Raw genomic sequence first — 41,621 nt, 5'->3', positions numbered from 1 at the left:
CCCCCCAACACACCGCCCACACACACCATGTGACACGCAAGCGTGAGACATCGCCACCACTATACGGCTCCCAACCCAACCACCACCCCGACACGCTTTTCAACTGAACACAGCGGCTGACACCCCCAACAGCCCCCCAAGGTTCTTTGGGTCGGTGGCCACAGCGGAGGAGACACGCCCGGCATCCATCCCGAACCCGGCAGCTAAGCCCTCCAGCGCCCCAGGTACTGCACCCCCACGGGTGTGGGAGACACGGACACCGCCGACCCAACCCCCCACAGTGTGGCCCGGACACCACCACGGTGCCCGGGCCACACAACTATCACCACCCCACACCCCGACAACCTCCCTAGAAATCGCCGGGGCAGGGCAGCACCCACTATGGGTTGTTCTCCGATACGGCTCAGTCGGAAGCTCTTCGTGCGAGTTCGTAGCAGATCACACCGGCAGCGGCGGCCACGTTCAACGACTCCACCCCGCCGTACATCGGAATGCGCAACCGCTCCGTGATCCGTTGACTCACTTCCTCCGAGAGACCGGCCGTTTCACTACCGAGCACGAACACCGCCCGGTTCGGGAAGTCCGCTCGGAAGAGATCCGTCCCGGCATGGGCATCCAGTGAGTACAACGGATACCCGGCCTCGGACAGCGCTTCAGCGGCAGTCCCGGCGTCCGGGCTGCGCAGGATCGGAGCGTGAAAGGCGATTCCCGCCGAAGCCTTGACCACCAACGGGTCCACATTGGCCACCCCACGGTGCGGCAGCACGATGCCGTCCATGCCCGAAGCCGTCGCGGTGCGCAGGATCATTCCCACGTTGGCCGGGGTGGTCAACCCGTCCAGCAGCAGCATGCTGCGGGGGGCGGTTGCCGGATCCGCCAGCGCGTCCTCCAACGGACGCATCTTCCGGGCCACCACGTCGGCTATCACACCCTGGTCGTGGCGTCCGTTGCCCGCGAGTACCTTCACGCGTTGCGCGCTGGCGCGCCGCACCGGTACAGCGCGGTCGTCGGCCGCTTCCTTGATCTCGCGGACGATGCTGCCGCTGATTCCCTCGGCGAGAACGACCTTGTCCACGCGAAGTTCGAGGTCGGACAGGGCTTCCAACACCGGTTTACGGCCGTAGACGGTCACGAACCGGTCGCGTGGTGAGGTTTCGGGCACTGTTGCGAGGCTCCTCTCGGAGAGTTGTCGTTCTTCGTCGAACGAGCGGCTCGGAAGTGGTCCGCCGTTGATCGGTTTCTTCGCCGGGACTTCACCGCTACACGGCCGCTCGGCGTTGCTTCGTTCGGTGTCCGTCGTGTGTCAGTATCGCGGCCATGTCCGATCGGTTGTCCGCGCTGGATGCCTCGTTCCTGTATCTGGAGGACCACACCACACCGATGCACGTCGGAGGTGTGGCTGTCTTTCGGCGGCCGAGCTCCGGATTCGACTACGACAGCGTGGTTTCGTTCATCGAACGCAAGCTCGCACTGGTGCCGCGTTACCGCCAGAAAGTCGTACAGATCCCCGGTCGGCTCGCCAGACCGGTTTGGGTGGACGACCAGAATTTCGACATCAGTTACCACGTACGCCGTTCCGCGCTACCCAAACCAGGCAACGACGAGCAGCTGCACGATCTCACCCAACGGTTGATGTCGCGGAAACTGGACACCACTCGGCCGCTCTGGGAAGTCTACCTGGTGGAGGGGCTCTCCGAGGACCGAACAGCGGTGATCACGAAGACTCATCAGGCCATGATCGACGGTATCGGTGCTATCGACATCGGTCAGCTGATTCTGCAGACCACCCCCGCTGCCTCACCGGCGGAGCACAGCGATCCCTGGCTGCCGCGCCCCGAACCGGGTGCCGTGCAACTCGCCGTCAACGCGTTCACGGAGGCTGTTCGGCGTCCGGGGGAGGTGGTGGAGAACATTCGTGCCACCACCGTCGACGCCACCGCCACGCTGCGCAAGTTGTCGGGAGCCGTGGCGGGGCTCTACTCCGCGCTGCGCACCGCCGCTGTTCCGCCGCCGGGGACCCCGTTGAACGGGACCACTTCGTCGCAGCGGCGGTTCGCCGTTGCTCGGGCGCGGCTCGAGGACCTCCGGAACGTGCGGCGGCAGCACGGCGGAACCATCAACGATGTGGTGCTGGCCGTGCTCACCGGGGCTTTCCGGAACTGGTTACTTTCGCGGGGTGAGGCGGTAACCACTCGTAGTACCGTTCGCGCGATGGTTCCGGTCTCGGTCCGAGCCGATGGCCCCGCGGCAGTGGCGCGCGCCGAACTCGGCGACCTCCCGTTCGACGAGGTCTCCTCGTACCTGGTGGATCTGCCGGTGGGCGAACCCAGCCCGAGCATCAGGCTGCATCAGGTGAGTCACGCCATGCGTGCCCACGCCGAATCGGGACAGTCCGTGGGAGCGGACGCGCTGGTGCGGCTTTCCGGATTCGCCCCTCCGACCCTGCACGCACTGGGGGCCAGGGTCGCCAGTGGGCTGTCCAACCGGCTCTTCAACGTGCTGGTGACCAATGTTCCCGGTCCGCAGGTACCGTTGTACGCGGCCGGTGCGTCGATGTCCGAGATATTTCCGGTGGTCCCGCTGGTGAAGAACCAGTCGTTGGCCGTCGGGATCACTTCCTACAACGGGGGGCTGTTCATCGGCCTCAACGCCGACAGGGCAGCCATGCCGGACGTGGATGTCCTTGCTGCGATGATCGAGGAGTCGGTTGAAGAGATGATCGGAACGGTCGAGGTATGAGGATCTATTTGCCGGCCACGGTGCGGATGCTGCGGGAGTTCTTCGAACAACAGCGGCTAAGGCCGTTGAGTGGCACGGCCTTCGCACTGACTTCCGCCCTGCGGGAGTCGTATTCCAGCGGGGATGCCGAGGAGCTGGAGTACGCGGCCATGCGGGAGGCGGCCCGCGCCTCGCTCCGGCTGATTTCGACGGAGCTCGGTGATTCGCGGGAGGCCGAAGCGGAGGAGCCGCCTCGGCGAGTGGTGGTCTCGGCCGATGTGCGGGACGAGGAGGCCACGCTGCGGCCGGATCTGGACCACGCGGTGGTTCGGCTGGCCAATCCGGTGCCCTGGAAAAAGATCGCCGCGGTGCACGTGGACACCGCCGAGGCCGAGGAAGCGGTGCGGCAGGCGGCTTCGCTCATCGACGATGCGGACCTCGGGGAGGAGAAAGCCGAGCTGGCTCTCGGGGACGCCGAGGATCACGAGCTGGCCTGGTTCGCCCCGCAGGAGGTGCCGTTCATGCTCGAACTGATGTGATGGGGCCGCCGCGCGGCGACAAAGCGGCGACAAATTTTATGAATTTGATTCACTCGTCACGCCCGGCGCGGGAGCGCAGCAGTCTCCGTAGCGAGTTCAGCTGTGCTTGATGACCTTCCTCGGCCACGAACGTGTCGAGATGGCAGTCCGGATCCTCGGTACCGCCGAGATGACCGCAGTTCGGCGGACATTCCTCAGCCGCCGCGGCAAGGTCCTCGAACGAGTCCACGAGATCGCTCGCGGTGACGTGTGCCAGTCCGAAGGACCTTATCCCCGGGGTGTCCACGACCCAGCCGCCGATGTCTTCGGGCATCGCCATCGCCACCGCCGAGGTCGAGGTGTGTCTGCCCTTGCCTACCTCGCTGACTCGTCCGATAGCCCGCTCCGCATCGGGTACGAGGCGATTGACCAGCGTCGATTTCCCCACCCCGGAATGTCCCACCAGTGCGGAGACGCGGCCGTCCAGCGCGGCCCGCAGTTCCGTGGGGTCGGCGTCGAGGCGGGTAGTGATCACGGAGATTCCCAGCTCCGCGTAACCGGAGATCCAATCCTCCGGAGCCGCCAGATCCGCCTTGGTCAGGCACAGCACCGGGGTGAGGCCACCGGCGTAGGCGGCGACCAGGCAGCGGTCGATGAACCCGGAGCGGGGCGGTGGGTCCGACAGCGAGCTCACGATCACCAGCTGTTCGGCGTTGGCGACCACCACTCGTTCGTACGGATCGGTGTCATCGGCGGTACGACGCAGCACGCTGGTTCGCTCCTCGACCCGCACGATCCGGGCCAGCGTGTCCGGCTCGCCGGAGGTGTCACCCACCAGCCAGACGCGGTCACCGATCACTACGGGGGTTCGACCCAGCTCCTTGGCACGCATGGCAACCACCTGCTGCCGGGGGTCACCGTCGACGGCGCACGTCCACCTGCCCCGGTCGACGGCCACCACCATCCCCACGAGCGCATCGGAGTGTCCGGGACGTTGCTTGCTGCGGGGTCTGCTGTTGCGCCGGTTCGGGCGCACCCGGACATCGGACTCGTCGAGGTCTCGCCACCCCCGTTTGGCCATCACCGCTCCGCTCCCGTCACCGCAGGCCGCCCAGCATCTTCGTCCACATCTCGTCGAACCCTGGAAGTGTTTTGCCGGTGGTCGTTATGTCGTCGATCACCGTTCCCGGAACCCGCAGTCCCAGGATCGCTCCCGCCGTGGCCATCCGGTGATCGGCGTAGGAGTGCCACTGCCCCCCTCGCATCGGCCGGGGAACGATGGTCAGCCCGTCGGGATGCTCCGAGACCTCCGTACCCAGGCCGGTCAGCTCCGCGCGCAGCGCCGCCAGCCGGTCGGTTTCGTGTCCGCGCAGATGCGCGATCCCCCACAGACGCGATTCGCCGTGCGCCAGCGCGGCCAGCGCGGCGACCGTCGGGGTCAGCTCGCCGATCTCGTGCAGGTCCACGTCCACGCCGCGCAGCCGTTCCGGGCCGGTGACGGTCAACCCTCGTTCGTCCAGTCGGGTCCCGGCCCCCATCTCCCGCAGGATCCACCGGATCGCGTCCCCGGCCTGGGTGGTTCGCTCGGGCCAGCCGGGCACGGTGACTTCGCCGCCGGTCACCGCGGCGGCGGCGAGGAACGGGGCCGCGTTGGACAGATCCGGTTCGATCCGCAGCTCCAGCGGTTCGATCCCGCCCGGTGACACCGTCCAGGTGTCGGGTTCCGAGTCGTCCACGTCCACACCCTGCGCACGCAGCATCCGCACCGTCATCGCGATGTGCGGCAGCGACGGCACCGATTCCCCCTCGTGGCGCACGGTCAGACCGCGCTCGTACCGAGCGGCCGAAAGCAGCAACCCGGACACGAACTGTGAGGAGGCGGACGCGTCGACGGTGACTTCACCACCGTCCATTCCGCCCGACCCCTCGATCGTGAACGGGAGGCTGTCGCCGCTCACCCGAGCCCCCAGCGTCCGCAGCGCTCGCAGCACCGTGTCCAGCGGTCGTTCCCGAGCCCGCGGGTCCCCGTCGAAGGTGATCGTGCCCTCGGCCAGAGACGCGAGTGGCGGCAGGAACCGCATGACGGTCCCGGCCAGCCCGCAGTCCACGGTCGCCGGGCCGCGCGGTTTGCCGGGGGTGATAAGCCATTCGTCCTCGGGTCCGTCCGAGACCTCCACGCCGAGCGTGCGCAGCGCCGCGGCCATCAGTTCGGTGTCCCTGCTGCGTAGCGGTGATCGCAGTGTCGAGGGACCCGTGGCCAGCGCGGCGAGCACGAGGGCCCGGTTGGTGATGGACTTGGAGCCCGCGACCTCGACGGTGGCGTGCACCGCTTCTCGGGCCGGTGGGGCGGACCAGGGTGCGCTCATGGCTCGATGGTCTCGCACGCTGCGCCCGTCCCGGAAGTTCGGGTGCGCTTTCGCGGGTGCCCGTCAACCAGGTGCGGGTTGCGCGAGCACGCGGCGGAACTGGCAGCATAACCGCAACGTGGACGGTAAGTGTGGGTTCCGGTTCCGCGGGGCCTGCCGCTTCGCGGTGGAGGGAGTGGAGGTGCGAAGCGATGTGCGGTAGATACGCCTCGTCGAAGGCGCCGAGCGAGCTCGCCGCCGAGTTCGACGCGCGGGACGAGACCGGTTCCCGGGCGCCGGAGCCCGACTACAACGTCGCTCCGACCAAACCGGTGTTCGGTATCGTTCAGCGGCACCCGAGGGACGCCGAGGGCACTCCCGATCCGGACCGCTCCGAACGCACCGTGCGTGTGATGCGTTGGGGACTGGTACCGAAATGGGCCAAGGATCCCTCGGTGGGAAGCCGGATGATCAACGCCCGCTCCGAGACCGTGGCCACCAAACCGGCGTTTCGGGGGGCTGTTCGTTATTACCGTTGCCTGCTGCCTGCCGACGGCTGGTACGAGTGGAAGCGGGACAGCAGCCCCAAGCAGCCCTACTACGTCACCAACCCGGACGACTCCAGTCTCGGTATGGCGGGAATCTGGGCCACCTGGCGCGACCCGGCGGAGCCGGAGGCCGAGCCGCTGGTCAGCTGTGCCGTGCTTACCACCGAGGCGGTTGGTGAGCTCGCCGAGGTGCACGAACGCATGCCGCTGGTGCTCGCGCCCAGGGACTGGGCGGAATGGCTGGACCCGGACAACCAGGACGTCACGGATCTGCTGGTGCCCCCTTCGGGGGAACTGGTGGAGCGACTACGGATGCGCCCCGTCTCGCGTGCGGTCAACAGCGTGGCCAACAACAGTCCGGGACTGACCGAGCCGGTCTCCGAGAAGGACGCGCTGTTCGGATCATGACAAGAGTAGAGGTGGACACTCCGCACGGGGTGGCCCGTGCCGAACTGCACAGCGCCGCCGAGGGCCGTGCGGCGTTGCTGCTGGGACACGGCGCAGGCGGGGGGTTCGAGGCCGAGGACCTGGTCTGCGCGGCGCGTACCGCCACATCCTCGGGGGTGCACGTCGCGCTGGTCGAACAGCCCTACCGGGTGGCCGGACGTCGTGCGCCCGCTCCGGCCCGACAGCTCGACGCCTGCTGGCTGGCCGTGGCCGAGGATCTGGGGCAGCGGTGGTTCCCCGAACTTCCGTTGATCTTCGGCGGACGTTCCTCCGGAGCGCGGGTGGCCTGCCGCACGGCCGACGCCGGGGGAGCATCGGCCGTGCTGTGCCTGGCGTTTCCGCTGCGCCCGCCGGGAAAGCCGGACAAGGACCGAGGTGACGAGCTCTTCGCGGTCGAGGTCCCGACCCTGGTGGTGCAGGGCGAGAGCGATCCGTTCGGCGAACCGGAACCGTCCACCAATCGTGAGGTAGTGCTGGTTCCAGGGGACCACTCGTTGCGGGCGGACACGGGAGCGGTTTCGCGTGCCGTGGCAGAGTGGCTCGGCAGGATTCTGCGCCTCCTCGACTGAGGGAAGCGGGTGAGTGCGGCTGGCGGAGTGCTCACTTGGCGGAACCTCTCGCACGGCTCTCGCTCCGGGAGGCCCGACATCGGGTAGGCGACCTACACAACGTCGGGCCTTCCTCGCGAGAGCCGCACCGGAGAACCCGCGGCGGCGCCGATCGCGAGGGTGGTCGGAGTGCGGCCTGCGGGAGTGCTGGGAGCTCGGCCGCTTCGACGGCGCGGCGATTTCGCGAGAAATTGACGCTGTCCAGACAGGGAGTCGCCTCACGCGCAGGGTTAGGAGCGCGGCGCCGCTCTTGGTGGCGGTTCAGTGCGAGCGGTGGCTCGGATCGGACCGGTGGGTGGAATAGCGTGCCGTTGTCGACCGTTGCACGGGACGTGTTGACCGAGCAGAGTGGTACGGCCGTCTCCGGCGGCCAGCAGCCCAGCTTGAAAGAGTGCGTGCCGTCACGCGGTTCGCGGGATTCCGCGAAGCGTGCACGTGAAGGTACCGGGGTATCCTGGGAGAGTACTCATGCCGGTGAGGGCATGGGGGCGTCACCATCTCCACTTTCGTCTTGGTGGCGGGGAAGGAGCCCGGTGCCTGGTACCAATGGGCAGGCCAGTACTGCCGAGAACGAGCAGCCGGCGGAAACCGGTGAGCAGCAGCAGCGGGACGAGGCCACTCGGGCGGAGGAATCCGAGGCGACCGAGACGGCCGAACAACGGGTCGCCCGCTTCGAGCGTGACGCGATGCCGCTGCTGGACCAGCTCTACGGTGCCGCCCTGCGGATGACGCGCAACGCGGCCGACGCCGAGGATCTCGTGCAGGAGACCTACCTCAAGGCGTATTCGGCGTTCAAGTCCTACACCAGGGGGACCAACCTCAAGGCCTGGTTGTACCGCATCCTTACCAACACCTACATCAACGGTTACCGCAAGCGTCAGCGACAGCCCCAGCAGCAGCCCACCGACGAGATAGCCGACTGGCAGTTGGCGCAGGCCGAGAGTCACACCTCCAGTGGACTGCGCTCCGCCGAGCTGGAGGCACTCGACAGGTTGCCGGACACCGACGTGAAGTACGCGTTGCAACAGCTCGCGGAAGAGTTCCGCATGGTGGTTTACCTGGCGGACGTCGAGGGGTTCGCCTACAAGGAAATCGCCGAGATCATGGACACTCCGATCGGCACGGTCATGTCCCGGCTGCACCGTGGGCGCAGGCAGCTGCGCGGGATGCTGACCGACGTGGCGCGTGACCGCGGCTTCCTGCGATCCGAGGAGCGGGAGGTGAGCACGCCGTGAGCTGTTGTGAAGACCCACGGGCCTCCTGCGAGGACGTGCTCGCCGAGGTGTGGCTGTTCCTGGACAACGAGTGCGACCAGGAGCGGCGAGCCGCGCTGCGCAAGCACCTCGACGAGTGCAACTCCTGCCTGGAGCACTACGGAATCGAAGAGCACCTCAAGGAGTTGCTGCACCGCAAGTGCGGCGGTGAGCACGCTCCCGCCGAGTTGCACGACAGGCTGCGTAGCTCGATCCGCGAGAACGTGCTGCGCCAGGCCGAGGTGACCGTCGAGGACGGCCCCGAGGGCGCCTCGGTCGAGGTACGGAGCAGGCCGAGCTCCTCGACGGAGTGACTCCGCCGCGCCGTAGCCGCTCTCCGGACGCCACGAGAAGCCGGACAACACGAAAAGATGGCCCCGAACCGGTCAGCCGGTTCGGGGCCACTTCGTTGTGGGCCGCGGACGCGGCATGGTGCCGCGGTGGCGCGAGCGAGCCGTGTAGTCCGCGAAAAACCCTCACTTGCCGCGCAGCGGACGCTTGCCGTGATTGGCGTTGTTCTTGCGCGCGGCCTTCTTCTTGCGGGCCCGCTTGGCCATTGGGCACTCCTAATCCGACTCGAATTCGACCCCCCACAGTCTGACATGCGAGGTGACCTGGTGTTCGTGGGCGGTTGCCCACGTGGTTTCCTGGTGGTCGAGCGTCAGCCGGACGGGTTCCAGAAGGGAAGCGGTAGCTGGTGGCACACGAAATACGCGCCGAGATGGTTGCCAACGTCATGACCGTCGACGTGACCCCGGGCGATCAGGTCGGCAACGGGGACTCGGTGGTCGTGCTGGAGTCGATGAAGATGGAGATCCCGGTGCTCACCGAGCGCCCGGGACGGGTCGACGAGATCGCCGTCAGCCCGGGCGACGTGGTCCGGGAAGGGGACCTGCTGGCAGTGATCGAGAACCCGGGCTGATCGAGTTTTCCCGTTCGCCCGCTGCCGGTGCTTCGCCGGGTCCTGCCGCGACCGCTCGGGAGCGGGTGCCGTCGATTCGTGGTTCGTCGTGGGGCGGTCGAAAGGGCTGATCGTGTCTACTCTCAGTGATCTGTTGGCCGAGCACACCGGTCTGTCGGGAACGGTGGCCGACCATCTGCAGCTCGTCGTCGCGGAGTGGCAACTGCTCTCCGACCTGTCCTTCGCCGATTTCCTGTTGTGGGTGCCCGTCGGGCAGGACGATCCGGGGGACAATCGGTTCCTCTGCGTGGCGCAGGCGCGCCCCACAACGGCGCCGACGGCCCATTCGGAGGACCTGGTGGGCACTGCGGTGACCCCCCAGGACCATCCGCAGCTGCAGCGGGCCGTGCGGGAGAAACGCATCTGTCGGGAAGAGGACCCTCGGTGGCACATGGGGGTGCCCGTTCGGCGCGAGACCATTCCGGTTCGGCTGGACGACTCGGTGGTCGCGGTGTTGAGTCGGGACACCAACCTCGCGGTGCCCCGGGTGCCCAGTCCGCTGGAGATCTCGTACCTCGGCAGCGCCGCCGATCTCTGCCAGATGATCGCCGACGGTAGCTTTCCCACCGCCGAACCCTCCCCGGACGTGCACACCAGCCCCAGGGTGGGGGACGGTCTGATTCGATTGGACAGCGCCGGGACGGTGGTGTTCGCCAGTCCCAACGCGCTCTCGGCGTATCACCGGATGGGCCACGCCGCGGACCTCGTGGGCGGCCCGCTGGCTTCGTTGACCCGTTCGCTGTTGTCCGACCCCTTCGACGCCGACGAGGTGTCCCAGCGCATCCGGCAGGCTCTGGACGGTCAACCGGGAATGCGGATCGAGGCCGAGGCCAAGGGGGCCACGGTGTTGTTCCGTGCGCTGCCGCTGCAGCCGCGTGGCCAGGATGCCGGGGCGCTGGTGCTGGTCCGGGACGTCACCGAGGTCAAACGTCGGGATCGGGCGCTGCTGTCCAAGGACGCCACGATTCGCGAGATCCACCACCGGGTCAAGAACAACCTGCAGACCGTGGCGGCGTTGCTGCGGTTGCAGTCCCGGCGTACCGGCAACAACACGGCGAGGCAGGCGCTCGACGAATCGGTGCGGCGAGTGACTTCCATCGCGCTGGTGCACGAGACGTTGTCGATGTCGGTCGACGAGCGAGTGGATCTCGACGACGTCGTCGACCGGGTCATTCCGATGATGAGTGACCTCGCCAGCGCGAGCGGCGGTGTGACCGTACGCAGGCAGGGGCGTTTCGGTGAGGTCGCGGCGGAGCTGGCGACTCCGCTGGTGATGGTGCTTACCGAGCTGGTTCAGAATGCTCTGGAACACGCCTTCGCCGAGGGCGAGGGCGGGGAGGTCGTGGTACAGGCGGAGCGTTCGGCGCGCTGGCTGGACGCGGTGATCTCCGATGACGGTCAGGGCCTGCCGAAGGACTTCTCCCTCGAGCACGCCGAACGTCTCGGCCTGCAGATCGTGCGGACCCTCGTCGAGTCGGAACTCCGCGGGTCGTTGAGTTTGCGCGGGCGTGATCAGCGGGGTACCGAGGCGGTGCTGCGAGTCCCGTTGAAATACCGTCGCTGAGTCGCTGCCGCTGGGTGCGTCGATAGCGGGTGCACACGGGGGAGCGTGCTCCGATCGATCCTGTCGGCCCCCCTGTGGAACGCGGTCATCGCGTTCGCGACCGACATCGACGCGGATCGATCGATGGTGTTGTGCGGTTGTTGCGGTTTTCCGGCTGTCGCGCGTCCGATTACGGCGTCCCCGGGAATCCGTACGGGCCTCGCCCGTCTCCGCTCACGGAGTCCTGCCGGGACGGATCAGTCGGGCGCTCAGGCGTTGGTGGTGCGAGTGCGGGTCCGCGCGTTGCGACGCTTGAGCGCGCGACGCTCGTCCTCGCTCATACCGCCCCACACACCTGCGTCCTGTCCGGTCTCGAGGGCCCACGCGAGGCACTCGGACGTGACGGGGCAACGACGGCAAACAGCCTTGGCCTCGGCGATTTGCAGCAGGGCAGGACCGCTGTTCCCGACGGGGAAGAACAGTTCGGGGTCCTCGTCACGGCAAACCGCACGGTCGCGCCAGTCCATCGTTTTGCTCCTCGCTAGGCACGCCAATGCGCGCCGATCGTTGTTCCGGGGTGTTTGTGAATGCTTTCACGGAGTCCGTGCGCTTGTGAATGCTTTCACGAACTCGCGTAATGTCAAGGGGCCGATCACTACCGAGTGAGTGAGCTCACCCGGAAGATCGACAGCTCTTGACCTGGGGTTGGGTGACCACCGGAGGCGGTGCGGCCGACCCTGTGTGGTGCTTCCGTTGCGGCAAGTTATCCAACGACGCACAGAGCGTTCGGAACCGACACGAAATCGATCACCGAAAGCTCGCCGAGGGAGTCGCCGTCGACCTGTACTCGCAACGGCCGCTCACAGGTTACTCGCAACCGGCTGATGTTCGCACGCCTAAAAAGGGATTTTCCTTGTGGTTTAGCTCTATCGCTGAGCATTTGCGCTACATGTCGTAACACTGAGTGAGGAAGCATGTTGCCGAACGCGAATACACCGATACCCGTTTCGAAGCTGGTCTCGGGGTTGGTGTGCACCGGTCTGCGGCCCAGATAGGTCCAGGGATCCGCGTTGGAAATCATGGCCGCGTGTAATGCGGTCACCTGAGGCTCGTCGTCGGCCTGCACGGTGAGTAATGGTTCACGTCGGGCACTGGTCAGATAACAACGAGTCGCGGCGCTGGTGTACAGCCACGGTGTCACTCGCCGCCCCTTGCCGCGCCGGCGTTCCACCTCGGCGACCACGTCCGCGTCGATCCCCACCCCTGCGTTGAAGGTGAACCACCGGTCGTCCACCTTGCCCAGTCCGATCCAGCGGCTGCGCTGCTCGGCCAAGGCGTGCAGCAGCCCGTGGGTCGCTTCCAGCGGATCCCGGGGTACGCCGAGCGCGCCCGCGAAGACGTTGGCCAGTCCACCGGGGATCACCGACAGGCATGGGCGCTGGGTGGTTGTGGCCACTTCCGTGCGCAGCATTCCGTTGACGACCTCGTTGACGGTGCCGTCACCCCCGTGCACCACGATCAGGTCGGCCCCTTCGAGGGTGGCTCGTGCCGCGGCGTCGGCGGCATGGCCGCGATAACGGGTTTGCACCACGTCGAGTTTGACCTCGCTGGCGAGCGCGTGGGCCAGCACGTCCCTACCCGCGGCACTGGTCGAGGTCGCCTCCGGATTGACTACGAGAACAGCGCGCACACCCGAAGCCTAGCTGTAGTTCCCGGGAGGTTTCGTGCGGCGCCACCCCCCCCGTCTCGTAACTCCCCGGCGCTCGCGGCGGAACGGTGTGCCGGACGGGACCCGTAGCCGCCGTCTCGGGATCGTGTCGTCGGCGTGGGTTAGTGTTCTACTCTCGAAAGAGGGTGCTCAGGGGCTCGTGCTCCCGGAATCGCGCGAGCACGTGCCCGCGGCGGAAGGTTCCACCCGCGAACGGCTGTCCGGCGAGATATCCGTCCCGGTGTCCGGAACGACGGTGTCGTCCGGTAAGAGGGTCGGGCCGGAAGCCCTCCGGACCGGGAGTTCTCCCACGAGCCCTGTTACCTCACCGTGGATACATCACCCCAGGAAAGAGGCATTCGTGTCGGCAGCGACAGCCCCCCGCACCGTGCGTCTGGCCGGCCTGGTGACCGTGTTGCAGGCGGTTGCCGGAATCACATTCGTCGTGGCCCTGCTGATTCGGGCGAGCCAGGCCGATCTCGGTTCGGTGGGATCGCTCACCCGCAGCTCCACTTATGGTGAAGCCGGCTATTTCGGACTCATCTCCCTCGGCGTTCTCTTCGCGGGCATCGGGCTGCTTCGGAGCAAACACTGGGCCCGCACACCGGTGCTGTTGCTGCAACTGTTGTTGCTCGGTGCCTCCTGGTACGCGATGGGTCCCTCGGACAGCCCGCTGGTGGCCTTCGGGTTCGCCGTTCCCGCCGTACTGGTGCTGTGGTGCCTGTTCAACCGTGCGGGGCGGGAGTGGTGGTTGCGCTCCAGTACAGCTCCCGACGCCGAGCACGAGAACCACTCCGGCTGATCGAAGTTTTCCGGGACGCGTGTCCCCGCTCGTGTGGTGGTTTCCCGTGGGCGTCCGGTTCTCGTGCGAACGGTACGCGGCTTCCGGCGCCCCGCCCGCTCCCGGTTCGCGCCGCGGACGGTCGCGAGCAGCGTCAGCGACGCTGGTTCGAGCCACCCTCACCGCGGTTCTCCGAAGGGATGCTGCGCGGATTGGCCGCTGCCCAGCTCTCGGCCAGCCGTGCCAGGGCGCCTGGTTTGTCCCAGTCCGACGGGTTGGCCGGGATCGCCGCTATCCAGTTCTCGCGGTCCCTCGCCGGGTCCTCGTTCGGTCTGTCCGCGATCGTGAAGTGCTTCGGTCGAGTGACCTCGATGAACGGATTGCCCTCCACGACGTAACCGCGTTTGACCGCGATTTCCCGGTCGCCCTGCGCCCAGCGGAACGTGAGTCCGTGGTTGAAGTATCGGCTGATCGGGCGAGTGGGCATGGTGACACCTCGCGCTGGTGTGGTGCGTGTCGGTTTCGCAGATTACCGTGCTTTCGCCCGTGAGAAATCCGTCAACCGTGGGCTGTTCGATCGAGTGCCTCCCCGGTCAACCGGAAGACGGTCCACTCGTCCATCGGAATCGCGCCCAGCGACTCGTAGAAACCGATCGCCTGCTCGTTCCAGTTCAGTACCCACCATTCCAGGCGAGCGTATCCGTGTTCGACGCATTCCCGCGCCAGTTCCGCCAGCAGCGCCCGCCCCAGACCGTGCCGTCGGTACGACGGCTCCACGTAGAGGTCCTCCAGGTAGATGCCGTGTGTCCCCCGCCAGGTGGAGAAGTTGAGAAACCACAGCGCGAATCCCACGACTCGCCCGTCGAACTCGGCCACGTGGCCGTACAGCGCCGGGGTCGGCCCGAACAGCGCCCGCCGCAGCTGCTCCGTGGTGAGTTCGCACTGCTCGGGAGCTTTCTCGTACTCGGCGAGCTCGTGCACCAGCCGCACCACTGCGGGCAGGTCGGCCTCGGTGACTCGTCGTACTCCGCTGTCCCCGGCGTGGTTGTCCCCGGCGTGGTTGTTCCCAGCGTGATCTAACACCCGTTCAGGTTAACCGAGTCGTGCTCACATGATCATCTTCTCGGATCCGGGACGTTCTAGCGGACGTCGACCCCGAAAGCGATCACGTGGGCAGCTCCAGCGCCATCAGCACGTCGTCCACGAACCTGTCCCCGATGCGGAACTTGGCGCGCAGCCTGCCCTCGATCTCGTAACCCGCGGCGCGATACAACCGCATCGCCCGTTCGTTGGTGCCCAGCACCCGCAGCGTGATGCGGGTGGCGCCGCGCCGCAGCGATTCGGCGCGCACGGCTTCCAGCATCGTTCCTCCGATGCCCCGTCCCCGGTAATCGGGCAGCACCGAGAAGCCGTGCAGCTGTTGCACATGAGCCGTGGCGTCCGCGAGACGGGGATACGAGCTGGCCAGCGGGACGAGTTTCGAGAATCCGACCGCGAGACCGTTCTCGTCGGCGACCAGCACGTTCCCCGCCTCGACGTGCCCGTCGAAGATCGAACCCTCGGTCGAGCGCGGTGGTGCCGGACTCGTTTCCGGAGACCACGCCTCTCGCTGGATCCACTTCAGCCGCTGTTCCTCGCCGGGGTTCGCCACGCGGATCCGCACGCCCATACCGGTTTCCGTTTCGAGGGCAGGAGTGGAGGTCGGAAGTGAGCCTGGCAGCGCGGCCGCTCGGGCGCAATCAGATTTCGAGCGCTGCGGAACGAGGAGCGCGGAGTGTTCTCGGTATCCGGACCGTTCTCGTACGTCCGCGGTGGCTCAGCCACGGTCGCGGCGGCGTGTGACCGTGCCCGGGGTCTTCCGCACCCGGTCGTCCGGCTGCCCGGTTCAGTGTCCGGGTGCGACGGCCGATCACCGGTCCTTTCGGCGCCGGTGCTGATTCGTTCCGAAAACCGGGGTAGCGCGTTCGGGAAGACGCTCATGAGATCCGTACGTGTTCGGTTTTCGCGGCACGTGCGGCACGCGGTCGGTGTTGTACCATGCGCGCATGTCGAAGCGAAGAAAATTCGAATTCGTTCGATTTCGACGGTCGGGAGTGGTCAAGAAACGAATCATCGCGGCAGTGGCCGGTATTCTTGTCGTCACGACATCGGCTTCTTGTGGCGGTTTTTCGGGAGGCGAAGTACGGTCGGGGCGGGGCGAGTTCTCATTCGTGTCACCCGACGGCCGGACGAGGATCCTGTACGAGGAAGAGGATCGCGACAGCGTGGGGGGCTTGTCCGGATCCTCCGTCATGAAACCGGGGAAGACCATAGCTCTGTCGGACTACGAGGGCAAAGCGGTTCTGCTCAATCTGTGGGGATCGTGGTGTGCTCCCTGCCGGGGTGAGGCGGACGAACTCGAACGGTTGGACCGGCGGACCGAGGACGCGAACATCCGATTCCTCGGTGTGAATGTTCGCGACAACCGGAGGTCCGCTCAGGACTTCATGCACAATCTGGACGTGACCTACCCTTCCGTGTACGACCCGGACGGTAAAGTGGCACTGGCTCTGGACGGGCTTCCGCTTTCCACCGTGCCGATAACGCTCGTGCTGGACGACGAGCACGGAGTGGCCGCGATTTTCCTGGGTTCCGTGACCGCGGAAAAAGTGATGCCGGAGATAAGGAAAGTGGTGTGAAACGGCTGCGGTCGGATCACCTTCCGCGTGGTTCCCGGCCGGTCCGAACGGTTGCGTGTCGCGGGGGCCGAAAGGACGAAGAGGGGGCAGGGGCGAGGGGTGCGGCGTTCGTGGCCGAACGCGCGTCGACCGTGGCTCGGCGACCGGAGAAAAACGACGCCGACCGGCGGAAGCGTGTTCCGGCCGGCCGGCGTCGTGTGAGGACCTACGGGGCGTTCAGCCCTTCTTGGTCTCCCAGAAGATCTTGTCGATCTCGGCGATGTAGTCCAGCAGCTCCTGGCCCGTGGCCGGGTCCATCGAGCCCTTGGTGCCGGCCGCACCGGCGGCCTTGGTGGCCTTGTTCACCAGTTCGTGCAGCTGCGGGTACTTCTCGAAGTGCGGAGGCTTGAAGTAGTCGGTCCACAGTACCCACAGGTGGTGCTTGACCAGTTCCGAGCGCTGCTCGGCGATGTTGATCGCGCGAGTGCGGAACTCGGGGTCCTCGTTGTTCTGGTACTTCTCCTGGATGGCCTTGACGGACTCGGCCTCGATCCGTGCCTGGGCCGGGTCGTAAACGCCGCACGGCAGGTCGCAGTGGGCGGTTGCTTCCAGACGCGGGCCGAGAAGCCGCGACAGGAGTCGCATACTTCCTCCCTGAAAGTGACAGTGAATGCTCCGACGGGTCCGACCTTACTCCGTTACGATCGTCGTTGTCTTACGGAGGTAGGTGTGAGTTCGCTCGGTCGGTTGCGCTGGCGCAGGCTGCGTGTGCGAGGGCCCTCGATGGCTCCCACGCTGCGGGACGGGGACATCGTGCTGCTGCGGTTGCGCACCGAGCCGAGGCCCGGTGACGTCGTGCTCGTCAGGTGGTCGTCCAGGCCCAACCAGCTCTCGGTGAAGCGGGCGGTGTGCCGTGCCGAGGGAGGGTGGCACGTCACCGGGGACCACGCCGCTGCCTCCACCGATTCCCGCCTGCTCGGCCCCGCGGAGGTGCTGGGGGTGCTGCGCTGGCGGCTGGTGCCGCGTCCCGGCCGGATACGTTGAGTAGCCCCCGTTGGGGGTGTTCGGTGTGGTTCGGACGTGGGAACCCCGCGGTCGCGGTGAAAACGAGTCCGACTCGTGTTCCTGGTTGTCACGATTCGTGTTCGCGGGTCCGGTGGTGAGGCAGTGCCTGTCGTTTGGCGCCTGTCGCCAGGCCGGTCACTCGGCGGAGCGCAGCCGCTCGTAGTGCTCCAGGCAGTCCTCGTGGTGCGGCAGGATGCCCGCATCGCTCGCCTCGGCCAGTGAGGGAGCGGAACGATCCTTTTCGGACAACACCGGTTCCGCGTCGAGCTCGTTCCACGGCAACCCGAGCTCCGGGTCCAGCGGGTTGACCGCGTGCTCGGCCGGGGGATTGTACGGCGTCGAGCAGAGGTAGATCATCACCGTGTCATCGGCCAACGCCGCGAAGGCGTGCCCGAGGCCTTCGGCCAGGTACAGCCCGTTGTAGTTCCGCGAGTCCAACCGGACGGCTTCCCACTGCCCGAAGGTGGGTGAGCCGATCCGCACGTCGACCACCACGTCGAGCAGGCTCCCCTGTGGGCAGTAGACGTACTTGGCCTGGCCCGGCGGAACGTCCGCGAAGTGCACACCGCGCACCACGTTGCGATGGGACACGCTGTTGTTGAGCTGTGCCAGGGGCAGTCGGTGTCCGGTCGCTTCGGCGAACGCCTCCTGCTGGAAGGGAGCAACGAACAGCCCCCGGTGATCGGGAAAGGCCGGAGGGGTGAATTCCACGGCACCGCTGATGCCCAGTCGACGCATGTCCACACCGGCAGCCTATTACCGGCGTTCTCCGGTCGTGTCGTCGGGAAAGTATCGGCGGATTTTCTTCTCCGGTACGGACGATCACCGGAACGAGTGTTGACAATTTGTTGAAGATGCTGGTGTGGTGTGACCCTAGTCGCAGACAGCCCCGGGGGTGGCTGACATACTCGGCGAACCGCAGCGTCCGCCGAGCTGCTGCCCGGACCTGGGCAGTCGGTCTCGGTCGCCCCTAGACGCCTCGTCGAGTGGCACCAGTCCACACGGCGTGCGACGTCGCCCATCTGCCGCCCGGGAGTCGCTCCCGGTGGCCAGGTCAAGGCAACAGGAGGACGCCGTGACCACCGTTAGTGATCATCAGAACACGTCCGATTCCGCGTCCGCACCGGCAACGCCGAACGCGGAGTTGACCCACGAGGAGATATTCGGAGCGCACGAGGGTGGAAAGCTGGCCATCGCCCCCACCGCCCCGTTGACGAGTCCGCGCGACCTCTCCATCGCGTACACGCCGGGTGTGGCCAAGGTCAGCCGTGCGATCAACGCGGACCAGACGCTGACCTCCCGCTACACCTGGACCAGTGGGCTGGTGGCGGTCGTCAGTGACGGCACCGCCGTGCTGGGGCTCGGTGACATCGGTCCGCGCGCTTCGCTGCCGGTCATGGAAGGCAAGGCGGCGCTGTTCAAGAACTTCGCCGGTCTGGACTCCATCCCGTTGGTGCTGGACACCACCGACAACGACGAGATCGTGGAAACCCTGGTCCGGCTGCGTCCCTCGTTCGGCGCGGTCAATCTGGAGGACGTGGCCGCGCCGCGGTGCTTCGATCTCGAACGCAGACTGGTCGAGGCCCTGGACTGCCCGGTCATGCACGACGACCAGCACGGGACGGCGGTCGTGACCCTCGCCGCGCTGCGCAACGCCTGCCGGCTCTCGGGACGCGACTTCGGTTCGCTGCGCGTGGTGATCTCCGGGGCGGGGGCCGCGGGGGTGGCCTGTGCCGAGATCCTGGAGGCCGCCGGTGTCGGTGAGGTCGTCGTGGCGGACTCGCGAGGTGTGATCCACTCCGGCAGGGACAACCTGACACCGATCAAGGCGGAACTGGCCGAGCGCACGAACCCCCGGCACGTCACCGGCGGCCTGCCCGAAGCCCTGCGCGGTGCCGATGTGCTCATCGGCGTCTCCGCGGGCACCATCCCGGAGGAGCTGGTGGAGACGATGGCCGACGACGCCGTCGTGTTCGCGTTGTCCAATCCGGATCCCGAGATTCATCCGGAGGTCGCGGCCAGGCACGCGAGCGTGGTCGCCACCGGCCGTAGCGACTTCCCGAACCAGATCAACAACGTGCTGGCGTTCCCCGGGATCTTCAAGGGGGCGCTCCACGCCGGCTCTCGGATGATCAGTGACCGGATGAAGGTCGCCGCGGCCGAGGCCATCGCGGCCGTCGCCTCGGAGGAGCTGGCCGCCGACTACATCGTGCCCAGTCCGCTGGATCCCAGGGTCGCGCCGGAGGTCGCCGACGCGGTCGCCGAGGCCGCCCGGAAGGACGGCGTGGCCACGGCCTGAACAGCGTATTCGCCTCTCGGGGCACGAGTCGCGTCTTCCCGGCGCGTCAGTCGGATTCCTCGCGGGGCGGGACTACCCGGCCGGTTGGTTCCGTGGTGGCAGCCGAACCGGAACCGCACGAGAAGACGGGGCCGGTCGACGACAGGGCTCGTCGTCGACCGGCCCCGAGTCGTTCGCCATGACCGGCTGGGAGACGCGTCGAGCGGCCGTGCGGGTCGGCGGAGACCCGGTGACACCCGACCCGTGTACGCTTCCGGTTCCGAACGTCACTGTGTGATTTGTTCGACAGCGCGTCACGTTATCGACGGCTCCACGTCTCAGCTTGAGGAGAGTCAGCCGTAACGGTGACGTCGCGGCTTAGCTTTTCACCCGAACGCCGGTATGGTTGGAATTGTCAGTTGTGGTCCATGCCACTATTGAACGATCGGCCGGTCGGGGGCGTAGCGCGAACGCAGTGGCGATGCGGAGGTTGGTCCGTGACCGAACGCAGCAGACAGGACCGGCGAGCGGGACGGGGGAAACCACATCCCCCGGAGACGTACCAGCCGGTCGGTCCCGGTGTGACCGCCGATCTCGACGCGGCGGTGGAGCCGTTGCCCGATGCACCCGCACTGTTGAGCAGTCCGTCCGGGACGATCATCCGCGCCACCGATCAGGCCGCCACGCTGCTGGGAGCGAACTCCGGTGGTGCTCTGCCGGGGCGCTCCCTGAACGAGTTGCTGACCGTCGAGGGGGAGTTCGCCAAGCCGAGCGATCGTGCCCAGGACATCTGGTTCCGCGTCCTGAGCTGGCAGAATCGCGGAAACCCGAAGTTGACGGTCACGCTGCTCGTCGACGTCTCCGACCTGATGACCCCCACCGCACGGACGCTGGCCAACGAACGCCGCAAATTGCAGAACGCGCAGCGCGTGGCCGGACTGGGCACCTGGGAGGGGAACCCGCACACCAACACCCTCCGGTTGTCCGAAACGCTGCTGGAGATCACCGGTACCCCTCCCGGTACCGAGACCACGTACGAGTACTACCTCGATCACATTCATCCGGAGGACAGCCCGCGGGTCGACCGCTGTTGGCAGGAGTTGATCGAGAACCACATTCCGCTCGAGATCGAGTACCGCTATATCCGTCCGGACGGGGAGATGCGGATTCTGCTCTGTCACGGAGCAGTGATAACCGACGTCGCCGACCGCCCGCTGCTGGTCGGGACCGCCCAGGACGTGACCGAGCAGCGCACCGCCGTCACCCGCATGGAACGCTCCAGCCAGCGATTCACCGACCTGGTGAGCGTCGTCCCGGTCGGCATCGGGCTGTTCGACGAGACCGAGCGGTTGATCGACGCCAACGACGCGATGTGCGACCTGCTCGGCTACCGGTTGCAGGAGCTGCGGGGTAATACGGTCAGCGGGATAACGCATCCCGACGACCCCGGGGGCGGCCTCGGCGGAACCGAGCTGCGGCACGCCTCGAACGGTCGGCGCGACGAACCGCTGCAGCGGATGCTGGCCCGCTCCGACGGTCGACCGGTCTACTGCGAGCTGCACAGTTCGTTGTCGGTGCGCGACGACGGCACGAAGTCCTGGCTGGTGGTCTTCCAGGACGTCACCGAACGTCGCCGCAACGCGGAGGCCCTGCGGTTCCAGGCCACCCACGACGAGCTGACCGGACTGCCCAACCGGGCCGCGGTCAAGGAAATGCTGGGCAACATGCTCGCGGAGGGCGACCCCGATCGCATCGCGGTGTTGTTCTGCGACATCGACAACTTCAAGCGGATCAACGACTCGCTCGGCCACGACGCGGGGGACGACCTGCTCGTGGCACTGGCCCGGCGGCTGGAGGGCGGGCTGCCCGACGGCTGTGTCGCCGCTCGTATTTCCGGTGACGAGTTCGTGGTCATCTGTTCCGACGTCCACGAGGTGGGGGGTACCGACTCGCTGGCCACCAGGGTCTCCGGTCTGTTGCGAACCGCCGTTCCGGTACGCGGCCAGCTGGTTCGGGTATCGGCCTCCATCGGTGCCTCCGTACCGGACGGGACCAACGACGGTGCCGATCTGCTCCGCTTCGCCGACGCCGCGATGTTCGAGGCCAAGCGGGGTGGCCCCGGCAGGGTGTCGTTGGCCGGGCCGTCGCTGATGGCTTCGGCGGACAGCCAGCTCCACTTGGAGGGGCAGCTGCGGGAGGCGCTGCACCACGACCAACTGACGCTGTACTACCAGCCGGTGGTGGATCGGCACGGAAGCATCGTCAGCGCCGAGGCCCTGCTGCGGTGGCCGCACCAGGAACGTGGCCTGCTTTCCCCCGGGACCTTCCTGCCGGTCGCCGATCAGGGCGGACTGATGCGCGACATCGACCGCTGGGTGCTGCGCACCTCGCTGCGCGAGGCGGCGGAGTGGCCCGGATCCGGCGCGACGGCGGTGTCGGTGGCGGTGAATCTGGCCGGGATGGTTCCCGGCGATCACGATTTCGTCGACTACGTCACCGACTGCGTGAACCAGGCGGGTATCTCCTGGGACAGAGTGGTACTGGAACTGGTGGAGAGTTCCCTGGTCGATCTGCCCTCGCGTGCTCGGGCGGCCATGACGGAACTGGTCGATCGGGGTGCGAGGTTCGCCGTGGACGACTTCGGCACCGGCTTCTCGTCGTTGGCGCGGCTCAAGGAACTACCCGCGCAGATCATCAAGGTCGACCGCCGGTTCGTGGCCGACATCCACTCCGACAACAGCGACTTCGCGGTGGCCAAGGCCGTCGTGGACATGGCCAACGCCATGGGGCGTTCCTGCATCGCCGAGGGGGTCGAGAACGCGCAGCAGTTCGACACCCTGCTCGGGGCGGGAGTGCTCAAGCACCAGGGCTGGTTCTTCTCGCCGCCGGTTCCCGCCGCCGAGTTCCACGCCATGCTCGCCGGAGGTTCCCTCATCGCCGCACGCGGGCCGAATTAGTGGATTCCGCAGCTTGGTTGTCGCGGGTGGTGACTTGGCGGAACCTCCGGCACGGCTCTCGCTGCGAGTGCCCCGACATCGGGTAGCGACCTACACGACGTCGGGGCCGTCCTCGCGGGAACCGCACCGGAGAACCCGCGGTCGGTCCTGCTGCGAAGGTGGTAGGAGTTCGGCCTGCGTCGATGGCGCGGCGATTTCGCGAGAAATCGACGTCCGCCTCGGCGCCGCGCGGTGCCGGCTCACGAGTCGGCTTCGGTGTGCAGCAACGTGCTCAGCCGGTGGCGGGGGAGGTCGATCAGCCGCAACCCCAGATCGGTGCTGTCGGCCACGAGCGCTTCGACGTGGGCCTTCGCCGCCCGTTTGGTCAGCGGGGCCTCGGAGTTCGCGATCAGAGCCTCGCGCCAGACGTTGCCGATCTTGCCGTGTGCCCGGTGCGAGAGGTACCCGGCGATCCCGCCGCCCTGCTTCCGGCGTTCCGCGACCACGACCGCGTGGTTGGCGTCCGGTTTGCCGCGTTGGAAGCGCAGCGAATACTTGGCTCCCACCACGTGCGACAGTGAGTTCTGCGCGTGCTCGCTGGTGATGTCGGGATGCCGGTTCGGCACGAGGAAACCGGCCCGGTCGGCGTTGCAGGCGAGCAGCATCCGCAGCAACCACGGTCCGGGATCGGCGCGGAGGTCGAAAACCGGGACCGCTCCACCGGTCCGCAGCGGACGTTGCCAGCCGGGCGAACGCAGTTCCCCCACCTCGCTGCCGACGGCCCCACCGAGCGCTCGCAGGAAATCGGTGCCGGGAGCTTCCTCGCCGCTTTCCAGCGATTGCGGGCCGTGAGTGTAGATCGCCTGCCGCTCACCCGTCGACTTGTGGGCTTTCGCGGTGGGCAGGCACACGTACAGCGCGCTCGTGCTCCCGATGGCCTCGGCCCCGTGGTACTCGTTGAAATCGGCGACGATGTTCTCGAACACCATGCCCAGCCGCAGCAGTTCCTGCTGCACCTTGTGTCCCAGCGCCGGTGTGCGCGGGCTGAAGCCGTAGGCCAGCAGCAGTCTGCTGTTGCCGTCGGCCATGGCCTCCGCGGCCCGTGCGGTGAACAGCCCCATCCCCTCGGGGGTGTAGGGCGGGTCGCTGAAGACCAGCTCGAAGCCGTCCACCAACGCCGTCGGTAGTCCGAACCGCAGGTCCGCGTGCACGGTGTGCACCGGAAGCCGGTGTTCGGCCGCGATTCCGTCGATGTGGGCGAGGATCCGCTCGTCGAGGTCGACCACGGTGACCCGCAGCTCCGGTACCAGCAGGCAGCTCGCCAGCGAGGTCAGGTCGTGATCGCCGAGCAGCAGCAGGTGAGCCCGGTGGAGGTCGTAGTTGTCGCGCAGCCACGCGGCGCGACGCACCGCGGTCTCGGGGGTGGCCGTCACGTGGTCCAGCGCGGCGCAGGGCGCCGGGCCGGTGGCGATGAACTCGCCGAGGAGCCGCTCGACCTCCTCGTCCTCCCGTGGGGCCTCGTGCTCGCCGAACAGGACCCGTTCCCGGTAGAGCTGGTGAGCCGAGTCCCGCAGCCGGTAGCCGTCCGGTCCTCGCTCGACGTCCTCGCCCGCCAGCCGAAGCAGTTCCTCCACCGTTCTGCGCGGTGTGCGGCAAAGGCGTACCAGTTCCGGCAGCGTGTGCGGTCGGCGTGTCAGCAGTGCGAAAACGTGCCGCAGCGGACGTGCGAGCACGCCTTCGTGGTGGAGTCGCTCGCGAACCGCCTCGACTCCCGCGGAGTCGGTGGCGATTTCAACCTGGGTGCTCATGTCCCGTCCCGCTGTCGGTGTCCGCACTCGTCCGGTTCGGCGGTGCGCAACCAATTGTGCACACCAGCGGGCGCCCCACATCCCGGCGCCCTTCGTGCTCGAAACGTGTTCGTCGGTGTCACAGGTGTGAGTTCCGCAGGGCACTTTCGTGTGACTTCTGCTGTCGGAACGGAGTGGTGGTTACGCGTAAGTCTCATTACATCGCGTGAGACAGCTGATCGGGTTAAGCTCGGCGAGGCTTGCGACGGTCGGCGAGTGACCGTCGGTGATCCGGGAGGGGGCTCGGTGATCGAGTTCCGGTCCGTGCGCAAGCAGTACGACGACGGCACGGTCGCCGTGCAGGAGTTGAGCCTGACCGTTCCGGTGGGAACGATAACCGTGCTGGTCGGCCCCTCCGGTTGTGGCAAGACCACACTGCTGCGGATGGTCAACCGGATGATCGAACCCTCCTCGGGGACGGTGCTGGTCGACGGCGACGATGTTCGCGACTCCGACCCGGCCGGGCTGCGCAGGGGTATCGGCTACGTGATCCAGCAGGCGGGACTGTTCCCGCACCGTACGGTTCGGGACAACGTCGCCACCGTGCCCCGGCTGTTCGGACACAGTAGACGCGACGCGCGGCGTCGGGCCGAGGGCCTGCTGGAGCGCGTGGGACTGCCGGCCGAGCTCCGGAAGCGCTACCCGGTCCAGCTTTCCGGTGGGCAGCAGCAGCGGGTGGGGGTCGCCCGTGCACTGGCCGCCGATCCGCCCGTGCTGCTGATGGACGAACCGTTCAGCGCCGTGGACCCCGTGGTGCGGGAGGGGCTGCAGGACGAGCTGCTGCGGTTGCAGGGCGAGCTGGGCAAGACCGTCCTGTTCGTCACGCACGACATCGACGAGGCGGTCAAGCTCGGCGAGAACGTCGCGGTACTGCGGCAGGGCGGTTACCTCGCGCAGTACGCGCCTCCCGAACAACTGCTGGCGGAACCCGCCGACGACTTCGTGACCTCGTTCGTCGGGCGGGACCGCGGCTACCGCAGACTGTCCTTCGTGGATTCGGACGGGCTCGTCCCCGGTCCCGTGGACACCGTTCGCATCGGCGACACCAGCGCGGATGTTCCCAGCCAGGCCGAGTGGGTGCTGGTGCTCGACCCGCACGACCGGCCACGCGGCTGGCTCCCGCCGGGAGCCCCCATCCACGGCCAGCTCACCGAGGACCAGCTGATCGCGGGTGGGTCGCTGCACACCAGTGGTGCCCCGCTGCGCGGCGCGCTGGACGCGGCCCTGTCGGCTCCCTCCGGTCTCGGGGTCGTCGTGGACGAGGACGGCGTCCACCTCGGTGTGGTCACGGCCCGACAGGTGCTCGACATCCTGGAATCACGGCGACATCCGGCGGTCACCGAGGGTGCTGTCCAGTGATGGACGAACTGCTCAGGTACTTCTCCAGTCCGTCCAACCGCGAGGTGCTGCTGGAGCAGATCGGCCAACACGTCTACCTCTCGCTGGTTCCGCTGCTGGCCGGAGTGCTGCTGGCGCTGCCGCTGGGCAGGATCGCCCAACGGATCGGCTGGTCGCGGGCGGCGCTGCTCGGCACCGCCGGCATCGTCTACACCATCCCGTCACTCGCGGTGTTCGTGCTGTTGCCCAGCCTGATCGGTACCGACTTCACCTCGTCGCTCAACGTCGTCATCGCGCTGACGCTCTACACCACGGCGCTGCTCGTGCGCCCGGTGCTCGACGCCCTGGAGGCGGTGCCCACCCACGTCACCATCGCGGCCACCGCGATGGGCTACCGACCGCACCGCCGGTTCCTCGCGGTGGAGCTGCCGCTGGCGGTCCCGGCGTTGACCTCGGGAGTGCGGGTGGCCTCAGTGAGCAACATCAGCCTGGTCAGCGTGGGTGCTCTGGTGGGGACCGGCGGGCTGGGGCGGTTGTTCATGGTCGGTTTCGAGCGGGACCTGGTGCAGATCCCCGTCGGAATCGTGCTCACCGTGCTGCTGGCGCTGCTGGTCGATCTGCTGCTGGTGCTCGGCTGCCGACTGCTGACTCCCTGGGAACGCGCCGGGCGGGCGGTGATCGCTTCGTGATCACCGACATAGCGGCCTGGCTGCTCGACCCGTCGAACTGGACCGGCGACGAAGGCGTGCTGCGCCAGGCGTGGTTGCACCTGCTCTACTGCCTGTTCGCGGTCTGCGCCGCTGCCCTGTTCGCGGTTCCGCTCGGCCTCTACATCGGACACACCGGTCGAGGCTCGGTGTTCGTCGTGGGATTCAGCAACGCGATGCGCGCCCTGCCCACGCTCGGTCTGGTGACCGGGCTCGCGGTGTTGTTCCGGGGAAGCGTCGCGCTGGCCGCGCTGGTGGTGCTCGCTTTTCCCGCCGTGCTGTCCGGCACCTACGCCGGGGTGCGTGCGGTTCCTTCGCAGGCGGTGGATGCCGCCAAGGGCATGGGCATGACCTCGAAGCAGCGGTTGTGGCAGGTGGAGCTCCCCAACGCCCTCACCTTGCTGATGGGCGGGGTGCGCAACGCGATGTTGCAGGTCATGGCTACCACGGCGGTCGCGGCTTATGTCGGCCTCGGCGGTCTGGGGCAGTTGCTGATCGAGGGGCAGACGATCGGGCGCTACGACCAGATGGCCTCGGCCGCGATCCTGATCGCGCTGCTGGCCGTGCTGGTCGATCTGGCACTGGCGGGGCTCACCTGGTTGCTCGTACCACGCGGGGTGACGCTTACCGCCGCGAACACCGGGGCACGGCCCCGAGGCAGGAGGAAACAACGATGAAGCGGCTGGTAGCACCGGTGGTCGCCTTGGTGGCCGCCACGGGACTGCTTTCCGGATGCGCCGATCCCACCGAGTCGGGTGCCGACTCCGGTGGGCCGATCGTCGTGGGATCGGCCAACTTCAGCGAGAGCCAGCTGTTGATGGAGGTCTACGCCGAAGCGCTGCGCGGCACCGGTGCCGAGGTCACGACCAAGGGCCGCATCGGTGCTCGCGAGGTCTACGTCGGCGCGGTCCGGGACGGTGAGATCTCGGTCGTTCCGGAGTACACGGGCAACCTGCTGCGGCACTTCGAGGAGGACGCCTCGGCCACCGGCTCCGAGAAGATCTACCGGGAGCTCGAGGGAGCGTTGCCGGACAGTCTCCGGGTGCTGGACTACTCCGCGGCCGAGAACTCCGATGTGCTCACGGTGACGAGCGAGACCGCCGAGACCGGGCTGCGTTCCATGTCGGATCTGGGATCGCGTTGCGGCGACCTGGTGCTGGGAGCGCCCTCCGAGTGGGCACCGCGCTGGAAGCAGCGCATCTCCGAGGTGTACGGCTGCACCTTCGCCGACATCAAGAACCTGGAAGCGGGCAGCGTTCGGGTCGACGCGCTCAACGACGGCCGTATCCAGGTGGCCAACCTGTTCAGCACCACGGCCGCGATCGACAGCGACAACCTGGTGACCCTGGACGACCCGAAGAACATGTTCCCCGCGCAGAACGTGCTGCCGCTGGCGCACCAGGGGGCGTTGAACGATGAGCAGGCCGGGGTGCTCAACACGGTCTCCGAGCAGCTGACCACGGCCGATCTCACCCGCATGAACAAGAAGATGTCGGTGGACAAGGCCAATCCGAAGGATTTGGCCAAGCGGTTCGTGGACCAGCTCGAACTCTGACGCGGCCTCGAACTCTGACGCGGCGCTGCCGCCCGGGTTGCCGGGACTCGCTCGGCGGGATCTACCCGCCTCGTGAGCGGGTGCCCGGCAACACTGGTACCGGGCAGCGCTGAGTCAGGACAGCGGGTGGGCGGAAGTCAGGTCCCGGAGCGCGCGGCCCAGACGGTGCGTTCGGTGCGCACCGCGAGGTCGTCGCGGCGCAGGATGCTGCCCGGCCCCTCGGTGTCGAGCAGCCGGTCGAGCGCGCTCAGGTCCTCGGCCGCCAGTGTCTCGGCGATGCCGCCGCGGATGCGCCGCAGGCTGCCGAGGGCGTACCTGCCGACCGCCTCGTCGCGTGAACCCTCGATGTCGACGGTGATGCCGCGTTCGCCCGCGACGGTGAAGCCGGCGGCGGTCAGCTTCGGCCCCCAGTCGGCGCCCCTGTGGGGCAGGTGCTCGGCGTGGCGGCGCTCGCTCGCGGCGTGGCAACGCTCCTCCAGGCCGGGGCGCTCTTCCGGGGCGTTCTCGGGCAGGAAGCGGGGAAAGCCCGCCAGCTCGATGACGGCGAGCAGTCCACCGGGAGCGAGGATCTCGTTGACCCGGCGCAGCGCGCGGTCGGGATCTGCCATGTGGTGCATCGATGCGGACGCCCACACCAGGTCCGGAGTGCCGAGGTCGGGCCAGTCGGCGTCGAGATCGGCCTGCACGGTGCGCACGCGCTCCGTCAGCCCCGCTGCCTGTGCCTTCTCGCGCAGTCGCTGGAGGTGCCCCGGCGAGGAGTCGACCGCCGTTACGTGTGCCTCGGGGAAGTGGTCGAGCAGGGCGAACGTTCCGGTGCCCGTTCCGCAGCCCAGGTCCACGATCTCGCGGGGAGCGGCCGTGACTGGCAGCCATGCGGCGATCGAATCGATGTGCTCGGCGAGCACTTCCGCGTCCAGTTCGAGGATCTCGGCCTGGTCCCGGTCGTGCTGGTGGTCCCGGTCGTGCTGGTGGTCGTGCGCGGCATCGTGGTGAGTCGCGTTCGCGTGTGGGTGGCTCATGTGTCCCACGCTAGAATCGCCATGCGTTTTTGGCACGGAAATTTGCCAATTACGCAAACACGGCCGAGGTGTCGGGGTGTGGCGGTCGACATAACCTTGCGTGTTGCGAAAATTTGCATAGCACGCAATAATCGTCGTGTGACGACGACACACGTGGCTGCCGAGACAGGCCTGCGCGAGCGCAAGAAGCAGGCCACTCGTCGCGCGCTCCGCGGTGCGGCACTGCGACTGGCCGCGGCCCACGGTGTGGACCAGGTCACGGTAGAGGCGATCGGCCAGGAGGCCGGAGTCTCGACACGGACATTTTTCAACTACTTCGGCAGCAAGGAAGAAGCGCTGGTCGGTGACGGAGCCGAACTCCGGTGCCGGATAAGCACGGCCCTGGCGGCCGTCCCCGACCAGCCGTTGCTGTCGATCCTGCGACAGGCCCTGCACGAGGCAGCGGTCGATGTCGTCGACATGCGCGAGGAGATGCTGCTGCGCAAACGGCTGCTCTCCGAGTGTCCGGCACTGTTGCCGCAGCACATGGCCAACTTCGCCGCCGCCGAACGCGCCATCGCCGAAGCGGTGGCCGAGCACCTCGGCGTGGACGTCGAGAGCGAACTACGCCCCAAGCTGGTGGCGGCGACGGTCACCACGGTGGCTCGCGTGACCTTCCAGCACTGGCACGGCGGCAGTGACGCCGAACTCGACGCGTTGATCGACGAGGCATTCGACCGGCTTCAGCTCGGCCTCTGAAATCGCACGGCTCCCCGGTGTCGGTACGACCGGGATCCCACACCGCACGTTCCACGAGCGACACCGCCTGTTGACGACGAGGAGTTTCGTTGCCGAACGCCGCGCCCTCGCGCGCCCGCGACGCGACCACGTTACCCACCGGGGAAGGCACGCCACCTCCCGAGGATGAGACGCGGCTGAGCCAGGGCCGCATCTGGTTGATTTTCGTCGGTCTGATCCTGAGCATCCTGCTGGCGGCGCTGGACCAGACGATCGTGTCCACTGCACTGCCCACGATCGCCGGTGACCTGGACGGTTTCGACCGGATCTCCTGGACGGTCACCGCCTATCTGCTCGGCCAGGTCGTCACCATGCCGTTGTACGGCAAGTTGGGGGACCTGCTCGGCCGCAAACCCGTTTTCCTGTTCTCCATCGGCATGTTCCTGCTCGGCTCCGTGCTCGCCGGAATCGCGCAGTCGATGAACGCCTTCATCGCCTTCCGCGCCGTCCAGGGAGTCGGGGCCGGTGGCCTGATGGTCGGTGCGCAGTCGATCATCGGCGAGATCACCAGTCCCCGGGAGCGGGGACGCTACATGAGCATGCTGGCGCCGTTGATCGGAATCGGCACTGTGCTCGGTCCCCTGCTGGGCGGGTTCTTCACCGAGCAGCTGAACTGGCGCTGGATCTTCTACATCAACATTCCGCTGGGTGCCGTGGCGATCACCGTGGTCAGCCTGGTGCTCAAGCTTCCCGGCAGCAAGAGGTCCCCACGCATCGACTACCCCGGGGCGGCGCTGATGGCCGGAGCGGTCACGTGCCTGGTGCTGGTCACCAGCTGGGGAGGCACCGACTACGCCTGGAACAGCCCGACGATCCTCGGGCTGCTGGCCGGGTTCGTCGTGCTGACGGTGGGCTGGGTCCTCGCCGAACGCCGCGCCACCGAACCGGTGATCCCGCTGCGGCTGTTCACCGACCGCGTCTTCGCGATCTGCGTTTCGCTGGGCCTGGCGGTCGGGCTGGCCATGTTCGGAGCCGTGACCTACATCCCCACCTACCTGCAGATCGTCGGTGGCGCGGGAGCGACCAACTCCGGGCTGCTGATGCTGCCCATGGTGATCGGCATGATGGGGGCCTCGTTCCTCACCGGACAGCTGATCACGCAGTTCGGGCGCTACAAGATCTTCCCGATCTACGGCACGGTGCTGGCGGGTGTCGGCATGTACCTGCTTTCCACGATGGGTGTCGAGACCACCCGCGTGCAGTCGGGCTGCTACATGGTGCTGCTCGGCGCCGGGATCGGCTCCATCATGCCGGTGCTGACCACCGCCGTGCAGAACTCGGTGTCCCGTGCCGACCTGGGATCGGCGACCTCCGGAGTCAACTTCTTCCGGCAACTCGGCGCCTCCGTGGGTACCGCGCTGGTGGGAACGCTGTTCAACAGCAGGCTGTCCGACCAGCTCGATCGGACACTGCCGCCGCGGTTGGCCGAGCAGGCCTCGATCGACGCCAGCAGCATCACCCCGGAGGCACTCGAGAAGATGCCGCCGCGGCTGCGCGACGGCTTCGTCGAGGCGTTCGCCGGAGCACTGCCGCCGGTGTTCTTCTACTTCGTTCCGCTGCTGGGCGCGGCCTTCGTGCTCGCGCTGCTGCAGCGGGAGAAACCGCTGGGCACCGAGCGCAACGCCGAGTCGGGAGCGAGCTCCGAAGCCCAGCAGGACGGCGCGCCCACTCGTGCGGACGCCGAGCCGTTGGGCGCCCGGTCGGAAAACTCGCGGTCCGCGAGCACGGCGATGACCAGCGCCTCGGTGGCCGTCGCGGAGACCGATGGCGTCTCCGGGGCCGAACCGGCTGAGACGGCAGGCCCTGGCGCTCACGGGCAGCTCCACGACACCACCGGCCGTCCCTTGACGGACACCCCGGTAACCGTGATCGAGCCGACGGGCAACCAGGTGACGCAGACCCACACCGACGGGAACGGCGAGTACGAACTCGCCCTGCCGCGGCCGGGGAACTACCTGCTCGTGGCCGCTTCCGGGGAACACGCTCCCGGAGTCCGCACGATCAGCGTCGGCGATCGGTCCACCCGCCGCGACATGACCGTGGGTGGCAGCGGGGTCGGGGCTCCCACAGCCGCCGTGACCGGCACCGTCACCGGCAACGGGGGCGAGAACGCCGGGATCGCCGGGGCCACGGTCACGATCACCGATGCCCGGGGAGAGGTGCTCGACGCGGCGATCACCGGACCGGCGGGGGAGTACCAAGTGCCCCGGCTGGAGGCGGGCACCTACACGCTCACCGCCTCGGCACCCGGTCACCGACCCGCCGCGGCTGCCGTGACGTGCGGTGCGGGCGAGAACACCCACCACGATCTCGCGCTGTCCGCTTCGGGGAGGATCCGTGGGACCGTGCGAGCCCGTACGGACGGCACCCCCCTGACCGAGCTCCGCCTGGTCCTGCTCGACGAGCGCGGTACCAGTGTGGCCGTGACCAGTCCGGAAGCCGACGGCAGCTACGTGTTCGACGGTCTCCCGGAAGGGGACTACACGCTGTCGGCGCGTGGTCCCGAACCCGATTCGACCCGGCTGCACCTGACCGGTGGTGAGGGGGTCGACCACGACATCGAGCTCGAGTACGACACCGAGCCCGAGAGAGTGCTCCCGACTCCCGCGACACCCTGACCGCGCTGCACCCTGACCTCGCGGCGTCCGTCCGGTCGGGGCCCGAGTTCGTCGTCCCGGCCGGTTCGGATGACGGTTCCGCTGTCCGAGGAAGTCCGCTGCGGAGTTTCCGTAACGCGGGGCACGGCGAGGGGGACTTCTGATACGGCTGAGTCATGGACCAACTCGAAGTCGTCGCGCTCGTGCTGCTGCTGTTAGGTGGCTTCTCGCTGCTGCTCGCCCGGGCTGGGTGGACCGCTGTTGGGTCCTGGGAACGCGGCACGCGGGCGAACCGCGACAGTGGCCGCAACATCATTCTGCTCGGGCTCATGCTTGGTGCTGGTGGTTGTGCTTACGTGCTGTCCTGGATCGGCACCGTGTGGTCGGGGATCACCTCGCTGCTGTTGTCCGTCGTCGCTGTCGTGGCGGCGTTCGGTTATCTGATTCTGGGGCTTCGACACCGAAGGCGGTACGGGCCGCCACCGCGGCCCGGTGAGCGGTACGCCTCGAAACGCATGGTGGGATAGCGGATCGGTTCCAGGCCGCTCCCGCTCTCGGAGTGCTGTGCGGAAGCGGAACTCTCGGACGTCCGGGTGAGTCCGCTGTGGAGATTTCGTAACGTGGCGGACAACGGGGCCGGTTGTTTGGTATCGCGGAGTCATGGACTCCTTCGATGTCGTGTGGCTGGTGGTCGCGTCGCTCGTCGGTACGATGTTCATGGTCTACGGCGCGCTCGGCTGGGCGGGTAAGGTCTCCGCCAGCTCCTGGGCGCGTTGGACCCGGGCGAACCGGGAGGGCGGCCGGAACCAGATGCTGCTCGGCCTGATCATCGGAGTGAACGGTGTCGCGGCAGCCGTGCCCGGCACGGGATTCGGTCCGCTGAGCGCCCTGCTGGCGGTGACCATGGTCGCCTTCTTCGCCCTGTCGATCCTGCACCGCAGGAAGTACGGCCCCCGGCCGCAGCCCGGTTCGGAGTCGCCGTACGCCGCGAAGCGGCTGGCGGGGAAGCGCCTCGCGGGGTGACGGTTCGGTTCCTGCCGCTCGGAGCCGCACGCATCAGCTGGCCTGCTCGGCGGTGACGATGGCCGGTTTCCGGCCTGTTCCTGTGGGGCTTCCCGGTGGGGAATCTTTCGCCTGCCCGGGTGAGTCCGTCGTGGAGATTTCGTGACGCGGGCACGGTGGCGATCGTTCTCTGGTACCCCGGAGTCATGGACTCCTTCGATACCGCGTTACTCGTGATCCAGCTGCTCGGTGGTCTCGTGCTCGTGGGCGGTGGTGCGCTCGCCTGGGCGGGTCGGGTCACGGCGGGGTCCTGGGAGCGGGGGACGCGGGCGAACCGGGACGGTGGCCGCAACGTGATTCTGTTCGGTCTGATGATCGGGGCGAACGCTGCCGCGGTGCGGTTGTCGGGCCTCGGCTCGGATCTGCTGACCGTCGTCGCGTTCGTGGCGATCGCCGGATTCCTCGCCCTGTCGATCCTGCACCGCAGGAAGTACGGTCCCCGGCCGCGGCCGGGAGAGCGGTACTCCTCGAAACGATTGGCGGGATGATGGACTGGTTCCTGCTCGTTTCCCTGGCGGTCGGATTCGTCGGCAGTGCTGCGGCCGTGCTGCTCGGGACCCTGGGCTGGACCGGCAGGGTGGCGGTACGCCCCTGGGAACGCGGCACAGCCGCGAGTCGCGCGGCCGGGCGCAACCAGACGCTGCTCGGGCTGATGATCTCGCTGAACGGTGCCAACCTGATGCTGCCGGGTCAGGGGTCGAAGGCGTTGGCCCTGCTCGCGATCCTGGGCATAGTCGGCTTCTTCGCGCTGCTGATCCTGCACCGCCACCGCTACGGCCCACCCCCTCCGAGGAGGTCCCGGTTCGCCGCGGACCGCCGGTAGTGCGCTGCCGAGTTCCGGAGCGGTCCGGACTCGACAGCTGACCACGGCCGGTCTCGGCCGGCCGCGTGGACGACGGGTCGCGGCTCAATCGCCTCGGCCGGTTCGCCCACCTATCCGATTGGTCAGCTCGTCGGCTGTCGCCCGCACCAGCCGGGCGAGTTCCGGCCAGTTCTCCCCGCACGGTGCGCGGGATCGTCCGCTCTCCGCCGCGGCCGTCCCGATCGGCTCGCAGTGGTGCCGCAGGGTGACGCTGATCGCGGCGGTGGGGCGCCCGCCGTGGTCGAACGCCGCGCTGGCGACCGAGGCGAACCCCTCGGTGATCTGGCCGTCCTCCACCGACCAGCCCATCCGGTACTCCCGCGTGAGCAGTCGCCGCAGTTCGGGAAGATCCCGAGGTCCCCGTTCGGTGCGCAGCACGAAACCGTCCTGGCGGGGGAACAGGGCCCGGACCTGGGTGCGCGGCAGGTGCGCCAGCATCGCTCTGCCCGAGGCGGTCAGTTGCGCGGGCAGCCGCACGCCCACGTCGGTGACCAGCGTCTGTGGCCGTGACGGCCGTTCCTTGATCAGGTAAAGCAGTTCGTTGCCGTGCAGCACGCCGAGGTGGGCGTTGTAACCCACCCGATCCACCAGATCCCGCAGCAGCGGTCCGGCCAGCCGTTCCAGCGGCTCGTGCCGCAGGTAGGCCGAACCCAGTTCGAAACTCGCCACCCCCAACCCGTAGCGCCGTTCCTCGGGCAGGTGGGTCACGAAACCGGCCTCGGTCAGCTCCGCCAGCAGGTGATACGTCGTGGAACGCGGCAGCTCCAGCTCCCGCGCGATCACCGCCGCCGACACCGGTCCGGGCCGTGCCGCCAGCACTCGCAACACCGCGAGTCCGCGTCGCAGCGCCGGAACGTCGCTGCTGGATCCCAAGAGCTCTCTCCCTAGAACGCGACCGGCCCGACCAGCTGAACCGAGCCCGCCGGACCGAACCCGCCGAGCCCAACCCGACTGACCGACGCCTCCGGAACGGTACGCCCGCCCGGCAACGGGCCGGTGTCTGAAATCCCAGACACGAACACCGTATCCCGGCTTTCCGGCGGGCGCGTCCCGCGATGGGATGGACCCATGCGGTACAACGTCGAGCATCCGCCCACCCAACATCCGGCCCCGGGGCATTCCGGCACCGCGCCCACCGAGGTCGGGCCGGAACCACTCACCGTCGAACAGGTGATGGCGGTGGCCCGGGGGCGGGCGAGCGTGCGGCTCTCCGAATCGGCCGAGCAGGGCATCGGCGACACCCGCAAGCACATCGACACCCTCGCCGCCGCCGAACAACCCACCTACGGGGTCTCCACCGGCTTCGGCGCGCTGGCCATCCGCCACATCCCGCCGGAACGGCGGGCCGCGCTGCAGGCGTCGTTCGTGCGCTCCCACGCGGCCGGGGCGGGCGATCCGGTGGAACCGGAGGTGGTGCGCGCGCTGATGCTGCTGCGGCTGCACACCGTGGCCACCGGACGCACCGGGGTGCGCCCCGAGACCGCGCACGCGCTGGCCGAGCTGCTCAACTCCGGCATCGTCCCGGTGGTCCACGAGTACGGTTCGCTGGGTTGTTCCGGCGACCTGGCGCCGCTGGCCGCCGTGGCGCTGGCGCTGACCGGCGAGGGCGAGGTGTTCGACGCGGCGGGAGCGCGCAGGCCCGCGGCCGATGCTTTGCCGGAGGCGGGAATCCGGCCGGTCACGCTGGCCGAGAAGGAAGGTCTCGCACTGACCAACGGCACCGACGGCATGCTGGGGATGCTGGTGCTGGCACTGCGCGACCTGTCCGAACTGGTCGACGTCGCCGACGTCACCGCCGCGATGAGCGTGGAGGCGCTGCTGGGCACCGACCGCGCGTTCGCGGCCGACCTGCAGGCGCTGCGCCCGCACCCGGGACAGGCCCACTCGGCCGCGCGGATGCGCGCGCTGCTCGCCGACTCTCCCGTGGTGGCCAGTCACCGCGGACCCGACTGCACCAGGGTGCAGGACGCCTATTCGATGCGCTGCTCACCCCAGGTGCACGGCTCCGCGCGCGACACCATCGAGCACGCCGCTACCGTCGCCGAACGTGAGCTCGCCGCCGCGATCGACAACCCGGTGGTGCTCGACGACGGGCGCGTGGAGTCCAACGGCAACTTCCACGGCGCGCCGCTGGCTCACGTGCTCGACTTCCTCGCGATACCGCTGGCCGACGTCGCGGGCATCGCCGAGCGCCGCACCGACCGGATGCTCGACGTCGCCAGGTCGCAGGGCCTGCCCGCCTTCCTCGCGGACGACCCCGGCGTGGACTCGGGCTACATGATCGCGCACTACACCCAGGCAGGCGTGGTCACCGACCTCAAGCGCGCGGCGAATCCCGCCTCTGTCGACTCCATCCCGACCAGCGCGATGCAGGAGGACCACGTGTCCATGGGCTGGTCGGCCGCCCGCAAGCTGCGCACCGCCGTGTCCGGGCTGCGCAAGGTGCTGGCCGTCGAGCTGCTGACAGCCGCCCGGGCGCTCGACCTGCGCGCGCCGCTGCGTCCGGCACCCGCCACGGGCGCGGTGCGCGATTTGCTGCGCACCCACGTGTCCGGTCCGGGACCGGACGAGCACGTCGCCCCCCAGATCCTGGCCGCCGAACAGCTGCTCGCCTCCGGCGAGGTCCACCGTGCGGCGGCCGAGCACGTCGATCCCGTACTCGGAGGCCACTCGTGACAACCGCGAGCCGTACCGTGCGCGCCCCGCGCGGAACCGAACTGACCGCGCGGAGCTGGAGCACCGAAGCACCGCTGCGCATGCTGCGCAACAACCTGGACCCCGAGGTGGCCGAACGGCCGGACGACCTGGTCGTCTACGGCGGCACCGGCAAGGCCGCCAGGGACTGGGCCAGCTACGACGCGATCGTGCGTGAGCTGACCGAGCTATCCGAGGACGAGACCCTGCTGGTGCAGTCGGGCAAGCCGGTCGGGGTGCTGCGCACCCACGAGTGGGCGCCGCGGGTGCTGATCGCCAACGCGAACCTGGTCGGGGACTGGTCGAACTGGCCGGAGTTCCGCAGGCTCGACTCGCTGGGGCTGACGATGTACGGCCAGATGACCGCCGGGTCCTGGATCTACATCGGTACGCAGGGGATCCTGCAGGGCACCTACGAGACGTTCGGGGCGGTGGCCGCGAAACGCTTCGGCGGGACACTGGCCGGAACCCTCACCGTCACCGCCGGACTGGGTGGGATGGGAGGTGCCCAGCCGCTCGCGGTGACCATGAACGAGGGGGTCGCGCTGGTGGTCGAGTGCGACGCGGAGCGGGCGCACCGCCGTGTCGGGCACGGTTATCTGGACGAGGTGGCCGAGGGACTCGACGACGCGCTCGAACGTGTCGAGTCGGCCAGGAAGCGTCGCGAAGCCCGCTCGGTGGCGGTGATCGGCAACGCGGCCGAGGTGCTGCCGGAACTGCTGCGGCGCGGTGTCGAGGCGGACATCGTCACCGACCAGACCTCCGCGCACGATCCACTGTCCTACCTGCCTGCCGGGGTGTCCACCGCGGACTGGGCCGACTACGCGAGCAGCGCCCCGGAAGAGTTCACCGCGCGCGCCAGGGAGTCCATGGCCCGGCACGTCGAGGCGATGGTCGGCTTCCACGACGCCGGAGCCGAGGTGTTCGACTACGGCAACTCGCTGCGAGGCGAGGCCCGCACCGCCGGTTACGGGCGGGCCTTCGACTACCCGGGCTTCGTGCCCGCCTACATCCGCCCGCAGTTCTGCGAGGGCAAGGGGCCGTTCCGGTGGGCCGCGCTGTCCGGTGATCCGGCCGACATCGCCGCCACCGACCGGGCGATCCTGGAGCTGTTCGGTGAGGACGAGCACCTGGCCCGCTGGATCCGGATGGCGGGCGAGCGGGTCTCGTTCCAGGGGCTTCCCGCCCGCATCTGCTGGTTGGGCTACGGGCAGCGCGAACTGGCGGGGGTGCGGTTCAACGAGATGGTCGCCTCCGGCGAGCTGCGCGCCCCGGTGGTGCTGGGCAGGGACCATCTGGACACCGGTTCGGTGGCCTCGCCCTACCGCGAGACCGAGGCGATGGCAGACGGTTCCGACGCCGTCGCGGACTGGCCGCTGCTCAACGCCCTCGTCAACACGGCATCCGGTGCGACCTGGGTGTCAGTGCACAACGGGGGTGGTGTCGGTATCGGCAAGTCGCTGCACGCGGGTCAGGTGATCGTGGCCGACGGCAGTGAGCTGGCGGAGCGCAAGCTGCGTCGGGTGCTGACCAACGATCCCGGCACGGGGGTGATGCGCCACGTCGACGCGGGTTACGAACGGGCGCGCGAGGTGGCCGACGAACGCGGTGTCCGAATTCCACGACCTTGACGAAGCCTGGGCCCTTGACGGGGGCTACCCGGTTGATCATCGGTGGGCGTCGATTTCGCGAGAAATCGACGCCCGGCCGCGCCACACACCCCGCGTGGGCGTCGATTTCTCGCGAAATCGCCGAGTGGGGAACGGAACGGGTGGGGAACGGAATCGGCAACGGCCACCGGAGAGCGGGAAGCTCCGAGGAGCGAGTGAACGGAGGGAACGGTGTCCACGCCGAGTGAGCTGCTCGCCGACATCGAACGAGTGGGTAGGGACCACGGCCGTGGCGGGTACTCCCGGCACGTCTTCGAAACCCCGGAGCACGAGCTGCGCGAGTGGTTCGTCGAACAGGCCGCACGACGGGGGCTGGAGGTCGTGCCCGACGGCAACGGCAACCTCTGGGCCTGGTGGTCGGGACCCGGAGTGTCCGGCCCCGGCGAGGGGGCGGTCGCGACCGGCAGTCATCTCGACTCCGTGCCCGGCGGCGGCGAGTTCGACGGGCCGCTGGGCGTGGTCAGCGCCCTGTCCGCGGTGGACCGGTTGCGTGCCGAGGGATTCCGCCCCGGTCGTCCGCTGGCCCTGGTGGTCTTCGCGGAGGAGGAGGGCGGGCGCTTCGGGCTCCCCTGCCTGGGTTCCCGGCTGGCGGCCGGAACCGTGGCACCGGAGCGAGTGCTCGGGCTGCGCGACGACTCGGGAACCACACTGGCCGAGGCGATGCGCGCTGCCGGGAAGAACCCGGACCACACCGGACCGGACGAGTCCAACCTGGCCCGGGTGTCCCGGTTCCTGGAGCTGCACGTGGAACAGGGCAGGGGACTGGTACACCGACAGCGACCCGTCGGGGTGGCCTCGACGATGCTCGCCCACGGCAGGTGGCGGTTCCGGTTCACCGGACAGGGCAACCACGCCGGAGCCACCCCACTGGGCGACCGCAGGGACCCTATGCTGCCCGCCTCGCTGCTGGTCGCCGAAGCCCGTCGCGTCGCCGCGAACCACGACGACGCCAGAGCCACGGTCGGACGTATCCAGCCGCTCCCGTCGGGAACCAACGTGATCGCCGCCTCGGTCGACGTCTGGCTGGACGCCCGCGCGCACACCGACGCCGACACCAGGGGAATGGTCGACGAGCTCCACCGCCGTGCGGGCGCGCTGGCAGCCGAGGAGGGTTGCTCGGTGCGGCTGTCCGAGGAGTCCTATTCGGACACGGTGTCCTTCGACGGTTCGCTGCGCGACGAACTCACCACGATGTTGGACGCACCGGAACTGCCCACCGGCGCCGGGCACGACGCCGGGGTGCTCGCCGCGCGGATGCCCACCGGCATGTTGTTCGTGCGCAACCCCACCGGTGTCAGTCACGCTCCGGAGGAGCACGCCGAACCGGCCGACTGCGACGCCGGTGCCGAAGCGCTCGCGACGGTGCTGCGGCGGTGGAGCCGATGACCGCCGGACCCGACGTCCGTCGGCCTCGACAACAGGCGGTGCCCGTGACACGAGAGGAGCTGCCCGAACGGATGTCCTACTGGTGCGAGTGGGCCTGGCTGCAGGACGGCCCCGTCCGTGACGTGCTGATCGAGACCGACGGTGCGCGAATCACCGGGGTCACCCCGGCGGTCGAACCACCGCCGGACACCCCACGACTGCGCGGCCTGACCCTGCCCGGTGCCGCGAACGTGCACTCGCACGCCTTCCACCGCGCGCTGCGCGGCAGGGGAGCGGAGCAACGCGGCACGTTCTGGACCTGGCGCGACCGGATGTACCGCGTGGCCGAGCGACTGGACCCGGACACCTACTACCGGCTGGCCCTGGGGGTCTACGCGGAGATGGTGCTGGCGGGGTTCACCGCGGTGGGGGAGTTCCACTACCTGCACCACGCCCCGGGCGGGCAGCGCTACGACGATCCCAACGCGATGAGCGCGGCACTGGTGGCAGCGGCCCGCGAGGCCGGGATCAGGTTGACCCTGCTGGACACCTGCTACCTCAGCAGCGGTTTCGGCTCCCCGCCGGAAGGGGTGCAGACCAGGTTCTCCGACGGCACCGCGGACGAGTGGGCCCAGCGGGTGCACGGATTCGACGGCAGCCACGACGGGGTGATCCTCGGTGCCGCGCTGCACTCGGTGCGGGCCGTGCCGAAAGCCGCCATGCCGGTGGTGCGCGAGTTCGCCCGCACCCGCGGGGTACCGCTGCACGTTCACCTGTCCGAGCAGCGTGCGGAGAACGACGCCTGCCTCGCGGTGCACGGTCGCACCCCCACCCAGTTGTTGGAGGAGCAGGGGATGCTGCGAACAGCCACCACGGCGGTGCACGCCACCCACCCGGCGGCGGGCGACATCGCCAGGCTGGGGCGCAGCGGCGCCGGGGTGTGCCTGTGCCCCACCACCGAGTCGGACCTGGCCGACGGGACGGGTCCGGCCGACGAGCTCTCGGTGGCGGGCTGCCCGCTGTCGCTGGGCAGTGACGGGCACTCGGTGATCGATCCGTTCGCCGAGGCACGTGCCGTCGAGTCGGGGATGCGGCTGCGCAGCGAGGTGCGCGGCCACTTCTCTCCGGACGAGCTCACGATGATGGCCACCGGCACCGGACATCGTGCGCTGGGCTGGCCGGACGCGGGCAGCATCGAGCTCGGCGCCCGCGCGGATCTGGTCACTCTGGACCTGGACAGCCCGCGAATGGCCGGGGTGCCCCCGCGTGCCGCTGTGACCGCGGCGACGTCGGGGGACGTGACCGATGTGGTCGTCGACGGCAGACGGGTGGTCCGCGAGGGCGTCCACCAGCTCGTGCCGGACGTGGCGGGCACATTGCGCGAAAGCATTCGGGAACTGGTCGAGGACTCGTGAGCGGCGAGGTTTCCGCGCGAGTCCACCCACGTGGCGAGGAAGATCGATGACGTCCACCCTTATCACCGGAATCTCCGAGCTGACCACCAACGACGAGGAACTGGGAACCCGGACCGACGCGGCCCTGGTGCTCGAAGGGGACCGGGTGGCCTGGGTCGGTGCGGCCGAGCGCGCGCCGCGGGCCGACGACCGCGTCGATCTCGAAGGGCGTGCCGTGCTGCCCGGCTGGGTCGACAGTCACACCCACCTGGTCTTCGCCGGTGATCGCACCGCCGAGTTCACCGCCCGCACGGCCGGACAGCCCTACACCGCGGGCGGGATCGCCGAGACCGTGCGCGCCACCCGCG

The 41,621-nt window shown here is 68.4% G+C and carries 42 protein-coding genes and 1 rRNA gene (1 of these 43 cut by a window edge); 29 read left to right on the top strand and 14 right to left on the bottom strand.

The window, feature by feature from the left end; all coding sequences use genetic code 11:
* The first annotated feature begins 150 nt into the window (after positions 1–150).
* A 5S ribosomal RNA gene (gene rrf / locus BM150_RS04630) occupies positions 151–268 on the top strand.
* Between the two features lie 135 nt (positions 269–403).
* Here the strand turns inward: rrf and BM150_RS04625 are convergent.
* Entirely contained in the window at positions 404–1,162 is a 759-nt protein-coding gene (locus BM150_RS04625) for a TrmH family RNA methyltransferase (protein WP_092924313.1), read from the bottom strand.
* 155 nt (positions 1,163–1,317) lie between these two features.
* Between BM150_RS04625 and BM150_RS04620 the strand changes: the two genes are divergently transcribed.
* Positions 1,318–2,739 carry a WS/DGAT/MGAT family O-acyltransferase gene (locus BM150_RS04620; RefSeq protein WP_092924310.1) on the top strand — a complete coding sequence of 474 codons (1,422 nt, stop codon included), beginning with the start codon at positions 1,318–1,320 and terminating at the stop codon, positions 2,737–2,739.
* Positions 2,736–3,257, top strand: coding sequence for a DUF6912 family protein (locus BM150_RS04615; protein ID WP_092924307.1), 522 nt, complete (start codon positions 2,736–2,738; stop codon positions 3,255–3,257). The genes BM150_RS04620 and BM150_RS04615 overlap by 4 nt, the downstream gene beginning before the upstream one ends.
* Positions 3,258–3,306: 49 nt before the next feature.
* Here the strand turns inward: BM150_RS04615 and rsgA are convergent, their stop codons facing one another.
* Positions 3,307–4,317 carry a ribosome small subunit-dependent GTPase A gene (gene rsgA / locus BM150_RS04610; protein ID WP_092924304.1) on the bottom strand — a complete coding sequence of 337 codons (1,011 nt, stop codon included), beginning with the start codon at positions 4,315–4,317 and terminating at the stop codon, positions 3,307–3,309.
* A gap of 16 nt (positions 4,318–4,333) precedes the next feature.
* Positions 4,334–5,602 (bottom strand): 3-phosphoshikimate 1-carboxyvinyltransferase, encoded by a 1,269-nt coding sequence (gene aroA / locus BM150_RS04605; protein ID WP_092924301.1) that lies wholly within the window; start codon positions 5,600–5,602, stop codon positions 4,334–4,336.
* Positions 5,603–5,793: 191 nt separating this feature from the next.
* Between aroA and BM150_RS04600 the strand changes: the two genes are divergently transcribed.
* From BM150_RS04600 to rsrA, 4 genes are all read left to right on the top strand, one after another.
* Positions 5,794–6,537: an SOS response-associated peptidase gene (locus BM150_RS04600; protein ID WP_092924298.1), complete on the top strand. Its 744-nt coding sequence runs from the start codon at positions 5,794–5,796 to the stop codon at positions 6,535–6,537.
* The gene (locus tag BM150_RS04595) at positions 6,534–7,145 is read left to right on the top strand and encodes an alpha/beta hydrolase family protein (protein WP_092924296.1); all 612 of its coding nucleotides are present in this window, start codon (positions 6,534–6,536) and stop codon (positions 7,143–7,145) included. Before BM150_RS04600 ends, BM150_RS04595 begins: the two co-directional genes overlap by 4 nt.
* Positions 7,146–7,717: 572 nt before the next feature.
* Positions 7,718–8,419, top strand: a complete 702-nt coding sequence (locus tag BM150_RS04590; RefSeq protein ID WP_092924294.1) for a sigma-70 family RNA polymerase sigma factor — start codon at positions 7,718–7,720, stop codon at positions 8,417–8,419.
* On the top strand, positions 8,416–8,751 hold the full coding sequence (gene rsrA, locus BM150_RS04585; RefSeq protein WP_092924292.1) for a mycothiol system anti-sigma-R factor: 336 nt from the start codon (positions 8,416–8,418) through the stop codon (positions 8,749–8,751). The genes BM150_RS04590 and rsrA overlap by 4 nt, the downstream gene beginning before the upstream one ends.
* A 162-nt stretch (positions 8,752–8,913) precedes the next feature.
* On the opposite strand, the gene BM150_RS25225 is transcribed toward rsrA, so the two are convergent.
* Positions 8,914–8,994, bottom strand: coding sequence for a 50S ribosomal protein bL37 (locus BM150_RS25225; RefSeq protein ID WP_033374540.1), 81 nt, complete (start codon positions 8,992–8,994; stop codon positions 8,914–8,916).
* A gap of 140 nt (positions 8,995–9,134) precedes the next feature.
* Between BM150_RS25225 and BM150_RS04580 the strand changes: the two genes are divergently transcribed.
* Entirely contained in the window at positions 9,135–9,359 is a 225-nt protein-coding gene (locus BM150_RS04580) for a biotin/lipoyl-binding carrier protein (protein ID WP_092924289.1), read from the top strand.
* Between the two features lie 112 nt (positions 9,360–9,471).
* Complete coding sequence (locus tag BM150_RS04575; protein ID WP_092924286.1) at positions 9,472–10,962, top strand: sensor histidine kinase; 1,491 nt, start codon at positions 9,472–9,474, stop codon at positions 10,960–10,962.
* A gap of 248 nt (positions 10,963–11,210) precedes the next feature.
* Here BM150_RS04575 and BM150_RS04570 read toward each other — a convergent pair whose 3' ends face one another.
* Both BM150_RS04570 and BM150_RS04565 read right to left on the bottom strand, forming a co-directional pair.
* Positions 11,211–11,468: a WhiB family transcriptional regulator gene (locus tag BM150_RS04570; RefSeq protein ID WP_092629718.1), complete on the bottom strand. Its 258-nt coding sequence runs from the start codon at positions 11,466–11,468 to the stop codon at positions 11,211–11,213.
* 236 nt (positions 11,469–11,704) lie between these two features.
* Entirely contained in the window at positions 11,705–12,631 is a 927-nt protein-coding gene (locus BM150_RS04565) for a diacylglycerol/lipid kinase family protein (protein WP_092924283.1), read from the bottom strand.
* Positions 12,632–13,010: 379 nt separating this feature from the next.
* On the opposite strand from BM150_RS04565, the gene BM150_RS04560 reads away from it, so the two are divergent.
* The gene (locus tag BM150_RS04560; protein ID WP_245755252.1) at positions 13,011–13,451 is read left to right on the top strand and encodes a hypothetical protein; all 441 of its coding nucleotides are present in this window, start codon (positions 13,011–13,013) and stop codon (positions 13,449–13,451) included.
* Between the two features lie 133 nt (positions 13,452–13,584).
* On the opposite strand, the gene BM150_RS04555 is transcribed toward BM150_RS04560, so the two are convergent.
* From BM150_RS04555 to BM150_RS04545, 3 genes are all read right to left on the bottom strand, one after another.
* Entirely contained in the window at positions 13,585–13,917 is a 333-nt protein-coding gene (locus tag BM150_RS04555) for a hypothetical protein (protein ID WP_092924281.1), read from the bottom strand.
* Between the two features lie 71 nt (positions 13,918–13,988).
* Positions 13,989–14,513, bottom strand: a complete 525-nt coding sequence (locus BM150_RS04550) for a GNAT family N-acetyltransferase (protein ID WP_092924278.1) — start codon at positions 14,511–14,513, stop codon at positions 13,989–13,991.
* An 82-nt stretch (positions 14,514–14,595) separates the two neighbouring features.
* Positions 14,596–15,099 carry a GNAT family N-acetyltransferase gene (locus BM150_RS04545; RefSeq protein ID WP_092924275.1) on the bottom strand — a complete coding sequence of 168 codons (504 nt, stop codon included), beginning with the start codon at positions 15,097–15,099 and terminating at the stop codon, positions 14,596–14,598.
* A 604-nt stretch (positions 15,100–15,703) separates the two neighbouring features.
* On the opposite strand from BM150_RS04545, the gene BM150_RS24020 reads away from it, so the two are divergent.
* Positions 15,704–16,108, top strand: coding sequence for a TlpA family protein disulfide reductase (locus BM150_RS24020; protein WP_175496682.1), 405 nt, complete (start codon positions 15,704–15,706; stop codon positions 16,106–16,108).
* 216 nt (positions 16,109–16,324) lie between these two features.
* Here BM150_RS24020 and sodN read toward each other — a convergent pair whose 3' ends face one another.
* On the bottom strand, positions 16,325–16,732 hold the full coding sequence (gene sodN / locus BM150_RS04535; RefSeq protein ID WP_043576769.1) for a superoxide dismutase, Ni: 408 nt from the start codon (positions 16,730–16,732) through the stop codon (positions 16,325–16,327).
* 84 nt (positions 16,733–16,816) lie between these two features.
* Between sodN and BM150_RS04530 the strand changes: the two genes are divergently transcribed.
* The gene (locus tag BM150_RS04530) at positions 16,817–17,131 is read left to right on the top strand and encodes a S26 family signal peptidase (protein ID WP_092924269.1); all 315 of its coding nucleotides are present in this window, start codon (positions 16,817–16,819) and stop codon (positions 17,129–17,131) included.
* 156 nt (positions 17,132–17,287) lie between these two features.
* Here the strand turns inward: BM150_RS04530 and BM150_RS04525 are convergent, their stop codons facing one another.
* Positions 17,288–17,890 (bottom strand): dTDP-4-dehydrorhamnose 3,5-epimerase family protein, encoded by a 603-nt coding sequence (locus BM150_RS04525; RefSeq protein WP_217641366.1) that lies wholly within the window; start codon positions 17,888–17,890, stop codon positions 17,288–17,290.
* A gap of 337 nt (positions 17,891–18,227) precedes the next feature.
* Between BM150_RS04525 and BM150_RS04520 the strand changes: the two genes are divergently transcribed.
* A complete protein-coding gene (locus BM150_RS04520) occupies positions 18,228–19,451 on the top strand; it encodes an NAD(P)-dependent malic enzyme (RefSeq protein WP_092924263.1) in 1,224 nt (407 codons plus the stop codon).
* 476 nt (positions 19,452–19,927) lie between these two features.
* Positions 19,928–22,387 carry a putative bifunctional diguanylate cyclase/phosphodiesterase gene (locus BM150_RS04515; RefSeq protein ID WP_217641353.1) on the top strand — a complete coding sequence of 820 codons (2,460 nt, stop codon included), beginning with the start codon at positions 19,928–19,930 and terminating at the stop codon, positions 22,385–22,387.
* Positions 22,388–22,626: 239 nt separating this feature from the next.
* Here BM150_RS04515 and BM150_RS04510 read toward each other — a convergent pair whose 3' ends face one another.
* Complete coding sequence (locus tag BM150_RS04510) at positions 22,627–24,174, bottom strand: bis-aminopropyl spermidine synthase family protein (RefSeq protein ID WP_092924257.1); 1,548 nt, start codon at positions 24,172–24,174, stop codon at positions 22,627–22,629.
* A gap of 285 nt (positions 24,175–24,459) precedes the next feature.
* Between BM150_RS04510 and BM150_RS04505 the strand changes: the two genes are divergently transcribed.
* Genes BM150_RS04505 through BM150_RS04490 form a run of 4 tightly spaced genes read left to right on the top strand, consistent with a single transcriptional unit; the run spans position 24,460 to position 27,813 of the window.
* Entirely contained in the window at positions 24,460–25,572 is a 1,113-nt protein-coding gene (locus BM150_RS04505) for an ABC transporter ATP-binding protein (protein WP_092924469.1), read from the top strand.
* The gene (locus BM150_RS04500; protein WP_175496681.1) at positions 25,572–26,240 is read left to right on the top strand and encodes an ABC transporter permease; all 669 of its coding nucleotides are present in this window, start codon (positions 25,572–25,574) and stop codon (positions 26,238–26,240) included. The genes BM150_RS04505 and BM150_RS04500 overlap by 1 nt, the downstream gene beginning before the upstream one ends.
* Entirely contained in the window at positions 26,237–26,935 is a 699-nt protein-coding gene (locus BM150_RS04495; protein ID WP_092924251.1) for an ABC transporter permease, read from the top strand. Before BM150_RS04500 ends, BM150_RS04495 begins: the two co-directional genes overlap by 4 nt.
* Positions 26,932–27,813, top strand: a complete 882-nt coding sequence (locus BM150_RS04490) for an ABC transporter substrate-binding protein (protein WP_092924248.1) — start codon at positions 26,932–26,934, stop codon at positions 27,811–27,813. Before BM150_RS04495 ends, BM150_RS04490 begins: the two co-directional genes overlap by 4 nt.
* Positions 27,814–27,950: 137 nt before the next feature.
* On the opposite strand, the gene BM150_RS04485 is transcribed toward BM150_RS04490, so the two are convergent.
* Complete coding sequence (locus BM150_RS04485) at positions 27,951–28,832, bottom strand: class I SAM-dependent methyltransferase (RefSeq protein WP_092924245.1); 882 nt, start codon at positions 28,830–28,832, stop codon at positions 27,951–27,953.
* A gap of 138 nt (positions 28,833–28,970) precedes the next feature.
* On the opposite strand from BM150_RS04485, the gene BM150_RS04480 reads away from it, so the two are divergent.
* The 6 genes from BM150_RS04480 to BM150_RS04455 all read left to right on the top strand — a co-directional run bounded on the left by BM150_RS04480 (position 28,971) and on the right by BM150_RS04455 (position 34,091).
* Entirely contained in the window at positions 28,971–29,570 is a 600-nt protein-coding gene (locus BM150_RS04480; protein WP_175496680.1) for an acyl-CoA-like ligand-binding transcription factor, read from the top strand.
* 89 nt (positions 29,571–29,659) lie between these two features.
* A complete protein-coding gene (locus BM150_RS04475; RefSeq protein ID WP_092924240.1) occupies positions 29,660–32,227 on the top strand; it encodes an MFS transporter in 2,568 nt (855 codons plus the stop codon).
* A 155-nt stretch (positions 32,228–32,382) separates the two neighbouring features.
* Complete coding sequence (locus tag BM150_RS04470) at positions 32,383–32,733, top strand: hypothetical protein (RefSeq protein WP_092924237.1); 351 nt, start codon at positions 32,383–32,385, stop codon at positions 32,731–32,733.
* Between the two features lie 133 nt (positions 32,734–32,866).
* Complete coding sequence (locus BM150_RS04465; RefSeq protein WP_092924235.1) at positions 32,867–33,229, top strand: hypothetical protein; 363 nt, start codon at positions 32,867–32,869, stop codon at positions 33,227–33,229.
* Positions 33,230–33,414: 185 nt separating this feature from the next.
* Complete coding sequence (locus BM150_RS04460; protein ID WP_139219449.1) at positions 33,415–33,756, top strand: hypothetical protein; 342 nt, start codon at positions 33,415–33,417, stop codon at positions 33,754–33,756.
* Positions 33,753–34,091: a hypothetical protein gene (locus BM150_RS04455; protein WP_139219448.1), complete on the top strand. Its 339-nt coding sequence runs from the start codon at positions 33,753–33,755 to the stop codon at positions 34,089–34,091. Before BM150_RS04460 ends, BM150_RS04455 begins: the two co-directional genes overlap by 4 nt.
* An 84-nt stretch (positions 34,092–34,175) precedes the next feature.
* Here the strand turns inward: BM150_RS04455 and BM150_RS04450 are convergent, their stop codons facing one another.
* A complete protein-coding gene (locus tag BM150_RS04450) occupies positions 34,176–35,003 on the bottom strand; it encodes an IclR family transcriptional regulator (RefSeq protein ID WP_092924226.1) in 828 nt (275 codons plus the stop codon).
* Positions 35,004–35,198: 195 nt separating this feature from the next.
* On the opposite strand from BM150_RS04450, the gene hutH reads away from it, so the two are divergent.
* The 5 genes from hutH to hutI form a co-directional block, all read left to right on the top strand.
* Positions 35,199–36,806, top strand: a complete 1,608-nt coding sequence (hutH, locus tag BM150_RS04445; protein WP_092924223.1) for a histidine ammonia-lyase — start codon at positions 35,199–35,201, stop codon at positions 36,804–36,806.
* A complete protein-coding gene (hutU, locus tag BM150_RS04440) occupies positions 36,803–38,455 on the top strand; it encodes a urocanate hydratase (RefSeq protein WP_092924220.1) in 1,653 nt (550 codons plus the stop codon). The genes hutH and hutU overlap by 4 nt, the downstream gene beginning before the upstream one ends.
* Positions 38,456–38,665: 210 nt before the next feature.
* Positions 38,666–39,880, top strand: coding sequence for an allantoate amidohydrolase (locus tag BM150_RS04430; RefSeq protein ID WP_092924214.1), 1,215 nt, complete (start codon positions 38,666–38,668; stop codon positions 39,878–39,880).
* A gap of 38 nt (positions 39,881–39,918) precedes the next feature.
* On the top strand, positions 39,919–41,274 hold the full coding sequence (locus BM150_RS04425; RefSeq protein WP_425427405.1) for a formimidoylglutamate deiminase: 1,356 nt from the start codon (positions 39,919–39,921) through the stop codon (positions 41,272–41,274).
* A gap of 46 nt (positions 41,275–41,320) precedes the next feature.
* Positions 41,321–41,621, top strand: partial view of an imidazolonepropionase gene (gene hutI, locus BM150_RS04420; protein WP_092924211.1) — the start only. It continues 860 nt past the right edge of the window; only the first 301 of its 1,161 coding nucleotides appear in the window; its start codon is at positions 41,321–41,323; its stop codon lies off the right edge, out of view.

The organism is Actinopolyspora alba (assembly GCF_900112765.1).
Lineage (GTDB): Bacteria > Actinomycetota > Actinomycetes > Mycobacteriales > Pseudonocardiaceae > Actinopolyspora > Actinopolyspora alba.
Note: the sequence above shows the minus strand (reverse complement) of the source record. Positions and strands in the feature narration are given on the sequence as shown.

What these genes read in the sequence shown, in the direction of transcription:
- BM150_RS04620 (WP_092924310.1), top strand. Translation starts at nt 1,318, where the DNA reads ATGTCCGATCGGTTGTCCGCGCTGGATGCCTCGTTCCTGTATCTGGAG.
- BM150_RS04615 (WP_092924307.1), top strand. Translation starts at nt 2,736, where the DNA reads ATGAGGATCTATTTGCCGGCCACGGTGCGGATGCTGCGGGAGTTCTTC.
- rsgA (WP_092924304.1), bottom strand. Translation starts at nt 4,317, where the DNA reads ATGGCCAAACGGGGGTGGCGAGACCTCGACGAGTCCGATGTCCGGGTG.
- aroA (WP_092924301.1), bottom strand. Translation starts at nt 5,602, where the DNA reads ATGAGCGCACCCTGGTCCGCCCCACCGGCCCGAGAAGCGGTGCACGCC.
- BM150_RS04600 (WP_092924298.1), top strand. Translation starts at nt 5,794, where the DNA reads ATGTGCGGTAGATACGCCTCGTCGAAGGCGCCGAGCGAGCTCGCCGCC.
- BM150_RS04595 (WP_092924296.1), top strand. Translation starts at nt 6,534, where the DNA reads ATGACAAGAGTAGAGGTGGACACTCCGCACGGGGTGGCCCGTGCCGAA.
- BM150_RS25225 (WP_033374540.1), bottom strand. Translation starts at nt 8,994, where the DNA reads ATGGCCAAGCGGGCCCGCAAGAAGAAGGCCGCGCGCAAGAACAACGCC.
- BM150_RS04570 (WP_092629718.1), bottom strand. Translation starts at nt 11,468, where the DNA reads ATGGACTGGCGCGACCGTGCGGTTTGCCGTGACGAGGACCCCGAACTG.
- BM150_RS04555 (WP_092924281.1), bottom strand. Translation starts at nt 13,917, where the DNA reads ATGCCCACTCGCCCGATCAGCCGATACTTCAACCACGGACTCACGTTC.
- BM150_RS04545 (WP_092924275.1), bottom strand. Translation starts at nt 15,099, where the DNA reads ATGGGCGTGCGGATCCGCGTGGCGAACCCCGGCGAGGAACAGCGGCTG.
- sodN (WP_043576769.1), bottom strand. Translation starts at nt 16,732, where the DNA reads ATGCGACTCCTGTCGCGGCTTCTCGGCCCGCGTCTGGAAGCAACCGCC.
- BM150_RS04525 (WP_217641366.1), bottom strand. Translation starts at nt 17,890, where the DNA reads ATGCGTCGACTGGGCATCAGCGGTGCCGTGGAATTCACCCCTCCGGCC.
- BM150_RS04510 (WP_092924257.1), bottom strand. Translation starts at nt 24,174, where the DNA reads ATGAGCACCCAGGTTGAAATCGCCACCGACTCCGCGGGAGTCGAGGCG.
- BM150_RS04500 (WP_175496681.1), top strand. Translation starts at nt 25,572, where the DNA reads ATGGACGAACTGCTCAGGTACTTCTCCAGTCCGTCCAACCGCGAGGTG.
- BM150_RS04490 (WP_092924248.1), top strand. Translation starts at nt 26,932, where the DNA reads ATGAAGCGGCTGGTAGCACCGGTGGTCGCCTTGGTGGCCGCCACGGGA.
- BM150_RS04485 (WP_092924245.1), bottom strand. Translation starts at nt 28,832, where the DNA reads ATGAGCCACCCACACGCGAACGCGACTCACCACGATGCCGCGCACGAC.
- BM150_RS04470 (WP_092924237.1), top strand. Translation starts at nt 32,383, where the DNA reads ATGGACCAACTCGAAGTCGTCGCGCTCGTGCTGCTGCTGTTAGGTGGC.
- BM150_RS04465 (WP_092924235.1), top strand. Translation starts at nt 32,867, where the DNA reads ATGGACTCCTTCGATGTCGTGTGGCTGGTGGTCGCGTCGCTCGTCGGT.
- BM150_RS04460 (WP_139219449.1), top strand. Translation starts at nt 33,415, where the DNA reads ATGGACTCCTTCGATACCGCGTTACTCGTGATCCAGCTGCTCGGTGGT.
- BM150_RS04455 (WP_139219448.1), top strand. Translation starts at nt 33,753, where the DNA reads ATGATGGACTGGTTCCTGCTCGTTTCCCTGGCGGTCGGATTCGTCGGC.
- hutH (WP_092924223.1), top strand. Translation starts at nt 35,199, where the DNA reads ATGCGGTACAACGTCGAGCATCCGCCCACCCAACATCCGGCCCCGGGG.